The sequence below is a fragment of the Nonomuraea sp. GTA35 genome, assembly GCF_041950525.1.
Classification (GTDB): domain Bacteria; phylum Actinomycetota; class Actinomycetes; order Streptosporangiales; family Streptosporangiaceae; genus Nonomuraea.
This window is the reverse complement of sequence record NZ_JBGNUV010000010.1, coordinates 382,395-438,505: the sequence shown is the minus strand read 5'-3', so window position 1 is coordinate 438,505 and position 56,111 is coordinate 382,395. Positions and strand designations below refer to the sequence as shown.

The 56,111-nt window shown below is 68.6% G+C and carries 51 protein-coding genes (2 of these 51 cut by a window edge); 27 read left to right on the top strand and 24 right to left on the bottom strand.

Features of this window, described 5'->3' with window-relative positions; translation table 11 throughout:
* Positions 1-1,179 carry the 5' portion of a glycosyltransferase family 4 protein gene (locus ACBJ32_RS38860; RefSeq protein ID WP_375130984.1) on the bottom strand. It extends 126 nt beyond the left edge of the window, so the window shows 1,179 of its 1,305 coding nt (coding positions 1-1,179); it begins with the start codon at positions 1,177-1,179; the stop codon falls past the left edge of the window.
* Positions 1,180-1,288: 109 nt separating this feature from the next.
* Between ACBJ32_RS38860 and ACBJ32_RS38855 the strand changes: the two genes are divergently transcribed.
* Together ACBJ32_RS38855 and ACBJ32_RS38850 are read left to right on the top strand one after the other, a co-directional pair.
* A complete protein-coding gene (locus ACBJ32_RS38855; protein ID WP_375130983.1) occupies positions 1,289-2,716 on the top strand; it encodes a carph-isopro domain-containing protein in 1,428 nt (475 codons plus the stop codon).
* 11 nt (positions 2,717-2,727) lie between these two features.
* The gene (locus ACBJ32_RS38850) at positions 2,728-3,666 is read left to right on the top strand and encodes an FAD-dependent oxidoreductase (RefSeq protein WP_375130982.1); all 939 of its coding nucleotides are present in this window, start codon (positions 2,728-2,730) and stop codon (positions 3,664-3,666) included.
* 23 nt (positions 3,667-3,689) lie between these two features.
* On the opposite strand, the gene ACBJ32_RS38845 is transcribed toward ACBJ32_RS38850, so the two are convergent.
* Complete coding sequence (locus tag ACBJ32_RS38845) at positions 3,690-4,415, bottom strand: hypothetical protein (protein WP_375130981.1); 726 nt, start codon at positions 4,413-4,415, stop codon at positions 3,690-3,692.
* Between the two features lie 442 nt (positions 4,416-4,857).
* On the opposite strand from ACBJ32_RS38845, the gene ACBJ32_RS38840 reads away from it, so the two are divergent.
* From ACBJ32_RS38840 to ACBJ32_RS38785, 12 genes are read left to right on the top strand one after another with little or no spacing between them, the layout of a single operon-like run.
* Positions 4,858-5,241 carry a hypothetical protein gene (locus ACBJ32_RS38840; protein ID WP_375130980.1) on the top strand — a complete coding sequence of 128 codons (384 nt, stop codon included), beginning with the start codon at positions 4,858-4,860 and terminating at the stop codon, positions 5,239-5,241.
* Entirely contained in the window at positions 5,223-6,038 is an 816-nt protein-coding gene (locus tag ACBJ32_RS38835) for a hypothetical protein (protein WP_375130979.1), read from the top strand. Before ACBJ32_RS38840 ends, ACBJ32_RS38835 begins: the two co-directional genes overlap by 19 nt.
* 6 nt (positions 6,039-6,044) lie before the next feature.
* Entirely contained in the window at positions 6,045-6,686 is a 642-nt protein-coding gene (locus tag ACBJ32_RS38830) for an SAF domain-containing protein (RefSeq protein ID WP_375130978.1), read from the top strand.
* A gap of 7 nt (positions 6,687-6,693) precedes the next feature.
* The gene (locus ACBJ32_RS38825; protein WP_375130977.1) at positions 6,694-7,419 is read left to right on the top strand and encodes a hypothetical protein; all 726 of its coding nucleotides are present in this window, start codon (positions 6,694-6,696) and stop codon (positions 7,417-7,419) included.
* Complete coding sequence (locus ACBJ32_RS38820; protein WP_375130976.1) at positions 7,416-8,711, top strand: CpaF family protein; 1,296 nt, start codon at positions 7,416-7,418, stop codon at positions 8,709-8,711. The genes ACBJ32_RS38825 and ACBJ32_RS38820 overlap by 4 nt, the downstream gene beginning before the upstream one ends.
* Positions 8,708-9,544, top strand: a complete 837-nt coding sequence (locus ACBJ32_RS38815; protein ID WP_375130975.1) for a type II secretion system F family protein — start codon at positions 8,708-8,710, stop codon at positions 9,542-9,544. Before ACBJ32_RS38820 ends, ACBJ32_RS38815 begins: the two co-directional genes overlap by 4 nt.
* Positions 9,541-10,407, top strand: coding sequence for a type II secretion system F family protein (locus tag ACBJ32_RS38810; protein ID WP_375130974.1), 867 nt, complete (start codon positions 9,541-9,543; stop codon positions 10,405-10,407). Before ACBJ32_RS38815 ends, ACBJ32_RS38810 begins: the two co-directional genes overlap by 4 nt.
* Before the next feature lie 20 nt (positions 10,408-10,427).
* On the top strand, positions 10,428-10,631 hold the full coding sequence (locus ACBJ32_RS38805) for a hypothetical protein (protein ID WP_375130973.1): 204 nt from the start codon (positions 10,428-10,430) through the stop codon (positions 10,629-10,631).
* A complete protein-coding gene (locus ACBJ32_RS38800) occupies positions 10,628-11,002 on the top strand; it encodes a TadE family protein (protein ID WP_375130972.1) in 375 nt (124 codons plus the stop codon). The genes ACBJ32_RS38805 and ACBJ32_RS38800 overlap by 4 nt, the downstream gene beginning before the upstream one ends.
* A complete protein-coding gene (locus tag ACBJ32_RS38795) occupies positions 10,999-11,418 on the top strand; it encodes a TadE family protein (protein ID WP_375130971.1) in 420 nt (139 codons plus the stop codon). The genes ACBJ32_RS38800 and ACBJ32_RS38795 overlap by 4 nt, the downstream gene beginning before the upstream one ends.
* The gene (locus ACBJ32_RS38790; RefSeq protein ID WP_375130970.1) at positions 11,415-11,825 is read left to right on the top strand and encodes a pilus assembly protein TadG-related protein; all 411 of its coding nucleotides are present in this window, start codon (positions 11,415-11,417) and stop codon (positions 11,823-11,825) included. Before ACBJ32_RS38795 ends, ACBJ32_RS38790 begins: the two co-directional genes overlap by 4 nt.
* Positions 11,822-14,632 (top strand): LysM peptidoglycan-binding domain-containing protein, encoded by a 2,811-nt coding sequence (locus ACBJ32_RS38785; RefSeq protein WP_375130969.1) that lies wholly within the window; start codon positions 11,822-11,824, stop codon positions 14,630-14,632. The genes ACBJ32_RS38790 and ACBJ32_RS38785 overlap by 4 nt, the downstream gene beginning before the upstream one ends.
* Here ACBJ32_RS38785 and ACBJ32_RS38780 read toward each other — a convergent pair.
* The 4 genes from ACBJ32_RS38780 to ACBJ32_RS38765 all read right to left on the bottom strand — a co-directional run bounded on the left by ACBJ32_RS38780 (position 14,612) and on the right by ACBJ32_RS38765 (position 18,175).
* Positions 14,612-14,800: a hypothetical protein gene (locus tag ACBJ32_RS38780; RefSeq protein WP_375130968.1), complete on the bottom strand. Its 189-nt coding sequence runs from the start codon at positions 14,798-14,800 to the stop codon at positions 14,612-14,614. The genes ACBJ32_RS38785 and ACBJ32_RS38780 overlap by 21 nt on opposite strands.
* Positions 14,801-15,048: 248 nt before the next feature.
* Positions 15,049-15,561, bottom strand: coding sequence for a very short patch repair endonuclease (locus ACBJ32_RS38775; RefSeq protein ID WP_375131014.1), 513 nt, complete (start codon positions 15,559-15,561; stop codon positions 15,049-15,051).
* Between the two features lie 323 nt (positions 15,562-15,884).
* A complete protein-coding gene (locus ACBJ32_RS38770) occupies positions 15,885-17,192 on the bottom strand; it encodes a DNA cytosine methyltransferase (protein WP_375130967.1) in 1,308 nt (435 codons plus the stop codon).
* 89 nt (positions 17,193-17,281) lie between these two features.
* Positions 17,282-18,175: an Eco29kI family restriction endonuclease gene (locus ACBJ32_RS38765; RefSeq protein WP_375130966.1), complete on the bottom strand. Its 894-nt coding sequence runs from the start codon at positions 18,173-18,175 to the stop codon at positions 17,282-17,284.
* A 176-nt stretch (positions 18,176-18,351) separates the two neighbouring features.
* On the opposite strand from ACBJ32_RS38765, the gene ACBJ32_RS38760 reads away from it, so the two are divergent.
* From ACBJ32_RS38760 to ACBJ32_RS38750, 3 genes are read left to right on the top strand one after another with little or no spacing between them, the layout of a single operon-like run.
* A complete protein-coding gene (locus ACBJ32_RS38760) occupies positions 18,352-20,688 on the top strand; it encodes an ATP-binding protein (protein ID WP_375130965.1) in 2,337 nt (778 codons plus the stop codon).
* An 8-nt stretch (positions 20,689-20,696) separates the two neighbouring features.
* Positions 20,697-22,358, top strand: coding sequence for a DEAD/DEAH box helicase family protein (locus ACBJ32_RS38755; protein ID WP_375130964.1), 1,662 nt, complete (start codon positions 20,697-20,699; stop codon positions 22,356-22,358).
* Between the two features lie 2 nt (positions 22,359-22,360).
* On the top strand, positions 22,361-22,951 hold the full coding sequence (locus ACBJ32_RS38750; protein ID WP_375130963.1) for a hypothetical protein: 591 nt from the start codon (positions 22,361-22,363) through the stop codon (positions 22,949-22,951).
* Here ACBJ32_RS38750 and ACBJ32_RS38745 read toward each other — a convergent pair.
* From ACBJ32_RS38745 to ACBJ32_RS38705, 9 genes are all read right to left on the bottom strand, one after another.
* Positions 22,917-24,686 (bottom strand): hypothetical protein, encoded by a 1,770-nt coding sequence (locus ACBJ32_RS38745; RefSeq protein ID WP_375130962.1) that lies wholly within the window; start codon positions 24,684-24,686, stop codon positions 22,917-22,919. The genes ACBJ32_RS38750 and ACBJ32_RS38745 overlap by 35 nt on opposite strands.
* A 13-nt stretch (positions 24,687-24,699) precedes the next feature.
* Complete coding sequence (locus ACBJ32_RS38740) at positions 24,700-27,744, bottom strand: helicase-related protein (protein ID WP_375130961.1); 3,045 nt, start codon at positions 27,742-27,744, stop codon at positions 24,700-24,702.
* The gene (locus ACBJ32_RS38735; RefSeq protein WP_375130960.1) at positions 27,731-28,873 is read right to left on the bottom strand and encodes an RNA polymerase sigma factor RpoD/SigA; all 1,143 of its coding nucleotides are present in this window, start codon (positions 28,871-28,873) and stop codon (positions 27,731-27,733) included. Before ACBJ32_RS38735 ends, ACBJ32_RS38740 begins: the two co-directional genes overlap by 14 nt.
* Before the next feature lie 486 nt (positions 28,874-29,359).
* Positions 29,360-30,184: a hypothetical protein gene (locus ACBJ32_RS38730; protein WP_375130959.1), complete on the bottom strand. Its 825-nt coding sequence runs from the start codon at positions 30,182-30,184 to the stop codon at positions 29,360-29,362.
* A gap of 168 nt (positions 30,185-30,352) precedes the next feature.
* The gene (locus ACBJ32_RS38725; RefSeq protein WP_375130958.1) at positions 30,353-31,033 is read right to left on the bottom strand and encodes a DUF2637 domain-containing protein; all 681 of its coding nucleotides are present in this window, start codon (positions 31,031-31,033) and stop codon (positions 30,353-30,355) included.
* A 581-nt stretch (positions 31,034-31,614) separates the two neighbouring features.
* Complete coding sequence (locus ACBJ32_RS38720) at positions 31,615-32,475, bottom strand: NAD(P)H-binding protein (RefSeq protein WP_375130957.1); 861 nt, start codon at positions 32,473-32,475, stop codon at positions 31,615-31,617.
* Between the two features lie 150 nt (positions 32,476-32,625).
* The gene (locus ACBJ32_RS38715) at positions 32,626-33,621 is read right to left on the bottom strand and encodes a haloalkane dehalogenase (protein ID WP_375130956.1); all 996 of its coding nucleotides are present in this window, start codon (positions 33,619-33,621) and stop codon (positions 32,626-32,628) included.
* A 133-nt stretch (positions 33,622-33,754) separates the two neighbouring features.
* Entirely contained in the window at positions 33,755-34,114 is a 360-nt protein-coding gene (locus ACBJ32_RS38710) for a hypothetical protein (protein ID WP_375130955.1), read from the bottom strand.
* Positions 34,115-34,397: 283 nt separating this feature from the next.
* Positions 34,398-35,813 carry a PP2C family protein-serine/threonine phosphatase gene (locus tag ACBJ32_RS38705; RefSeq protein WP_375130954.1) on the bottom strand — a complete coding sequence of 472 codons (1,416 nt, stop codon included), beginning with the start codon at positions 35,811-35,813 and terminating at the stop codon, positions 34,398-34,400.
* 141 nt (positions 35,814-35,954) lie between these two features.
* Between ACBJ32_RS38705 and ACBJ32_RS38700 the strand changes: the two genes are divergently transcribed.
* The 4 genes from ACBJ32_RS38700 (at position 35,955) to ACBJ32_RS38685 (ending at position 40,652) form a co-directional block, all read left to right on the top strand.
* Positions 35,955-37,121 carry an acyl-CoA dehydrogenase family protein gene (locus tag ACBJ32_RS38700; RefSeq protein WP_375130953.1) on the top strand — a complete coding sequence of 389 codons (1,167 nt, stop codon included), beginning with the start codon at positions 35,955-35,957 and terminating at the stop codon, positions 37,119-37,121.
* A gap of 292 nt (positions 37,122-37,413) precedes the next feature.
* Positions 37,414-38,202, top strand: coding sequence for an alpha/beta fold hydrolase (locus tag ACBJ32_RS38695; protein WP_375130952.1), 789 nt, complete (start codon positions 37,414-37,416; stop codon positions 38,200-38,202).
* Between the two features lie 129 nt (positions 38,203-38,331).
* Positions 38,332-38,505 (top strand): hypothetical protein, encoded by a 174-nt coding sequence (locus ACBJ32_RS38690; protein ID WP_375130951.1) that lies wholly within the window; start codon positions 38,332-38,334, stop codon positions 38,503-38,505.
* Positions 38,505-40,652 (top strand): peptidase domain-containing ABC transporter, encoded by a 2,148-nt coding sequence (locus ACBJ32_RS38685; protein ID WP_375131013.1) that lies wholly within the window; start codon positions 38,505-38,507, stop codon positions 40,650-40,652. The genes ACBJ32_RS38690 and ACBJ32_RS38685 overlap by 1 nt, the downstream gene beginning before the upstream one ends.
* A gap of 57 nt (positions 40,653-40,709) precedes the next feature.
* Here the strand turns inward: ACBJ32_RS38685 and ACBJ32_RS38680 are convergent, their stop codons facing one another.
* The 5 genes from ACBJ32_RS38680 to ACBJ32_RS38660 all read right to left on the bottom strand — a co-directional run bounded on the left by ACBJ32_RS38680 (position 40,710) and on the right by ACBJ32_RS38660 (position 47,472).
* Complete coding sequence (locus ACBJ32_RS38680) at positions 40,710-41,936, bottom strand: serine hydrolase domain-containing protein (RefSeq protein WP_375130950.1); 1,227 nt, start codon at positions 41,934-41,936, stop codon at positions 40,710-40,712.
* Positions 41,937-42,057: 121 nt separating this feature from the next.
* On the bottom strand, positions 42,058-44,277 hold the full coding sequence (locus ACBJ32_RS38675) for a polysaccharide lyase 8 family protein (protein WP_375130949.1): 2,220 nt from the start codon (positions 44,275-44,277) through the stop codon (positions 42,058-42,060).
* A gap of 118 nt (positions 44,278-44,395) precedes the next feature.
* Positions 44,396-45,628 carry a hypothetical protein gene (locus ACBJ32_RS38670; RefSeq protein ID WP_375130948.1) on the bottom strand — a complete coding sequence of 411 codons (1,233 nt, stop codon included), beginning with the start codon at positions 45,626-45,628 and terminating at the stop codon, positions 44,396-44,398.
* A 78-nt stretch (positions 45,629-45,706) separates the two neighbouring features.
* The gene (locus ACBJ32_RS38665) at positions 45,707-46,936 is read right to left on the bottom strand and encodes a WGR domain-containing protein (RefSeq protein WP_375130947.1); all 1,230 of its coding nucleotides are present in this window, start codon (positions 46,934-46,936) and stop codon (positions 45,707-45,709) included.
* A gap of 68 nt (positions 46,937-47,004) precedes the next feature.
* The gene (locus ACBJ32_RS38660; protein ID WP_375130946.1) at positions 47,005-47,472 is read right to left on the bottom strand and encodes an ATP-binding protein; all 468 of its coding nucleotides are present in this window, start codon (positions 47,470-47,472) and stop codon (positions 47,005-47,007) included.
* A gap of 184 nt (positions 47,473-47,656) precedes the next feature.
* On the opposite strand from ACBJ32_RS38660, the gene ACBJ32_RS38655 reads away from it, so the two are divergent.
* A complete protein-coding gene (locus ACBJ32_RS38655; protein ID WP_357880905.1) occupies positions 47,657-47,962 on the top strand; it encodes a DUF2795 domain-containing protein in 306 nt (101 codons plus the stop codon).
* A 12-nt stretch (positions 47,963-47,974) separates the two neighbouring features.
* Here the strand turns inward: ACBJ32_RS38655 and ACBJ32_RS38650 are convergent, their stop codons facing one another.
* Both ACBJ32_RS38650 and ACBJ32_RS38645 read right to left on the bottom strand, forming a co-directional pair.
* The gene (locus ACBJ32_RS38650; protein WP_375130945.1) at positions 47,975-48,679 is read right to left on the bottom strand and encodes a DUF2267 domain-containing protein; all 705 of its coding nucleotides are present in this window, start codon (positions 48,677-48,679) and stop codon (positions 47,975-47,977) included.
* A gap of 20 nt (positions 48,680-48,699) precedes the next feature.
* The gene (locus ACBJ32_RS38645) at positions 48,700-51,009 is read right to left on the bottom strand and encodes a xanthine dehydrogenase family protein molybdopterin-binding subunit (protein WP_375130944.1); all 2,310 of its coding nucleotides are present in this window, start codon (positions 51,007-51,009) and stop codon (positions 48,700-48,702) included.
* Between the two features lie 74 nt (positions 51,010-51,083).
* On the opposite strand from ACBJ32_RS38645, the gene ACBJ32_RS38640 reads away from it, so the two are divergent.
* Positions 51,084-51,554, top strand: coding sequence for an MSMEG_6728 family protein (locus tag ACBJ32_RS38640; RefSeq protein WP_375130943.1), 471 nt, complete (start codon positions 51,084-51,086; stop codon positions 51,552-51,554).
* Positions 51,555-51,571: 17 nt separating this feature from the next.
* Here ACBJ32_RS38640 and ACBJ32_RS38635 read toward each other — a convergent pair whose 3' ends face one another.
* A complete protein-coding gene (locus tag ACBJ32_RS38635; protein WP_375130942.1) occupies positions 51,572-53,032 on the bottom strand; it encodes a multicopper oxidase family protein in 1,461 nt (486 codons plus the stop codon).
* Positions 53,029-53,427 carry a hypothetical protein gene (locus tag ACBJ32_RS38630; RefSeq protein WP_375130941.1) on the bottom strand — a complete coding sequence of 133 codons (399 nt, stop codon included), beginning with the start codon at positions 53,425-53,427 and terminating at the stop codon, positions 53,029-53,031. The genes ACBJ32_RS38635 and ACBJ32_RS38630 overlap by 4 nt, the downstream gene beginning before the upstream one ends.
* A gap of 195 nt (positions 53,428-53,622) precedes the next feature.
* Here ACBJ32_RS38630 and ACBJ32_RS38625 point away from each other — a divergent pair, with 195 nt between their 5' ends.
* The 4 genes in view from ACBJ32_RS38625 to ACBJ32_RS38610 are tightly spaced (at most 45 nt apart) and all read left to right on the top strand, a layout consistent with a single transcriptional unit that may run on beyond the window.
* Positions 53,623-54,777 (top strand): sensor histidine kinase, encoded by a 1,155-nt coding sequence (locus ACBJ32_RS38625; protein WP_375130940.1) that lies wholly within the window; start codon positions 53,623-53,625, stop codon positions 54,775-54,777.
* The gene (locus tag ACBJ32_RS38620) at positions 54,774-55,436 is read left to right on the top strand and encodes a response regulator transcription factor (protein WP_357880883.1); all 663 of its coding nucleotides are present in this window, start codon (positions 54,774-54,776) and stop codon (positions 55,434-55,436) included. The genes ACBJ32_RS38625 and ACBJ32_RS38620 overlap by 4 nt, the downstream gene beginning before the upstream one ends.
* 45 nt (positions 55,437-55,481) lie before the next feature.
* A complete protein-coding gene (locus tag ACBJ32_RS38615; RefSeq protein WP_375130939.1) occupies positions 55,482-56,081 on the top strand; it encodes a sulfite oxidase-like oxidoreductase in 600 nt (199 codons plus the stop codon).
* A 1-nt stretch (position 56,082) separates the two neighbouring features.
* A protein-coding gene (locus ACBJ32_RS38610; RefSeq protein ID WP_357880877.1) for a ferredoxin reductase crosses the window boundary here: on the top strand, positions 56,083-56,111 show its start. It continues 697 nt past the right edge of the window; the window shows 29 of its 726 coding nt (coding positions 1-29); it begins with the start codon at positions 56,083-56,085; its stop codon lies beyond the right edge, outside the window.

Genomic DNA, 56,111 nt, shown 5'->3' with positions numbered 1-56,111 from the left:
AGCACGTTCAGACGGGTCCGCCATGAGGCCGAGGTGAATCGCCTCCGCCAACGAGGCGGGATCACGCGGTTCGGCGGTGAATCCGGTCAGACCGTTCACCACGGTCTCGCGCAGACCACCGGTTCGAGTGGCGATGACGGGCCCTGCCTCGGCTGCGAACGCCTCCAGCGGGATTCTGCCGAAGGGTTCTTGGCGAGAAGGCACGACGATCCCACGCAGGGCCGGGCTGCTCATCCATGTCCTGATCCCCGGGCTGAACTCCGTGATCAGGGTTGCGTCCACGCCGCTGTCCTCAATGAGGCTCGCCAAGTGACGCTGGTACTCGGTAGGTGCGCCTGAGGTGGCCGCCGCAAGGACCAGGTGAGGGACGGCTACCCGGCGGCTACGCAGGATCTCCAGAGCGGCCAGCAAGTCTTCGAAGCCCTTGTCAGGGATCGGGCGGCCGAGCGCGAGAAAGAATCCTTCCTCGGCAGGCTCGGGCAGTGGGGGCGGCCTCTCCGAGAAGTCCTCGTTGAGAAGCAGGCCATTGCGCATGTCCACCAGCGCATCGCCGGGCACGCCGTAGTCCTCCTGGAGGTGCCGACCCATGAAGGTCGAGATCGCCGCGACACGGCCGCCGCCCTTGGCCGCGGTGTGCAGGCAGTCGCGCTCTTCGCTGATCTCGGACGAGTCCTCGGCGCAGCTCAGTGCCGCCGTCGACCGGGGTACCAGCAGGAGGTGCACGTTCTCGACGGCATGCCCGGCAAGACCCAGAAGACCTCTGCCGAGGCCAATGAGCAGGCACTGGTTCGCCCCGGAGGCGATGTCGGTGACCTTCTCCACGATCAGGTCACGCGTGTGGGCAGGATCTTCGCTGCCGTTGATCAGGACGACCTGAGCCTTCGCCTGCCGCAAGCTCTTCATGAGCCGATCGGTCCAACGGGGGTCGATCGGATCGGCGTGCCTCCGAACGGTTATCACGACGAGCCGCCCCGGAGGGAGCATCTGCGTGAGCGCGATGAGGAAGTCCCTGTTGCTGAACCCGGATCCCGAACTCGCCCCGTAGAAACCCTCCTGAAGTGCGACGATGACCTTGCATGCCGCGGTCGGTTCGATCCCTCTCACGTATCCCTCCTCGGTGACCTCGTTCGGGCTGCTTCTACGACAGCCCAGGACGATGTGCGGCAGCGAGGTGATCAACGGGTCAACTGGGTCAACTATCCGCCGGGCGTATCACGGAGTAGCAGGATGGGCACACCATGAAGAGGTCCCGATCCCGAGCGGACCCCCGACAGCGAGGTGAGCGGCCATGACACCGCAGCCGAAGCGCTCGAACCCCGTGCTGGCCGCATGCCTGGAAGAACTGGGCTGGAGCCCGAAGGCCCTGGCGCGCAAGCTGAACAAGGTCTTCGGCCCGGGAACCGTCGCCGAGTCCGCTCCCTATCACTGGAGGGACTCCGCTCGTGTGCCGCGATCTCCCCTGCCGGTGATGACGGCGTACGTGCTTTCACAGGAACTGGGAAGGGTGGTATCCGTCGGCGAGCTGTGGCAGGGGCGGGCACCGGAGTCGCCCATGCTCATCCCGGCGAGCGGCGGCATGGAGCTGCCGTGGACCGCTCAGGGTCTGTGGAAGATTGTGGAGGATTGGGTGGTGGGAGGGCTCATCGACCGTCGTCGTTTTCTCGCCATCTCCGGTTCGGGCCTGAGCGCCGTCGTCGCCCATTACCTTGACGGCACCGCCGGACGCGGCATTTATCTCTCACAAGGCATGCCCGATACCGGCGAAGCGTCCCTCATTGAGCAGATCGAGACCCAGCTTCCGCAGCTGCAGACCCTTGATGACAAGCACGGAGGCGCGCGCCACCTGGGCTACATCGGCGCCCAGTTCCGCAGCATCGGGCTCCTGCTCCACGAGGGCGGCTACTCGGGTGCCGTGACGGCCCGCCTTCTCCGGGCGCTGGCCGAGGTCGGCCAGCTCGCCGGTTGGATGGCCTTCGACGCCACCCACCACGGCCTGGCCCAGCGCTACTTCGTCACCGCCCTACGGGCCGCCCACCAGGTCAACGACCTGCCACTCTGCGCGCACGTCCTCGCCGACCTGTCCTTCCAAGCCGCCAGCCGCGACCATCCCGCCGACGCCATCACTCTCGGCGAGGCCGCTCGCCGCGCCAGCGACGCCGCCCCGGCCGCCGTACGGGCCTCGGTCCTCTCCCGCCTCGCGTTCGCGTACGCCACGGCGGGCCGCTACATGGACTTCCAGAGAAGCCGCACCCTGGCGCGCGAGCTCATCGACGAGCCGCTCACCGGGTACGAGCCGCGCTGGATGTACTTCCTTACTCCCAACCACCTGGACTGCCAGGCGGGCTACGCCCTCGTCCACCTCGGCATGGTCCAGAAGCATGACGGCATCACCGCCAAGGGCCGCACGCTGCTCGGCCAGGGCATCGACCTGTTGCAGACCGGCGCGCACGACCGGAGCCAGGAAACGGCCCATCAACGGCGGGCCCTGTACGAGGGTGCGTGGCTCGCCCTCGGCAACAGCGCTCGGGGCGAACTCGAATCGGCCTGCCAGATCGGGGAGGTCGCCGCCGAACGCCTGACCACTGTCCGTTCCCCCCGGAGCGCGGACCTGCTCCGGCGCTTGGCCACCGACCTACGACGCCGCCAGCGCAACCCATACGTGCGCAGCTTTCTCCCCCGGCTTGAGCAGGCCCTGCAGGCGACGAATCGGGGCTAGAGTCACCGAACATGACCTCTGACCGCGTTGTCGTAGTCGGGGCGGGCGTCTCGGGCCTCACCACCGCCGTCGTCCTGGCCGAAGCCGGCCACAACGTCCATGTCGTCGCCGCCGAGCTTCCAGGCGCTACATCTCTGGCCGCCGGCGCCATGTGGGGGCCGTACCTGGTCGAGCCTAAAGACAAGATCGACCGGTGGAGCCAGGAGTCGCTCCAGATCTTTCAAGAACTCGCCGTGGACACCGCTACTGGTGTCCGTCTCACCAACGGCATGGAGGCATCGCGTACCGCCCAGCACCCACCAGACTGGGCCACTGGCCTGCCGGGCTTCCAGCCCTGTACGCCGGCCGAGCTTCCCGAGGGTTTCACGACGGGCTACCGGTTCACGGTTCCGCTCATCGACATGCCGACCTATCTCGGCTATCTCCAGCAGCGACTCGAGGAAGCCCATGTCACCATCGAGCTCCGTACCTTGTCCTCTCTGGAGGAGGCACAACCGGCAGCCACGATCGTCAACTGCACCGGCCTGTCCGCCCGATTGCTCGCAAACGATCCCCGCATGCGGCCCATACGCGGTCAGCTGGTCGTGGTGACCAATCCAGGTCTCACGGAGTTCTTCTCGGAAGACACCGGCACTTCGCCCGAGCTTCTCTGCATCTATCCGCAGGGCGATGTCATCGTCCTCGGCGGCACTGCTATCGACGGCGACGAATCCCTGGCTATCGATCACAAGGCGGCCGAGGCGATCGTCGCGCGTTGCACCGAGGTGGAGCCACGTCTCGCACAGGCCCGTGTTCTCGGCCACCGCGTCGGGCTGCGGCCCACACGCGATTATGTCCGGGTCGAGGCTGATCCAGTCGTAGACCACGTACTGCACAATTACGGACACGGCGGAGCCGGAGTCACTCTTTCCTGGGGCTGCGCCCGTCAAATCCGGAGCATGATCGGCTAACCCACGCCGCGATATGAGGGATGCTACTTCTCGCTGATCCTCCACGAGGAGATGCCGTAAGGGGGCCCGGCGCAAAAGAGTAAATGGTCGCTGAGCCAGCCAAGTACGTCATGCGGGAGCTCGTACGGGGTCGACAGAAGCACCTCGGCGAGGTCATCGATGGGCGGCGTGCTCGGCGGCATCTCGGCAAGGGCTCGCTCGCCCCTTTCGCTGCCATGCCACGCTGGATGGTTCGGGTCGGCCAGGAGAACGGCAATGCGCTCAACGACCACGCGCCAACCGGGCATCCCCTTGTGGTCACGGCCGAATCCGAGGGCCCTGTTCACCAGGTACACCTCGAACGCGCCATCCACACACGTGTGACGAGCGAGGCTCATCAGCGCGTTGGTGCGGTCCTTCACATGCCGGGCGTAGACGCCCAGGTAACCGTAGCCGAGTTCCTTGAGTGTCTTGCCTTCCGTCCCCGCCCAGGGCCGCGTGCGGTCCAGCAGGTGCCGCTCGAAATCTATGAGTGCGAACGCGCGGTCTTCCTCCCGTAGAGCGAAGACGGCCCTGTCGTGGAGTGCCGTCGACTCGGCGAACATCGCCGCGTCGTCCGGTCCTCGCTGGCTGGCATGCATGGCCTCTACTGGACTGTTGCGCCATACCTCGATCACCAGCCCGACCGCCATGGCGTTGACCATCGCCTCGGCACCGACTATCCCGGCCTCCTCGCACCGATGGCTGTGCAATTCATCGAGGTCGATCAAGAGGCGGCAGTTGCCAGGGGCGCCCTGGCACGACGGCGTGGAGCCAGCTCCGGAGCTCACCCAAGAAGAATACGAAGACTCATGAGGCGGTGCCTGACGATGGCTTGGTTTGGGACGTGGATACCCGCATAGGAGCGGTGAACAAATATCGAGTAATGATCGGCTGGCGGCGGGGTTAGCTGCCAGGGAGCGCCGACTACCCTAGCCTGGCCACCGTGTGTAGCGGTGCGAGCTCAATATGTGAGGGTGTTGCAGCGTGAGGGTCGAGTCGGCGGGTTGCGGGGCGGTCATTCCCTTGGCGGCGATGATCATCGCTACGGCGAGCGCCCTGTCCGCATGCGCCAGCGGCCCAGCTCCCCAACCGGCCCCCTCAGCTGCTCTGCCTGCGGCCACTCCCACACCAACGCCCAGCCCTTCCACAGACAAGGACGCTGTCCTGGCGGTGTACCGGGAGCTGTACAACGCTGGCCCCCGCGCTGAACGGGCTGCCCCTGACAAGCGCAAGGCGATCCTCCAGCAGGTCGTGACGCAGCCGCTCCTGGGCACGATGTTGGAGGGAATCGCCGCCCTCCGCGCCCAAGGCCGGGTCACCTGGGGGCAGCCCATCCTGCACACCTTCGACGTACAGGTCCAAGGTGACCGGGCTGCTCTGCACGACTGCCAGGATGCCCGGAAAGCCGGCCAGGCGGACGACCGAACGGGCAAGCGCCTCACTCACGGCATGTCCGCCACCCACATGGTCGCCGCCCTCGTCAAGGAAGACGATGGCATCTGGCGAGTCGCGAAGGTCGATCAACTGGATGAGCCTTGTTCACCGGCGCCATGACCCCTCTCCTCGTCGCCGGTCTTGCCGTGTTCCCTTCAACCAGGGACGACGATGGCGTAGGCGTATCGGCCCAGCCCTTCAACTACCTCATCTGGGCCAAGGAGAAGCCCCGTCAGTCGTCCGCCACTCCGGCCGGCAAGAAGCCGAAGGTCACCTGCTCCTATCGGCGGTGGTGGTACGCCAATGGTTTGAAGAAGGTGGGCTCTGCGGATTCTGACCAGCCGCTCAGCACCGAGCAGCCCAAGGAAGGTGCCTGGTACGAGGTCAGGTGCTCCGACGGCTCCCGCGACATCGTCTGGATCAAGAACCAGGAGTCTCCGCGAGCGGTTCGGGAGCGGCTCGCCCGCCGGGCGTACGAACGCATCCCCATCACCCCGCCGAAAGTGCTCACCGCGCCGCCACGGGGCCAGGACGGGCTGGTCGGCCTTCCGCACTGGTTCTACCTGGCGGAAGGCCAGTGGGCGGCCAAGTCCAAGCGGCTACACGCCGGCGCGATCTGGGCCGAGGCCACCGCCACTCCACAGCGCATGACCATCGACACCGGCGACGGCCGCACCCTGACGTGCGACGGTCCCGGAGTCGCCTATGACACCTCCCGCCCTGCTGCTCTGCAACGCTCCACGTGCTCACACCGCTACTTGCAACCGGCCAAAGCTCGCGAGGTGACGGTCTCGGTGACCTGGCGCGGTACGTGGCGCGGATCAGGCGGCGAAGGCGGCGTGTTGCCACCGATCACCAGGTCGGCCACCTTCCCGATCCGGGTCGTCGAAGCCCAGGCGCTTGTCACGAAGGGATAGACGTTGATGTTGCTTCAACGGCTCTCGCCGTCCAAGGAAGCGGGCCAGGTGCGCCCGCTTCCCGGCCGGCGCAGCCCGATGATGCTCGTGGCCGGTGTCGCGTTGACCGCGCTGGGCGCCTTGGTGGCCTGGCAGGTGTACGGAGTCGCCAGCCAGCGGGTGCCAGTGCTGGTCATGGCCCGGGACGTACCGGTCGGTCAGCCCCTTCAGGCTCAGGATCTGCGTACGGTCGCGCTCGGCATGGACACGGCGGTCCAGTCCGTCGATGCGACCGGCAAGAGCACAGTGATCGGCAAGCGTGCAGCGGTGGCTCTGAAGTCCGGCACCCTCCTGTCCCCCGCACACGTGACCGAGGCGCTGGTGCCGGCGCCGGGCGAGGTCGTGGTGCCCGTGGCGCTGAAGCCCAGCCGCTTGCCGGCCAGAGGAATCCAGCCCGGTGACCGCGTCGTGGCGACCGCCGTTTCGTCCGGTCAAGCGGGACAAGGGGCAGCGCAGGATCACCCGGCCAGAGTGGATCGAGTCGGCCAGCCGGACGCTGATGGGCTGGCCGTGGTGGATCTGGTCGTTCCGGCCGCGGCCGGCACGACGCTGGCCCGCCAGGCGGCCGAGGGCTCGGTGGCAATCGTGTTGCAGTCGCAGGCCGGGTGAGCGGCGCATGCTGATCGTTCTGTGTTCGGGCGGGCACAGCCCCGGCGTGACGACGGCCGGGCTGGCTCTGACCCTCACCTGGCCGCGTGAGGTCCTGTTCGCCGAATGTGACCCCGCCGGCGGCAGCGTGCTCTCCGGCTATCTGGTCGGGCACCGGCAGGAGCGCGGGCTCGGTGAATGGGCGGTGCAGTTGCGGCGCGCCGCCGACGCGACGACCACGCTGGCCGGACAGGTGCTGCAGCTGAACGGTTCGGAGAACCGCCGCATCCTGCCAGGTCTGGCGAGCCCCTCCCAGGTGTCGTCGGTCCAGCCGCTCTGGCCGAACATCTCCGCGACCTTCACGACCATGGCAGGCGACGTGATCGCCGACATCGGCCGGGTCGGCGGGTCCGACACGCCAGTCCCCTTGCTGGCCGGCGCGGACCAGGTCCTCATCATTGCCCAGCCCACCCTACGTGATCTATCGGCACTCGCCCCTCGCCTGACGGAGATCACCGCCGCGCGCGGCCATCGGCCCGCTCCGAGAGTCCTCCTGACCGGTGAAGGCCCCTATGGTCGCCGAGAAGTGGCCAGGACGCTTGACGTACAGGTGGCCGGCCACCTTCCGCTTGATCTCAAAGCAGCCGCCGTGCTGACACACGGCACGGGCAGCGAACGGCATCTCTCGCGTTCCCTGCTCATGCGCGCCGCTCGCTCGCTTGGGACCGAGCTGTGTGAGCGGGTGGCGGTGTGAGCTTCGACGTCCAACGAGCGGTGCGGGAGATCCTGCCTCAGGTCACCGCAGCGCTCGACAACGCCGCAGTGAGCGGAGACGAAGCTGTCCGGGAGTACGCGCGAGCAGTCATCATCGACCTGGTCCGCGAGTACGCCGACACCAGGACACTCGCTGGCCGCGACATGCCCACCCTGGCAGAGGAACGGCTCCTGGCCGAAGCGGTCTACAACGAGATCTTCGCCCTGGGCAGGCTGCAACCGTTCGTCGACGACCCCGAGGTGGAGAACATCGACGTCAACGGCTGCGACCAGGTGTGGATCACCTATCGGGACGGCCACAAGGCACTCGGCCCACCGATCGCCGACAGCGACGAGGAGCTGGTGGGCAATGTCCGCCGATGGGCCGCCTACCAGGGCCAGACCGCTCGGGACTTCTCGATCGCCCGCCCGCGCCTGCACCTGTCGGTGGGGCGCTCGCGCATCGCCGCGATCATGGGCGTCACGCCTCGCCCGTGCCTGTCGATCCGTCGGCACGGCATGCTCCACGCCGACCTGGACGACCTGATGGCGGCCGGCACCCTCGACAAGGGCTGCCGCGCGTTCCTGGCCGCTGCTGTACGTGCCCACAAGGACATCGTGGTCACGGGCGGAATGGGCGACGGCAAGACCACCTTCGCCCGCGCCCTGGCCGCCGAGATCGACCCAGACGAACGCATCGCCACCGTGGAGAAGGAGTACGAACTCTTCCTTCACGCCCAACCCGGCCGGCACCGGGACGTGCTCGCGCTGGAGGCCCGCGAAGGCAACACCGAAGGCTTCGGCGCGATCACCCCGCACCAGCTCATCGAGGACGCCCTGCGCTTCAATGCCCGCCGCATCATCGTCGGCGAGGTACGCGGGGACGAGCTGGTGCCGATGCTGGAAGCGATGAACACCGGTGGGGCCGGCTCGATCTGCACCATGCACGCCGACTCCGCCGACCAGGTATTCGCGCGGATGCTGATCCTGGCCGGGTCAGGCGGCTTGTCGATCTCGCCGGAGACGCTGTTCCGGACCATCGGCATGGCCGTGGACTTCGTGATCCATCTGCGACACGAGCTCCGGAACGACCTGGACGGCCTGGTCAACCGCCGCTATGTCGCCGAGATTCACGAGGTCCTGCCACCAGCGGACGGGCTGGAGCCGTCGGTCAACCGCGTCTACGTCCCGGGCCCGGACGGGCGCGCGGTGCCGAACACCATTCCTCAATGCATCGACGAGCTGGTCGCAGCCGGTTTCGACGCCAGCCTGTTCACCGGTGGGTGGGCATGACCGGCTGGCTGGCCGCCCTGGCCGGCGCGGCGCTGATCGCCGGTCCGCTGCTCGCCGCCGCCGGGTCACGCCGGGTTCCGGTACGGCCGCCCCGCCCGCCTCGGCGCCGACTCCCTCGGGCCATGGTCGTGCCGTCGGTGTACGGGCTGGCCGCCTTCTGCATGACGTGGTGGCTGACGGGCTGGCCGGTCGCCGCCGCCGGAGCCGCTGCCGGCGCGGTGGCACTGCCACGCATGCTGACCAGCCGCGACACCGTACGGCGGATCGAACGGCTCGAAGCGCTCGAAGCCTGGATTCGGCACCTCGCCGACGTGCTCGGCGGCAGCGCCGGTATCGAAGAGGCACTTCGTTCAAGCGCCGACCGCCCGCCCGCGCCGATCGCCACCGAGGTACGGGCGCTAGCACGACGACTCAGCTATCGCACCCCCACGGAACAGGCCCTGCGCGCGTTCGCCGACGACCTGAACGACCCGACCGGCGACATGATCGCAGCCGCGCTCATCCTGGCCTGCCGGGCCCGCGGCCAAGGACTGCGCGAGGTTCTGCAACGCCTGGCCCGCACGGTGGCCAAGGATGTGGCCGGCCGTCGCGAGATCAACGCCGAACGCGCCACCCACCGCGTCACCGCCCGCTGGGTCGTCGGCGCGCTGCTCGGCTACACCGCCTTCGCCCTGCTCAACACCACGTACGTCGCCCCGTTCGGCACACTCGGCGGGCAGCTCGTGCTCGCGATCGTCATCGGCCTGTACGCGGGTGCGTTCGTCTGGCTGCACCGCCTGGCCAAACCGCCCAAGGCGCACCGCTTCCTCAACTCGACGGGTGAACCGTCATGATCGGCATCGTGCTGGCCTGTGGCGCGGTAAGCGGCCTCGGGATCGCTCTCGCCCTCTCCACTGCCTTCCCAGCCCCGCCCGCGCTCGGTCCCGCGATGGAACGCCTCCAACCGGGCGCGCGTCCCGAGCTTGAGCGGGACTGGAAGTCGCGCCTGCTCAGACGGCTTGCGGGTTCGGTGGTCGGTGCTCGTATCCCGCACACCGATCTGGCGTTGCTGGGCAAGACAACCCACGACTACCTCGCCCAGAAGGCGTTGATGATCGCCTTGGGAGTGGCGGGTCCGTTCGTGTTCTGGGCGTGGTGCTCGCTGCTCAGCGTCACCCTGCCTTGGTATGTCTCCTGGGCGGCGTGCCTGGCCTTCGCCGTCGCGGTGTTCTTCGCACCGGACGCCGCCATCCGAGGCCAGGCAGCCGAAGCACGTGCCGCGTTCCGGCAGGCCATCGTCGCCTACCTCGACCTGGTCGCGCTCGCCCGCGCCGCAGGAGCCGGACCGGCCGAGGCGCTGGAGTCCGCGGCCAAGGTCGGCCACGGGTGGACCTTCCAGCGCCTCGCTCAGGCGCTGGATCCCGCACGACGGGGCACCGGCAGCGCTTGGGACGAGCTCACCCGCCTGTCCGGCGAGATCGGTGCTCCCGAGCTGGCGGACATGGCCGCCATCGCCCAGCTCGCCGGCACCCGAGGCGCGAGCATCCTCGACACCCTGATGGCCAAGGCCCAGTCCCTCCGCGAGGCCGACCTGTCAGCCGAGATCTCCAAGGCGAGATCCCGTACCGAAACGATGACCGTGCCGATGGCGCTGTCCGTACTCGGATTCCTGCTGCTGCTCGGCTATCCCGCCTTCGCGCGGATGACCGGCGGCTGACCGCTTCCCGGAGGTACTCGTTGATCCGCACCCGCCTGCTCACCGTCGCCGTACGGCTGGAAACGCTGCTCAACCGCCATGCCGTACGGCGCGGATTGGACCCCGAACGCGGCGCGTCGACCGTGGAGTGGGTCATCATCGCGGCCGTCGTCTTCCTACTCGCCATCACCGTCGGCACGAAGATCACGTCTGTGGTCAACGAACAGCTCGCCAAGATCAAATGAGTGAACGTGAGCGAGGGTCCGCGGCGCTGGAGGCCGCCCTGGTCTATCCGGCGGTCCTCCTGCTCGTCCTGCTCACCATGAACACCGCGCTATGGTTCCACGCCAGGACCCTCGCCATGGCCGCCGCACAGGAAGGGCTCCGCGCCGGCCGGTCCTACGGCTCCGGCATGTCAGCCGGCCAGACGACCGCCGAGCGTTTCGTGCGCGAAGCGGGCGGATCGTTCCTCACCCGTACGAAGATCGCGGTGACCCGCGACGCGGACACTCTCGAAGTGTCCGTCAGCGGCGAGGCCATCAGCTTGGTCCCTTTGCTGACGCTTACCGTGACCCAAGTCGCTCGCGCTCCGATCGAGAAATGGACCACCGGATGACCCGCGAGCGCGGATCAATGGCCATTGAGATGGCGATCATCGCGCCCGCGTTGATCGCCCTGCTGTTGATGGTGATCGGGCTGGGTCGCATCGCTCTGGCCCACAGCACCCTCTACGCCGCCGCCCGCGACGCGGCCCGGCAGGCGTCCATCGCTCGTGACCCGGCCGGGGCACGCTCGGCGGCCGTGACGAGCGCACGGGCGGCGCTCGCTCGTGAAGGGCTGGCCTGCGCGCCGTCTGTGACCGTGGACACCAGGGGCTTGTCCGCCCCGCTGGGCAGGCCGGCCGCTGTGGTCGCCCACGTCTCCTGCGAGGTACTGCTTGCGGACCTCGCCGTACCGGGCATCCCCGGCAGCAAGACCATCACCAGCAGCTTCACCAGTCCGATCGACCCTTACCGAGGCAGGCAGCCGTGAACGCCGAGCGAGGTTCGGTGACGGTGTTCACTGCGGTGATCGGCTTCGTGCTGCTTCTGTGCGCCGGCCTCATGGTCGACGGTGGCGCCAAGGTGCTGGCCTACCGCGAGGCCTACGCTGCCGCGGAGGAAGCCGCCCGCGCCGGAGCCGGACAGGTGAACACCGGCCAGGCCTACACCAGTGGCCGCTTCGAGGTCGACACCGCCCAAGCGCTCACTGCCGCCCGCGCTTACCTCTCCGCTGCCGGCCACCCTGGCACCGTCTCCACGACCGGTAATCAAGTACGAGTCACCGTCACGGTGTCCAAGCCCACCGTACTGATCTCGCTGATCGGCATCGGCACCGTAACCGCCACAGCCGCTGCTACTGCGCGGATGTTCCACGGCATCGAACAAGGACAATCATGACGATGTACGGGCTGCGTCATCCACTGCTCGCCAAGACCGCCGCTGCCGCAGCTCTGGCGGGACTACTGGCGGGAATCCCCGCCATCTTGCTGATCTACTTCTGGCCGATCGACCTGCCCACTCGCGATGACCTGGCCACGCCCGGCGAGCCCATCGTCATCCGGACATTGCTACTAGCCACAGTGTGGATGGGTTGGGGTCTGTTCGCCCTCGCGGTGACGGTCGAAATCGTGGGCATGATCCGCGCCGGACGCAGTCGCGTACGCCTGCCGTTCCAACGGCTCGCCGCGTATCTGATCACCACCATCACCGTGGCCGCGACCGCTCCCATCGCCGCACCCCGCGCGCTCGTCCCTGCCGCTGCGATCGCCGCGACCTCCACCCAGACGCCCGATCACACTGCATCCGCTGAACCGGACAAGGGCGAGACCGCGAAACCGTACGTGACCTATGCGATCCAGCCCAGGGACACCCTCTGGACGATCGCAGAGAAGCAGCTCGGCGACCCAATGCGCTACCGGGACATCATCGCGCTGAACCAGGGCCGCACCATGAACGACGGCCGCTCCTTCACCCAGGGCGAGTGGCTCGAACCCGGCTGCATCCTCCACCTACCTGCCGACGCCAGGAAGCCCGATCGCGTACGGCCACGGACGCATACCGTCACCTCGGGCGAGAGCCTCTGGGCCATCTCCAAGCAGCACTTGGGCAAGGGCGCTCACTACAAGAAGATCTTTAAGCTGAACAGGGGACGCCCACAGCCCGGCGGGGCTCGACTGACGGACCCTGATGTACTGGAGCCGGGATGGCGGTTGATCCTGCCCAAGCACGGGCGTGACGCTCAGCAGGGCGCCAAGCCAGTCCACCGCCGCACCCTCCCGCGGCACACAGCCGAGCCGACTCGCGGCACCTCGTCTTCGGAGACGCCGCCCAGCGTCTCCGTGTCACGACCGATGCCCGACATGTGGACCAAGCACGCCCCGCTTCCCCCGGCTACTGGAACGATCTCGCTCCGCCCCGCCTTCGACTCCAGGTCCTCTCACCCTCCTGCTGAGTCTGCGCCGCACGTCCAGGGGTCCGAGGTAGTGGTCCTACCGCAGGGCGGAGTGATGGCGCTCTCCTTCGCCGCGGGCGTTGCCGTCGCTCTTGCCGCCACCCGCCTCCACCGCAGGCGCCGCCTGCCCGTCCCCTCCATCGACGAGCCCATCAGCGTGCTCGCCCCAGAGCTCCAGTCCCCAGCCGTACGGACCCTAGAACAGGCGCATCGCAGCAGCGAACCAGAGGCGGGGCCATCGGACGACTTCGAGCTGGTCAGCTCAGCATTCGAGATCGAGCCACCCGTCACGCTCAAGGTTGGAATCCGCGACGACGCCCCCGTGCACCTCCCTCTGTCGGGGCTCAACCTGGCTCTCGCAGGCCCAGGAGCCGACGACTGCATCCGCGCCATAGTCCTCGACCTGCTCACCCAGGCCGACGCTTACCGCGCCAGCATCCTCATCCCGATCCAGGACGCCGAGCGCTGGTTCGGAGACGCCATCGCCACCGTGACCGACCACCTGCCCGAACTGCAACTGGTCGCCACGCTCGACGAAGCCATCCGCCATCTGGAAGAACAACTCATCGGCCGCCGCGGCCTCCTCGAGGATTACGAGGCCAACGACATCCACCAGCTCCGCCAAGCAGAACCAGGCGAGCCCCTCCCGGCGCTGCTCCTGGCCGCTTCCTGCCCGGACGGTCATCCCTACCTGGACAACCTCCTGACCATGGCCTCCAGCCTCGGACTCGGAGCCGTACTGACCGGCTTCTCATCGTCTGGAACCACCTGCGACCTCGACCGGGATCACCGCGTCACCGAAGCGGTCGGCCCGCTTACCGAAGAACTCCGCGACGCTTCCCTCTTCCACTTGCCATCAGACGCCGCCGCATCGGTGCTCTACACACTCGCCACTGGCAACGGTCTACCGGAAGCCCACCCCGAACAGCCAGCCGACCTTTCCGTGCCCCAGCTCAGCTCGACACCGCACCTTGTGCAGTTCACCCTCCTGGGTGAACCGGCCATCCACGTTTGCGGCACTCCTGTGGATCTGTCCCGACGTACCAAAGCGCTCGAACTGTTCGTCCTCCTCGCCCTTCGTCCGAAGGGACTGGACCGCGAGGAGATCTGCGAGCACCTCTGGCCGGACCTGGAAGAGACCCTAGCCGGCTACCGCTTTCACGCCGCTCTCAAAGATCTGCGCACCGCCCTGCGCGACGCCGCCACCCCTGACGACAAGAAGACCCTCTTCATCGAACGCAGCGGCAAGACGTACCGGATCGAACCTCAGCACATCGACGTCGACCTCTGGGCCTTCCACCAGGCACTCGCCGACGCCCGCACCGCCACCGACGAAAAGGAGAAGCTCGCCGCGCTGGAGACCGCCGCAGCCCTATGTCGTGGACAGCTCGGCCAGGGCCTCAAATACGACTGGCTCGACCAGGACCACCGCTGGCCACTCACCATCGCCAGCATCAAGGCCCTACTCCAACTCGGCGCCCTTCACGAACACGCACGACACAACGAACGAGCCCTGGAAATTTACGACCAGGCCTGCGCCCTCGATCCCGATGTAGAAAGCGCTGCCCGGTCCGCGATCCGTCTCCTGACGACCCTCGGCCGCACCGACGAAGCCCGCCAACGTTTCCGCCGTCTCAAGGCCCGCCTCGACGCCCTTGGCGTCCCCGTCTCCCCTGAGACACAAGCCGTCGTACAGAGACTCCGGGCTACGGGTGAACCGCCCCAGCTTAAGTCACCACCGAACCCGGGGTGATTCCTCGAGCCGGCCGCCCTCCGCCACCACGCCGGACACAACGAACAAGCCCTGGAAAATTACGACCAGGCCTGCGCCCTCGATCCCGATGTAGAAAGCGCTGCCCGGTCCGCGATCCGTCTCCTGATCACCCTCGGCCGCACCGACGAAGCCCGCCGCAGCGGTCATGTCGGATGACCTTGACATCGTCCTCGACTGGGTCGAGAAGGGCTCACAGCGGAGCAGCCTGACCCAGGGAGCGATGCGGGTGATGCTCACTGGAGGTCTCGTAGGCGGCTAAACGCGTCGTCCGCAATGTCTGTACAGGCATTGTCGCTGGTCAGGAGCAGGTGCTGGATGTCGTTCACGCATCGGTTGAGGAGGCCAGCCCAGTCGATTCGTCGCGGACGGCGTCCATGAGCGCGCCAGGAGTCGAGTCACGCCCGCTGCTCAAGCCTGGATTCGAGACCCCTCCGTCGGCGATGAGCGGCGGCGCCGTTCGGCGAGTACGAGTAGCCTCGTACAAGCTCATCGATTCGGGCGGCGGCCTCAAGCATGTCCTCGTGCTCCCACACACGGATGACCCTCCAGCCGGCCTCACGCAGAAGTCGGTTGGTCTCCCGGTCACGCTCCTGGTTGGTGGCGATCTTTTCCTGCCAGAAGTCGGAGTTCCTTTGCGATGGCCGGTAATGCGCCGGTTCTGGGCAGCCGTGCCAGTAGCATCCGTCTACAAAGACCGCGACTTTGGCTTTGGTGAACACCAGGTCAGCTGTGCGACGCACGTCGGCGAGTGGTCGTCGGGCAACACGGTATCGAAGGCCAAGTGCATGCACTGCGGAGCGAAGACGACGCTCTGGCCTCGTATCTCGACTCCGGTTGGCCCGCATCACTTCCCTCACGGCTGGAGAGGACGCCCACGACTTCTCAGCAGCCGAAACAGGCGGCGCCATCAGCAATCCCTTGGCTTTCGCGGCTCGCCATGCCACGGCGAGGTTCTCAGCGCGAGTGTCGTGGTCGACCTCCCCTACATAAACGGCAGGTGACTTGCCCTTGTCAGACCACCGCAGATAGGCGCGAATACGTCGAGTCTTCGCGTACACCTTGAGTTCTATGGACGCACAGGCGCGACGGCCTTCCCCAAGATCAACGTACCGAACGCTGTGTCCTCCGGCTGCGCGGTCCTGCTCGGCAGAGCGTCCTTGCCGAGTGCGAGCGCGCCCCTTCCACGCCCGCTGAGGCGGCGGCTTATCCTTCCAGCGCCCCTCGTCAAACGTCATCCGCGTTCCTCGGCCTCACGCAGCGTTTCGCCTACGGCTCTGGCGAAGACCTCTCCAAGGCGGACCGGTACGGCGTTGCCTAGTTGCCGCATCTGCTCACCTCGAGGCCCTTCCAATTTCCAATTGTCGGGGAAGGTCATGACTCGTGCGGTCTCCCGTACCGTCATGTAGCGGTGACTTCCATCATCAAGAAGTATCACCGACTCGCCACCAGGAACCCCGTGTACGCCAGCCTTCACCGTCTTCGCTGGGCGGTCCAGTTCGTTGGGAGTGTGGCCCGGATAGATCCGGGCGCCGGGCCAGCCGATGTGATCGGTGAATTTGCCGAGGCGACGGTCCACGCGATCGAGGTACCCAACCGGTATGGGAGGTAGCGGCTTCCCGTCGTTCTCGTCGATGCCCTGGATCGCATCGCGCAGGGTCCGCCATGGCTGCAGATCATCCGCATCAAGAAGGGGGTTGGGTACGCGGGCCATGACTCGCTCACGCACCTCATCAGGAACGTCATGCCTCTTCCAGTACGTTCCATCTCGCATGGACTGGTAGAGGGCAGCCTCTGAATGGGTGGGCCGTACCCGCCGCTGAAACGCTCGCAAATCGACGCTCAAGTCAGCGCGGAACGCAACGATGATGATTCGATGGCGGACCTGTGGCACACCATAGTCCGCCGCGTTGACCTGGGTCACCACCACTTGGTAGCGCTGAGTTGGATCAGCATTTCCCTCAGCGAGCTTGTGACGCAGGGCAGCGTCGTGTTCCTGCCACAGCACATCGGCCTTCCGCTCCTCGAACGGAAGTTCAAGCTCACGCAGGATGTAGTCGAAATATGGCTTGAACGAGGGGCGCAGCAGGCCACGCACATTCTCGCAGATCACCGCTTTGGGCTTCATCTCCCGGATCGCCCGGAACATCTGGGGAAACATGTTCCGCTTGTCTTCGTCGCCTTTGGCCACACCACCGAGGCTGAACGGTTGGCACGGAGGTCCGCCGGCCAGGACGTCCACCATGCCTTCGAGGTAGGTGAAGTCGACCTTCTGGATGTCGCCCATCGCTAGTGGAGGTCGCTCACTCGGCCCGGGGACCCAGAGATAGTCGCTCTCCCCGTTGACCTCTTTCTCGGCCACGTCTACGACGATCGGCTTGTCCCCATTCGAGGCGAGGGTCTCGCACGCCCGCGTGGCGAACTCGTTGAACAGCAGAGGTCGGAACCCAGCGCGACGCACGGCCATCGCCAAGCCGCCACCGCCCGCGAACAGTTCTACACCGGTACGGTCCGGGTCCGGCACTTCTGGCTGCTCAAGCATCCTCAAAGTGTACCGCGGAGTTAGGGATCTTCAAGCACTTTCGGACATTGATTCGAGGTTTTAGAACGTCTATCTAGGACTGCCGGGTGTCAAGCGTCGTCCCGTTCCGCAGCCAAGGTGTTACCCTCCGCCACCTCCTCGGGATCGGGTTGGGCCTCAGAAAGATCCGCCGCCGCGACCCAATCACCGTCATCGATGCGGCGTCCAAATGCCGCGTTCTCGGCGAGGAAGTCGTCAACCCGATAGACCCGAGAGCGGCGGTCCGCCGCGCCCTTCTTCGCGGGAGACCAAATCATGTTCGCCCTCAGGCCACGCAGCCGCCGAAGTCGGGACTCTCGTTCTGGGTCGTCCTCGTCCCGCAGCACGATGGAGATCCCTGCGCGGATCCGCTCCTCCATCTCAGCGCGAGTGAACCGTCTGTTACACCAAAGATTGGCGGCGCGCGGACGACCCGGGTGGATCGAGTCCCAGATAGACCGAGCGTTGGTACGCGCACTGCCTGCTGGGTTCGCACCGAATCCTGGCATCAAGGTGTTCCACAACACCGGTGCGTAGGCTCTGAGCAGCGCCCGTTCCCCCAGGACGATCCACACGTCGTCGAGAGGAAGCACCCGGACGTCGAAGTCGGCGACGGAGAGGTTGCCATGAGGTTCGGACGCTTCCGAGATGCTCATCCGATGCTTGCCAGCGATGCGGTCAAAGAGGGCTGGCTTGGCCTCATCGGGCGGATCGCCATAGCTGCTGTTGCCCGCCTCTGCCTTGCCGACGTAGACAGGGACGTCCTTGTTCCTCAGCTCCGCGTAGATCGGGTGATCTCCGGTGTAGTACAGCGCGTAGAGCCCCGCACCAGGGAATTCAGCCAGGGACTCCAGGGGCACCCGAGAGCAATCGTCCACAGCCTCACGGAGGTTTCGGCTCAACTGATCAAGGCTCAGGGGGTCGAACTTACCGCGGACGACGTGAGCTAAGCGAGGAATGGGCATATCGAGAGGCTACCGAGGATCTTGAGTAGCGGGCTCGACGAAGAAGGATCTCAGGCATGCTCGACAGGGCCGTTTCTGTCGCAGCCCGTAGCTACGCTGAGGACCGTGGCGCGGCCGCACTCAGTGGGCGCGTCTAACCGGACGTCGAAGCCGAACCACCCCAGAAGGAGACCGACGTGTCGCTCGAAGCCAATGTGCGGCCGCACGGAAGGATCTTGTCTGTCCTGGGTGACATCGAGTTCTCCCAGTGGCAGTGCCTGGCCGAGTTGATCGACAACTCCTTCGACGACTTCTTGGCCCAAGAACCGGGCTCACACGCCGGTGAGCGACCTACCGTCACCGTGTCTCTCCCCGGACGGACCAGTGACGTGCGTACCGCCGAAGTGTGGATTCGCGACAACGGCCGTGGCATGGACCTCGAAACGCTGACCAACGCAGTGCGCGCGGGATGGACGAGCAACAGCAGGTACGGCTCGCTCGGCCTGTACGGGATGGGCTTCAACATCGCCACAGCCCGCCTTGGCCGACTCACCACCATCAAGACCACTCGCGCGGGCGACCCATCGTGGACGGTCATCACCCTGGACCTAGAGCAGTTGGCTGGCGGCGATGACTATCTAGTGCCGGTCCGGCACGAGCCGAAAGACGACATCAACGAACACGGCACCCAGATCATCATCAGTAAGCTGAAGTCGGATCAGTGGGAAGCGCTCTCCAGGCAGGAGAGCAAGATCCGCGAACAGCTCGGCGACGTCTACAGCTATCTGCTCCGCGAACACGGCTTCGTCATCACGGTGAACCGCAAGAGGGTCGCCCCGCGGGTGCCATGCGTATGGGATGAGTCCCGGACTGTCACGCGAAGCGGTGCTGACATCCCAGCGATAATCAAGATCGATCGCCAGCTCCCGCCCGCCAAGGCATGTATGGACTGTGGGCGCTGGAACAAGGATTGGGTCGACGAGTGCGACGATTGCCAGAGCAGAAGGCTTGATCTGCGGGAACGCCGGATCTGGGGATGGATTGGCGTGCAGCGGTACCTACACAAGAACGACTACGGCATCGACTTTCTCCGTAACGGCCGCAAGATCCTTATCCGAAGTAAGCGTTTGTTTTTCTGGGAGGATCCAGACACTCTTGAGGAGGATCTGGAGTATCCGATCGACTCTCAGCGCCATCGCGGTCGCTTCGTGGGCGAGATCCACTGTGATCATGTGCAGGTCAACTACCAAAAGAACGCCTTCGAATACGATAGCCCCGAGTGGCGCATGATCATCCGCTCGGTTCGAGGAGACAGCCCGCTCCGCGAAAAGATCGCCAAACGGCTGGGGCTTCCCCAGAACGAGAGCCCGCTCGCCAAGCTCTACACCGGATATCGCCGCGAGGACCCCGGACTGAACTATCTGGTGCCCGGCGACGGCCGACAGGCGCTGTTCGATAAAGCCATCGAGTGGGCGAAGAAATTTCGCGATGGCAATCCTGAGTATCAGACGGACCAGATCTGGTACGACGCCGCCTACCAGCACGATCACCCTGTTGTACCCGAGCCCGCTGGCGACCCCGAGGATCCCTTCGGCGAGATGGGGCTCGACGACCCAGTCACGGTTGATCCCGAAGACCAGAGCGGATCCGCCCCCGGCGGATCCGCCACACCTACAGCCGGCCCCACGCCGACCCCGCCGGATCCCGTGGAGACCCTCGATCAGCGACTGGCGCGATACCGGAACAACGCGGCTCAAATAGTCGACCTATCGGGTCGCTACGAGGCACCCGAGCTCGGATACGTCGAGCTGACCGCATGGGCTGTGCGCGAGCGTGAACTTACCGACCCCGCCGGCAACCCGGTTCCGGCCTTCCGGCAGATGACACGTGCCCCCAGGCTGGAGATCTTCATCGCGGCCAACCACCCGTTGCTCACGGACTACGGCATCGAGATGCGAGATATCGCCATGATCGAGGTCGCGGAGTACATGCGGGTCCGAGGCGCACCCGCTGGCCAGGACCCCAAACCACTCTCCGCCGCGCTCTTCGAGATCAAGAGTAGGGCGGTCGATCAGAAGGTCACCCCAGACATTCTCGCCAACCGGGCCAGCAGACTTCTCGACCGCTTGCGTGACGCAATGCAGCGGGAGATCAAGGGAGCGCCTTCGGCGTACTGGGACATGCTCCAGGAGTCGGAGCGGATGCTGACACAGCAGCGTTTCGCGATCGAGGCGGGCGATGCCGCATGGGAAACGGTCGTCGAGTCCGGCGATTTCGTCCTCTACCTGCCCGCCAGCGGGCTGGTACGCCTTCTAGAGAAGCGTCCCGAAGCGTTCCTGGACGGCAAAGTCTTCAAGCGCGCGTACGTCAATCTGACCGACGATACTTCGCGCTCACTCATCGTCTCGCGGTTGGTGGGCTACGTAAGCGACCTGGCACTCATGGAACGCCAGCCACGGCTCGGCACCATCGAACTCCAGCGCGTACGGCTGAGCTGTCTGCTGGTCGAAGCTGATCTCGGAGACGCGGAGTAGGGCTCGCTATGACAGGTTTCCTCGACCCGCCGTTTTTGCTGGAGCTTGGCCCCAACCAGTTCCCGAGACAGATCGAACGCCTGATGTGGCACCTCGGTTTCGCCGATGTCGCGAACATCGACGGCTCTGGCGACGAGGGCGGCGACCTCCTCGGCAAGCGAGGTGCCCAGGATTGGGTTGTCCAGTGCAAGTGGAAAAAGAATGGCGCTGTCGGTGCAAGCGCTATCGACGAGGTGGCGCGTGCCCGTGACGCCTACCGTGCGACCAAGGCGGCAGTCGTCACCAATACCCGGATCAGCGCCGACGCGATCCGCCGCGTCGACCAGCTCGCCCTCCTCGCACCACGGATCAACCTATGGCCCGGGCTCACCCTGCACCAGGCATTCGCCAAGGCTCCCGACCGCTTCAGCGAAGTTCACCTTCGACCGTACCAAGCCCACGCCTGCCAAGCGTTGAACCGGTCACTCGACGAGACATCTCGCGCACTGCTCGTCCTTGCCACCGGCATGGGCAAGACCGTGGTCAGCGGGGAGATCATCAATCAGCACCTCCAACGGTTTCCCGATGACCAGGTGCTCGTCGTCGCGCATACCAAGGACCTGGTGGACCAGCTAGAGCGAGCACTCTGGAGACACCTGCCCAAAAGCGTGAAGACGAGGCTGCTCACCGGCGAGGAGCGTCCAGATGATCTGAATGGAGTGACCTTCGCAACACTTGCCAGCGCGCTCTACGCGGCACGGCGTGGGTATCGTCCAGCCCTAGTTGTGGTGGACGAGTGCCACCACGTCGGGGAGAACGGCCAGTACGGTGAGCTTTTGGATAGCCTCACCGACTCCCGTCAACTTGGTGTCACCGCGACTCCCTGGCGCGGAGACGAGTACGACATCACCCATCGATTCGGCGAGGCCTCGTTTACTCTCGGCATCGAGGAAGGCATGCGTCAGGGCTACCTGGCCCAGGTGGACTATCGCCTGTTCGTTGACAACATCGACTGGGATGCCGTCCGCGACGCGAGCCGCAACGCGTACAGCATCGGAGATCTCAACGCGAAGCTCTTCTTGCCTCAGCGCGACGAGGCGATCCGCGACGAGCTGGCGTCGATTTGGGGCCGTGTTCCTCAGCCTCGCGCGCTCGTCTTCTGCCGTACCATCGAACACGCCGAGCGCCTGGCCGATCTGCTGCGCCGAAACGCCCCATGGCCGAGTGTCTTGGCCATCCATGCTGGTCTGCCCAAACGTGAACGCCAGACTCGCCTGCTGGCCTTCAGGTCGGGTCAAGTACCCATCCTCACCTCGGTCGACATCCTTAACGAGGGCGTCGATGTCCCCGATGTCAATATCCTCTGTTTCGCTCGCGTCACACACAGCCGGCGTATCTTCGTCCAGCAGCTTGGACGAGGACTTCGGCTGCGGGAGGGCAAGGAGCGCGTGGTCGTGCTCGACTTCGTCAGCGACCTGCGGCGGATCGCCGCCGCGCTCAACCTCCGGCGCGAGCTCGAAGCCGATGACATCGAGGTGCTCGCGGATTTCGCCCGCTCCTCCATCGAGTTCTCGGATCGGCGCGTCGACTCGCTTATGAACGAATGGATCAAGGATGCCGCGTCCTTGGAGACCGCATACGATGACGCTCGCCTCCAATTTCCTGATCCGTTCGTCCCCCCGGGTTGGTAGCCATGTCCGAGATTCCAGAAGTGATTCGTGAGCAAGTCATCACCGAGCTCTACCGCCAGGCGGACGAGCTGAACTGGGAACTTCTCTCAGCCAGCGAGAAGAAGCGTCAGTACCAGAAGTGGATCGAGGACTCTCGTGTGGGCGGGATCCTGCGCGAGTTCTTCGACGACCACCGCATGGGGACTTGGATCAAGGACACCCCGATGAAGGAGTACGCCCGCGCGCAGGAGGGCTTCGGCAGCACCGCAAAGTATGCGCGTAGCCGGTTCCCCGGCCCGGATGTCCTGATCGGGCAGGCCCTCGGTCCCGGATGGATCGTTGTCCCCAACAGCGTGGATGACAAACCCATGCACTGTCTCGCCACTATCGGAGAATCAACGCGGTATGTCTGCTGGGGCCGTCCCAACACCTTCAGGGACCTGATCTGGGCGGCCCTGAACAAGGCGATCACCATGTCCGAGAGACCGTTGGTTATCGTCACGGAGCAGGACGGCATCAGCGTGTCCGCGAATGAAAGGGCGACTCAGGCCGCGATCGCCGAACACTGCGGCCTCGATCTCACACATATCCACCGTCGTCTCCTGCGGGTTTGACGGGAGCGGCAAGGTAGCCGGAAGAACCGAAGAGGACCTTGCGGTCGAGGAACCGGTTGAAGTGGTCGCAGGTTGGCTCGCCGAGGTGCATGCAGGCGTGGCAGGCACCGCCGCTGCGTTCGCAGGCAGGGTCTAACGGGCATCGAGATTCGGCGTGGATGAGGGTGTTCAGGAAGTGGTGGAGGTCGTTCTCGAAGACGGCTTGGAGTCCGCCAAGGACGAAATCTCCACGAGTGGCGGCGAAGATGAAGAAGGTCAGGTGGCGAGGTACGAGGTACTCGCCGAGACCCTCGCGATCGACGCCGGCGAAGACGGAGAGCTGACGTATGACTCGGTGGGAGTAGGAATGAACGAGGGCTAGAAGGTCCTCACCCAAAGAGGGGGTTTCTTCCGGCTGGGTGAAGCGGCTTGGAACCTTCGCCGAGGCCGCGATCGCCTCGCGAATGGCGCGGCTTCCTCTGGCGGAGGGGATGTCATGGCCGCGTGCGAGGAGCCATCCGTACACTCGGGCGGCATCAAGTTGGAACATGAGAGCTTCTGCCTGCTGGAGGTCGGCATAGACGCGATAGCTCGAACCCGCGCCGTGGAACCGACTGAGGCGAGCAGAGCCAGGATCCATGCCTCCGCGCGTGAATCCGTATACGGCCTTGAGCACCGGAAACCGATCAATCAGGTCCACACCGGTGAGACCAGCTCGGTTCATCGAGACGGGGTAGTCATGCTCCAACACCTTGCGATGGGTCGACGTGGTCTTGGGGGTGATCAGGTCTGAGACCAGAGCTCGGGACTCGCTCGTGGCGAGTGCGATGTCGACGGCCTCCCGCTCTGCGGCAACGATGAGTTCACCGGGTGCGCCTGCCAGCAGGCCCAAAGTGTCCTCTGAGGCTAGATGCCCTTCCTCGTTCGCGACCTCAGCCATCTTCTCCGCGACGGTGCGAGGGATGCCTTGGGCCATGAGTGCGTCCACGATGGAGGATTCAGTAGCTCTGTTGATGTCGGGTGAACCCTCGAAGCCGTTGAGTGCCCAGATCAGGGATCTACGCTTGCCTCCACCAGCGGTGATCCTTTGCATCCTCTCTCGGCTGGGAGGGTTGATCAGCACAAAGGTCTGGGGAGAGTAAACGCTCGCAGCTCGATGAACGTTGTAAGTGATGTTTTTGCCGTTCTTGCGGTCGGAGTAAGACTTCCCACACGGACAGGCGCGATGCCCGAAACCTCGCCGCAGTACCTTCTCGCATATTGGACAGTCGAATGTGATTTTTGCGGCCTCGATACTGGACTGGTGACGCATCCTGGTCTCGCTGTGCGTCGGGCAACGAGGGATGATCGGAGCCTCCAGGCGGCCACATTCGTGGAAACCAACGAAATGGAGCTGTCGCAGCGAATCATGTCCGGCTTTGCACACCTTCGGCTTCTTGCCGGTCTCCACTCTTCGACAGGCTTGGCACACCCAGACTTCTGGGAAACGTTCGACTCGAACTCCTTGTTTGTGATTGACACGCACAACCTCGATTTCCGTGCCCGCCCACAGAGACTTTACAACCCCGGGGTCCAAGCCGCCGGCAACCCAGCCGCTCATCTCGTCGATCAGGCGTTGGCGGACCAAACTGTCCTCCACATCGATCGTGATGGCGCCTTTCCATTCGGCCGACTTCCAGATGCCTCCGCGTAGGTCCGCAGTCTGCTCAGGGAGTAGACCGTAGAGGACCTGGGATCCACTGCGCTGGTCTTTCATGAGCGTGAACCTCCTAGTCGTCACTTACGGGGATCTGCGCCTCGACGTCGCGCAAGGACCGCATGGGCTTCCGTCCCTGGTCAAAGAGCTCGTTCGGAAACCTGGCTCCGAACCCGTGATCCTCCAGTCGCATGAAGTACGCGTTGAGCTGCTGTTGGATGTCGGCGAAAGCCATGTGCTGGGTTTCATCAATACCCAGAGCGACTGCGCAGGCGAGGGCCTCTCCTTCGCTTCCGATGCCGGTTATGGCGAAGTACTTGCGGAGCAGGTCGACCGTGGTTAGGCGTTGAGCGGGGGATTTGGGCTCGTGGATGAAAAGCCTGCGGGACTCGATGGCCGCTGGAGTGGTCAGCTGCAGCACCCGTCGGCTCGAACGGGTGACGGGGATAGGCTCGACGAAGCGGTCTCCTTGGTGGATGAAGGGACCGAAGTGGGAATAGACGGTTGCGTCGCGCTCTCGGCCGATCTTATGAATGACGTATACGAGACCGGGGTGCGAACGTCCAACACGGGCGGTGGCCTGGATGAACTCGGCGGTCGTAAGCGGGACGCCGAGCACGGTCATAATGTTTAGCCGATTGATGTCCACGCCGTGCGACATCATTGAAGATGCCGTGACAGTGTGAATGCGTTCCGTAAAGTCGGGTTCGGGATTCTGCAGCCTGTCTAGCGCTTCTCGGACCTCGTCGAAGGCTGCCTGACCCGTGAGAGCGACAACATTCAGGGGTTCGACGGGGACCTGAGTCCCCAGCGAACGCCGCGCCGCCTCGACGTCCCGAACGGTATTGCCGTAGATGACGTTGGTTCCGTAGAGGTCGAGGAGCTCCGGCGCGTACAGGGAAGGTACGCCCACCTCGGCGCAGACCACTTCGGGGTCCTCAAGAAGCCGACGGACGGATTGTTGGAGGATGGTCGTCGTCCGATCCGAGACCCACTCCAGCGTCACTCCGCGCGGCCACACGGCAACGAAGCGACGCAGGAGGTTATCGGTCTCCCTGCTCCAAAAGGACTCGCCCGCGGAAGGTCCGGGCACCGGGAAGACGCGCCCTTCCCGCTGGTAGAGGACATCGACCTGCCGCTCGTATCCCGTAAGGGTTGCGGACGAAGCGATGATCTTCGGGCGCGTGCCGGTCAGTTCCAACTGCAGAAAGTCCAGAAGCGCCTCATAATGCGAGTCGACTGCGCCAAGGGAGTCGCGCAAAAGATGTAACTCGTCCTGAAGACGGAAGGACGGCGCGAACTGCTTCCGATCATTAGTACTGATCGGCTCCACCGCCGCCTGACAGTCGGGCACTAGGCATCCGTTGGGCCGACTAGACCGCTTGGCATACGTATAGCCGTGCATCTGCTCTGTGCAACGCCCTGAAGGGCCTTCGACGAACCCCCGCATGTTTGCCTGCATAGCGATCAGGGACGCTTTGTCGAGTGTTCCGATGACGACCGTAGGGAGGAAACGGTAGATCTCCTGGTCCACGATGTAGATGGGGAGCGGGTCACCCTCCATCGGGCACTCATCCGCGACGCAGATGTGTCGTAGGGTCCAGTTACCACGGTGGAACTTGGTGACGACCTGCTTTGACTGACAAAACGGGCAGACGCTAAGGATTCGGTAGCGTTCCGGCATGTCGTCGTCGTCGACATCGATCGGGTTGCTGTCCGTGGGAGCCTTTGGGATCTCGTTGGGAGTAGCGCCGGCTCCTACGAAGTACCCAAGGGAGATCGGAGCACCTTTCACCTTTTCCTTGCGTCGGACCAGCTCGGCGGCAGCCAGGGCATCGGCGAAGCGCTGGGTCTGCTGGAGGGACAACATCCGGAGCGGGAACCGGCTCCACGCGCTGATGCCCGTCACCTTGCCTCGGAGCCTGTCGTAGAAGGCAGTCAGTACGAGGAGACCGAGGTAAGTCTCGGTCTTGCCACCTCCGGTGGCGAACCAGACGGTCTCCACGAAGTCCCAGTCAGAACCAGCGTCGCTGAAGCTGGGAAGAACGGACAGGATGAAGCCGAGCTGGAACGGGCGCCAACGATCATAGGCTCCATGGGATGCCTTGTCCATCGCGAGGTTCATGAGAGAGAACGCGCGCAGAAGCTGCACGTCCCGCTGGAGGGCATCAAGACCGCGTCGGAGCCGGGAGAGCTCCTCCAGATGATCCTCAGCGGCGGCTCGTGCCTCCTCGAACATCTCCGGGTTCCATGCCTCTGCGCCTTGCCGCTCCTCCAACCGTTGGTTCGACCAGTGGACCTCGCCCCAGCGACGATAAGCCTCGATTAGTTCCGCCACCCTTGAGACCGAGTCGGCTGCCAGTCCTCGAAAAGTGAGGTCCAAACGGTCGGGAGATGTCCCTTCGAAGGTGTACTCGGGGCGGCGCCGTTCGACGACCAAGGTGTCCGTCGTCCTCAGAGCGTCCGCGGTGGTGACCTCGACCCCGCAGTTAATGCCGAGAGCGGGCATCCGTCGGTCGTAGCGGAAGCTATCTGGCAGGGACTCCAGAATGAAAGGCGCCGTCTCAAGACCGGTGACCTCGATCTCGACCTCGAACAGATGTCGTTCGCCTCGGGCTCGGGCGGTCTCCGGGGTGATGTTGACGAGCTCGATCACGAGCTCTGGCGCCCCGCGCCAGGAATCGTCAGTTACACGCACCTGGGCCATGAGGCCATTCGCTCCCGCTGCCGCTAGAGCGTTGGAGATCGCATCTGTCCCGAATCTTTCCGCCTCGGCGTTGGGCCTCGCCTCTACGGGGACCGTGACATCGATCCGTTCGGTCTTAGCCCAGTGGTCGTCCTTGGAGTCGACACAGTTCCACGCTGCGGCCTTCACACGGACATTGAACGACCAGGGGCCGACCGAGGTGGGCCGCACACGCATGCCGACAGCGCAGGGATCCATACGGCGCTCTCGCTTCATGCCTTGAGCGGTCTCCGTCTCAGGAGCCACCCGACCGAGCCAGAACCGTCCGGCGGGGCTGGTGTCGAGAGCGAACAGATCGTCGCCTCGGCCAGCCACAGTAACCTGATCGTCGAGCCAGGTCACGAAGCGCCGATAAGCTTCAGGCCGCTCCATGCAGACCCTCCTTGAAGTCGCGAGCAAGTTGCACAAGGATCGCGTCAGACTGGATGCGTTCCTTTACCTTCTTCTCAAGCTGGCGAACCCGCTCACGCGTGATCCCAAATTCCTGTCCCAGTTGTTCCAGGGTCATCTCCTCGTGGCCGTTGAACCCGCATCGACCTTCGAGAATACGCAGGAACCGTCGGTCATATCCAGAAGCAATGAACTTAATCCGCTCATGGATGGCGTTAAGCATTTCGGTTTCCATCACCTTGTCTTCCACAGAATCCGTGAGGCTGTGCAAGACGAGCTCACCGAGGGGAGTCGACTCCTCGCCTTCAGCGCCGAGGGGAGCATCGAGGTGAACAACGGGCGCGGCGTAATCCAGGATCGCTTTGACAGTGCCGGCACTTTTTCCCAGCGCGCCAGCGATTTCCACTACCGACGGGGCTCTTCCATTACGGACCTCGAAACCCCGAGCATAGCGGCGGATCTCATTAACCTGCTCCCAGACATGAACGGGGAGACGGATGGCGGTACTCTGATTGCATATTGCCCTAGAAATGGTCTGTTTGACCCACCATGTGGCATATGTAGAGAATTTGTAACCGAGCTGAGGATCGAATTTCTCGGCCGCTCGATCGAGCCCGAAGATCCCTTCTTGAATCAGATCGTCGAATTCGAGGTCTCCCGCCGACGAGAGAAAGCCCCTGGCTATACTGATCGCCAGTCGGATGTTGCTGGCGATCAGATACTGGCGAGCTCGGTCTCCATCCGCGATCAACTCATCGAGCTGGTCGGTCGCCTCCCCCTTCTCGCGCGCCTCCTTCGCGCGTATTCCCATCTGAATACTGCGCGCCAATTCGACCTCCTCTTCAGCGTTCAGGATTCGATGCGCGCCCATCCGAATCGGAATCTCGGAGTTAAGCTGATGGCTACGACGCTTGGGAACGTAGGCGGAGAACTTCGTGCCAACGAGCGAGGAATATCGCGGAGTCTCTTCGCCGCCTTCTAGAACACCCTGCTTGGCAAGAGAATCGAGAAGCCGGACAGTGTCCTCAGGGCTCAGGCCTCGGCGACCAGCAACGCTAACAGCGTGACTGCGAGAAATTCGACCTATCCGCTCCGAATCTTCGAGCAGCACCTCAAGGCACCGCGCAAATGACCCGACTTTCTCCATGGATAACCCCCACGCCAACCGTCGCCAACGAAGAAGTGCTTACATTCCCCCCACTAGCTGGAACGGATTGGATCGTATTGGGTTGATGAGCAGAAGGTCAAGGGCTGCGGAAAAGCGTCCAGATTGTACAGAGGTTAACCATGAAGCGACTATTGTCCGATTCGTTGACACATCTTTTTTTGCCTGGATAAGCTCATCCGCGAGCGGCGTTAATGTAGATGGACATATGGCTCACCTGCCATGTCAGCTTCTTGAGTCAGTGGCCCGAGCTGGCGCTTCGTTCAAACTTCTCGTGATCGCCTTTCCTGAAGCCAGGGATGACGATGCGCTCGGGCCATTTCCATGCTGCGCGTTTGAGAGTCACCGATAGAGGCGCGGAGACGGACACGGCCCACATTGCGCCATAACTGTCACCGTGATGGAACCCATCAGAGGATGCAGCAGTCGGGCCTAGATCGGCGAGCGACCTGCTGCTGTCGCGAGGGCGGTGAGCAACGCAGAGAGATCCGGAACCTCGTCAAGGGCCAACGGAATGGCGGGGACGTGGTCGAGAAGCAGGACAGCGGGTCCTCCAGCCAGCGCGGTCAACGTCCAGAACGACCCGTTGGCACGGACCACGTACTTCTCTCGAGGCCATGTTTTCCAGAGACGGATGGAGCCCGGAGGCAGGTCTTCCTTCGCGGCCAGTGACCGAGCCTGCGCCAGCGCGGCGTCGAAGTGCTCTCGCACCGGGTGGTCCGCCGCAACTAGACGCCGCACGTCGATGTACCGCGGCGGTGGGGCCGGATCGTGGTCTCCCATGTTGTACGCGTCGAACTGATAGTTCTCGACGTACTGTTCCTCGCTGAGGTGACCACCGGCACGCAGCTCATTCACGATGTGGTCGGCCAGGCTCCGGCGGCCTGCAGGTATCCATTCCCGTTCGGGGGCATGTAGGAGATCCGCGTCCAGGACGTCTTGCGGGTCGTGAGGCTGCGGCAGATCGGCATACCCGACTGTGCAAGTGAGCGGCCATCCCGGACGCCGGCGGACCACGGTGGCGGGATCCGCCTCGTAACCAGCTGCAAAGCCCATCTCCAGGACTGAATTCACACTGTCGACCCCATGAACATCCGTGGTGAACTCTGTCCATCGGGCACCGCCCTCGTCCTGACACAGAACGATCCCGTATCCATCCTTTCTCGCTTCCAGTCCCAACATCGCACAGACAGAGGAGTAGCTGTCGCCCAGCTCGCCAGGGAATTCGTCAGCGGTCAGCAAGATGGCTGTGACCACACGAAGACGGCGCTGCCGGCCAGGCACTGACCCTACGGGGGCAGATGAGCCGTCCGCTGAGGGGGAACGTGACCGACCTCCGCTCCCCCCACCGCGCCGACGCTTCTTCCCTCCACTCATGACATACGAGCGTCTCAGGAACTTGCGGCCCATCGCATCGCCGGACGGCTACAGGTCGCTTCCCGGCGACAAGGGCCCGAATTTGCCCTCGTGACCCAGTCGCTTGATCCAGCGCCCCCAGCGTGCGCTCCGTGCGAATTGCTCGGCGACCACCCTGCCCGGCGGAAGACCGCCGTCGGGCAGGCGATTGGCCAGAGCCCACTGCCAGGCGGTTCGGCGAAGGTCCTCGTTCGCGCTTTCGCCAGGATCCAGCACCTGGGAGGGCTGATCGGCGTCATCACCCGAAAGCTCCTGAGCGTCCGCGCTCTCCGTGTGCACGACTTCGGCTGCAGTAGCAGAGGCTCGACGGATCTGAGACATCAGCAGCTCGTAGCTACCGATCAACGCAGCACTCGGCCATGCCGCGATCAGGCGACCGATCAGGCTGGGTTCAGCGACGGCGATGTTGGCTCCGAGACTGGCGAGGCTGGCGACGAGCAACATGCCCCAGGCCAGGAGGCTGCCGCGCGACCCGTACCGGTTGGCCAGGAGGATGGACATCGAGGCGACGACGATCGCGCCGTCCACCGCGAGCGGGATGAGCACCGCCGCGAGCCGATCCTCACCGTGGCGAAGGCACAGCTCGTGCATGTGCCGGAAGGACACGACCGCTGCGATGCCCGCGAGAAGGAGCACTCCCGTGATCGTCGTACGTTGGATGCGGCGCACAGCCCGCGTGTTCGTCTCCACAGCAGCTCAGCCCTCCCCCAGGAGGAACCGCTCGGTGAGGACGAAGGGATGTGCAATTGGTTCAGCTCCGCCCTCGGACACGCACTGTGGTACATGCTGGGCCTCGCTTCGACTGTGACAACCCTCTCCGAGGGGTCATGGACGAGGTGGAGGCCCATTTGTTTGTAGGGGTCGTTCCTGTCGGCGCTCGGGCGGCGAACCCCACGGGGGATTCCGCGGCCGAGCCGAGCATGACCACGCCGAACTTCACCATCACCAACGAGGGCGGGCCCTCGTGGCGCGTCGGCAACGACCTGGGCGAAGGGGCGACCGACTACACGGTCGGCGGGCTGTCCCTGGCGGACGCCGGCAACGCCAAGCGGTACCGGCCCGGGCGGTGGCCTCAGCGGCGCGCCGGCGGCCGGCTCCGACCCTCTGGACAGCGTCGATGCTGCTGTTCTGCACGTATACCGCTGCCCATGACCCGTCGCCCTCGGCGTCCTCGTCTGCCGGGCACACCGCTCCACCAGGTGCCCGGCCAGCCGGAGGTCTCCGGGGCGGCTGACAGCCGCAGCGCGTGCACGCGATTCACCTCGGGCGGCTCACCCGGCCCCGAACGCGGCGAGGTGGTCGGCCACCCAGTCGGCGTAGGTCCGTGCCGGGCGGCCGAGGACCTTGTCCACCTCGCCGGTCACGGGAGGCTGGTCGTGCTCGAGGTAGTGCGCGTAACGAGCCATCAGGGCGCGTGCCCAGGGCTCGGGCAGGCCGTTCTCGACGAGGTGCGCGGCGACGGCCTGCGGCGGGAGTTCCTCGAAGCGCAGCGGCCGGCCGAGCGCGGCGGCGATCACGGCCACCATCTCCTCGTGCGACAGCGACTGCGGGCCCGTGAGCTGCAGCTTCCGGCCGGCCAGCTCGTCGGTGAGCAGCGCGCGGGCCGCCACCTCGGCCAGGTCCCGCTCGTCCAGCACGGGCTCGCGGAAGCGGGCGTGCACGTAGCGGACGACGTCGCCGGCGCGGATCTGGGCTCCCCACGCCTGTGCGGAGTTGCCGGCGAAGCTGCCCGCGCGCAGGCTGGTCCAGGTCAGGCCGCTGGCCATGGCCGCCTCCTCCGCCTCCTTGTTGCGGTCGCCGCGCCAGCGGGAGGGTTGCAGCTCGTACGGGTCGTCGATGTTGATCGCCGACAGCGCCACCACCTTGCGGACCCCCTGCTGGGCGGCGACCGACAGCAGCTCGCCGGCGGAGTCGCCGAAGGTGCGCGGATGCAGGAAGAGGGCTTCGGCGCCGTCGAAGCAGGCGGGCATCGTGCCGGGCAGGGACGGGTCGCCCGTGGCGAGTTCCACCCCGTCCGGCAGGCCGGATGGTTGCGTGGAACGGCTCACGGCGCGGACGCGGGCGCCTTCGGCGAGCAGTCGTGCGATGAGGAGGCGCCCGAGGGGGCCGGTCGCCCCGGTTACGACGATCATGTGTTGTTCGCTTTCGTGTGGTGGCCGCGCCGGTTGGGCGCAGCGGTTCGATGACGGGGCCATCGGGTCGAGGCCGCCGTTCAGGACGGTGGTGTGGGCGAAGCCCGGCCGCGCGAGGGGCGGCCGTGGTCCTTTCCTCGGGGCCCGGGGTCAGGCCGGCGTCGCGGGCCGGGGCCGGCCGGCGTGCTCGTCCGCCGGGCGGGCGGAGGGGCTCGTCGACCGGATGAACTGCTCGACGACGGCGGCGAGCGCCGGTCCCGCGTCCTCCTGGAGGAAGTGGCCCGCGCCGGTGATGGTGGGGTGGGCCAGGCGGCGGGCGCCAGGGATGCGCCCGCTGAGCGCGGTGTGGTCACCGCGGGTGACGTGGTCCTGGTCGCTGAACGCGCACAGGAACGGCAGCTCCAGCGTCTCCAGCACGTCCCAGGCCGCCCGCAGCGCCGGCGTGTACGCGTCCTGCGGCGAGATCGGGATGAGCAGCGGGAACTGCCGGACGCCCGTCACGTACGGCTCGTCCGGATAGGGCGCGTCGTAGGCGGCCAGCACCTCCGGCCCCAGCTCGGTGACCGTCATCTCCTGCACGATCGCCGACGGCAGGAACGGGTGGGTGCGCTGGCTGGACTGCAGCCAGGCGGCCATCATCGGCCAGCCCGGCCCGAGATCCTCGTCGCCGGTGCTCAGGCCGGTGTTGGTGGCCACCACGCGGCGGAACCGTTCCGGATGGGCGGCCAGCAGGGGCAGGCCCAGCGCGCCTCCCCAGTCGTGGCAGACCATGGTCACCTCGCGCAGGTCCAGCCGGTCCAGCACGGCCTCGCGCAGCCACCCCAGATGCCGGTCATAGGTATAGAGGTGGCGGTCGGCGAGCTTGTCGGACCTGCCGAACCCGATCAGGTCGACGGCCACGCACCGGTGCCCGGCCTGGACGAGCGGCGGGATGACGTGCCGGTACAGGTAGCTCCACGACGGGTTGCCGTGCAGCAGCAGGACGGTCTCTCCCGAGGGGTGTTCCGGCCGCTCGTCCAGGTAGTGCATCCGCAGCCGGCCGCCGTCGACGGCCACGTAGTGCGGCTCGAACGGGTAGTCCGGCAGGTTAGCGAAGCGCGACTCCGGGGTGCGCAGCACCCGGATGTCCTGTTCTGTCGTGGTCATGCCTCATGAGAGGGGACCACGGCGGCGAAGTGTGACGTCCCGGCGGCCCTGGTGTGACACAGGTCTCAGGACCGCCGACGACGTCACACTGATCGGCTCGGCTTGTGAACGTGGGATCGGAGTCCCGCACCGTTCAGGAGAACAGCTTGACGGTCTCGGTCACCTCGTCCGCCTTGACGCACTGCCCGTGCGGATTGACGTCGCCGAACTCCTGGACGTCCTGGCAGTTCCAGGTGGATCCGCCGACCTTGACCACGGTCGGCACCTCGCCGTCGGAGGTCGCCGCCTGCTGGATGTACGCCGAACCGACGCCCATCGCGGTGTTGCAGGCGGTGTTCTGGTCGTCGGTGCTGGTCGCCGTCACGCCCAGCCCGATGTTCCCGCATTCGTACTCCCGCGCGGGCTCCGGGACCGGGGCTGCGGCTGCGGACGTGGCGGTGGTGGCGAAGGCGGCTGCCATCACCACGGCGATGACGGGCTGCATGGTGATCATGGGAGTTCCTCTCCGGCGTCTGTTTCCGGATCTCCCTTCCAGGTTCACCGGATCCGCAGTGGTGAAGGGCCATGACCGGGGCAAGGGCACGCATGGAACCGTTGGCAGAGGCGCGGGAGCCGGAGATCCAAACCTGTGCTCACCCCTGGTTCCCGGACACCTTGTCCCCGAGCCCTTCCCGGTCGGAAGAGATCCCTGCGCGAAGGGGAGGGCGCGGGATCGGCACAGGGCAGGACGGCCCGGGCCCGCGAGGTGCCATGCGCACTCGGTCGGCCACGGAGAGTCAGCGCTGATGCTGCTGTACGTTCGTTGCCGGCGGCATGGCGGCGGCCCCGGTGACGTGCTTGGTCTCAGGCTCCGGGGCCGCTCCGCCCGGCCCGGCGAGGCGCAGGGCGAGCAGGGCGACGTCGTCGGTGAAGCGGTCGCCCCGGCGGCGGGACAGGAGCTGGTCGCACATCTCCTCCAGCGGGAGCCGGCACAGGCCGGAGGCATGGCGGGCCAGGTCGTCCAGACCTTCGTCGAGGCTGTGCGCGGGGCTCTCGACGAGCCCGTCGGTGTACATGAGCAGGGTCGATCCGGCGGGGATCAGCTGGGCGTGGTCGGGGCGGGGAAGAGCCGGGGCGACGCCCAGGGGGTGACCGCTGTCGGCCGGCAGGTAGCGGGCGGGGCCGTCGGCGGGGACGAGGAGCGGGGGCGGGTGGCCGGCGCTGCTCCAGCACAACCGCCAGGCGGAGCCGGAGTGCTGCTCCAGGCGGGCCAGCAGCACCGTGGCCATCGGGCCGCCGTGCAGGTCGTGCAGCACCTCGTCCAGCCGCCGAAGGATGTGCGAGGGCGGCTCGCACTGCTCGTAGGCGAGCACCCGCAGCATGTTGCTGATCCGGCTCATGATGGTGGCCGCCTTCAGGTCGTGTCCCATCACGTCGCCGACCATGAGGCAGGGAACGCCGTCGGGCAGGACGATCGCGTCGTACCAGTCGCCGCCGATCCTGGGCAGGGAGCTGGAGGGACGGTAGCGGGCGCAGGCTTGCAAGCCGCCCACATCGGGCAGGTCGGGCAGGTCGGGGAGCAGGCTGCGCTGGAAGTCCTCGGTGCTGCGGCGGAGGCGTTCGTACAGGCGGGCGTTCTCGATGGCGACGCTGGCCGCGCTCGCCAGGGCCGCGATGATCCGCTCGTCGTCGCCGGTGAACGGCCCTCCCGAGCGCTTGTCCGCGAAGTACATGTTGCCGTAGACGGTGCCGCGCACCAGGAGCGGCATGCCCAGCAGGGACCGCATCACCGGGTGGCCGGCGGGGTAGTCGCGGAACTGCGGATGGGTCCGCACGTCGTCCACGCGCATCGGCCGGGGGTGGGCCACCAGCTCCCCCAGCAGGCCGTGGGTGGTCGGCATGCGGCCGATGGCGGCGTACACCTCCTCCGAGACCCCGCACGTGAACAGGTCGGCGAACTCGCCCTCCTCGTTCAGCACGCCGAGAGCGCCGTACCGGGCCTCCACCAGGTCGGCCGAGACCTCCACGATGGTGCGCAGCACCGCGTTCAGCTCCAGCTCGGAGCTGATCGCCAGGACGGCCTCCAGCAGGCGCTTCATCCGGTCGTGCAGGTCACGGATCTGCGCGAGGCTCTCCTGCAGCCGCTGCAGGTCCTCGGCTCCCAGCCGCCCCAGATACCCCTCGAACGCGCCGTCCCCCGGCTCCCCTCCCATCTGACCCCCCGAGATCTCTCGCCTGCCTCATGCCCCACGGCCGTCCGCGTGACACCTGCCGCCCACGGCACTGGACATCGCGCCCGTGACGTGATCTGACGGAGAGAGAGCGCCGACGATCACGAACAGGAGCACCTGGACATGAGCGACACGCCGCGACTGCACAGAGCCGGCTCGACCCTGCTGGAGCGGGCCCGCGACCTGCGCACGTTGATCGAGAGCGAGGCGGACCGGGCCGAGGCCGGGGGGAGGCTGACCACCCCCGTCGTGGACGCCCTGCACGAGGCGGGCCTCTTCGGCATCTGGGTGCCGGTGCCGCTCGGGGGCGCCGAGCTGTCCCCCGGGGAGCTGCTCGACGTCTTCGAGGAGCTGACGTACGCCGACCCCTCGACGGGCTGGGTCGTCATGGCCACCACCCTGGAGAACGGCACGGCCGGCGCCTACCTGGGCGACGACGCGGTGGAACGGGTCTTCAAGGGGCCGCGGATGCCGTTGATCGCGGGCCAGGGCACCCGGCCGGGCGTCGCCGTCCCCGAGAACGGCGGGTTCCGCCTCACCGGGCAGTGGAGCTTCGCCTCGGGCATGTACCACGCGCAGTACGCCCACAGCGCCGCCGCCGTCGAGGGCACCGGCGAGGTCCGGATCTTCATCAGCCCGATGGAGGACGTCAAGATGCTCGGCAACTGGGACGTCCTGGGCCTGCGTGCCACGGGCAGCATCGACTACACCATCGACGGGGCCTTCGTGCCGCACTCGCAGTCCCACGACTTCAGCACGACCGAGCCGCTGCGCGGCGGCGCGATCTTCCGGCTCGGGCTGCTCGATCAGGCGCTGATCTGCCACTCGGGCTGGGCGCTCGGCATCGGGCGGCGGCTGCTGGACGAGCTGGCCCGGTACGCGGGCGCGCGGAGCGGGCGGCCCGGCCAGCTCGCCGGCAGCGACGCCTTCCACGCCGGCTTCGCCCGCGCCGAGGCGAGGTTCCGCGCGGCCTCGGCGCTGATCCGGGAGACCTGGGACGACGTGGAGCGCACTCTGGACGGGGGCGGGCGGCTCGGCGTGCGGCAGGAGACGATGGTGCGGCTCGCGCTCAACCACATCACCTCGACGATCGCCGGGGTGGCCGGGTTCGTCTACGCGTCCGGTGGCACCACGTCGCTGCGCGACGGGCTGATCCAGCGGCTGTTCAGGGACGCCCAGGCGGGCACCGCGCACATCCTCTCCGGGCCGCAGGTGCTCCAGGAGTGCGGCAGGGAGCTGGCGGGACTGGCTCAGGGCCAGTCGTGGGAGGTGCTCGGGCTGGAGGGGTGAGTGCGGCACCTCGGCGTGCTCAAGGGGGCCGGGCTCGTCACCGAGCGCCGCGCGGCAGCGAGCTCTTCGACGACCCCGGCCGTTTCCCGGGCGGGAGCGCGGTGCTGGACTGTGTGCTCGTGATGCGCGAGGCCCCGGCGGTGTGGCGGACGCTGCCCGCGATGGCGGCGTCCTGAACGGGGCCCGGCGGTGTGGTGGCCGCTGCCCACCATGGCGGCGTCCTGAGCGATGAGTTCTCGCGGCGGGGGCGGTCCAACCTCCGACAGACGTAATCGGAGGAAGGAAGGCCGCCATGACGACGACCGCCACCCACATCCTGCGGCGCCCGGGCGTGCGGCTGCGTTACGAGGTACGCGGCTCGGGACCGCTGCTGGTGGTGACCGGCGCGCCGATGGCGGCGGCGGAGTTCGCGCCGCTGGCCGAGGCGCTGGCGGCCGATCACACGGTCGTCACGCACGACCCCCGCGGCATGTCCGGCAGCGTGCTGGACGACCCGGCGGAGGACTCCACGCCGGAGCTGCGGGCCGACGACCTCGCGGCCATCCTCGACGACCTCGGGGCCGAGTCGGCCGACGTCTTCGGCAGCAGCGGCGGCGCGGTGACGGGGCTGGCGCTGGTCGCGCGGCACCCCGGGCGGGTGCGTACGCTCGTGGCGCACGAGCCGCCCTGCGTCGAGCTGCTGCCGGACGCCGCCGAGCAGCGCGCCGCGGTGGACGACATGATCGAGACCTTCCACCGCGACGGCCTGTGGGCGGCCTTCGCCAAGTTCATGGGGAACGCGGGGTTCGAGGAGGGCGCGGACGCCGGGCCGCCCCCGTCGGAGCAGGTCGTCGCCGACGGCTCCCGGTTCTTCGCGCACGAGCTGCGCGGCACCACCCGTTACGTGCCCGACGTCGCCGCGTTGCGGAACGGCCGGGTCGTCGTGGGGGTCGGGGCAGAGTCGGGGCAGATCGTGACGCACCGGACCTCGGTGGCGCTGGCCGAGCGCATCGGCACGACGCCGGTGGAGTTCCCCGGGGACCACGGCGGGTTCATGGCGCACCCGGGAGAGTTCGCGGACGTGCTGCGCAAGGTCCTGTAGGGGCCGCCGGCGTCCGGCGGAGCTGCCCGAACCTGTGGGCTGCGGCCGGAGCGGCGGTCGCGGGCCTGCTTCAGGTCGTTGCTGTGGGTCCCAAGTGACTTCCAAGCGCCCGTCCCTAGGTTTCCTGGCATGAGGCTGAGCTACCGGGAGGAGGCGCTGCGCGAGCGGGCGCGGGGGCGTGCCCCCGTACGGATGCCGCTGGTCGTCAGCGGGCCGTCGTTCCTCGTCCTGTGGATCGCGGTGGCGATCGTCGTGACGGCCGGGATCGGCGTGACCGCGCTGGCCCTGGGAGCCGCGGGGTGATGCGCCTGCTGATGCGCCGTGTCCCCGTCGTGCTGCAGAACACCGAGACCGAGTGCGGCGCGGCGTGCCTGACCATGGTGCTGGGGCACCACGGCCACCGCACCACCCTGCACCAGGTCTCCGACCGGCTCCAGATCGGCAGGGACGGGCTGAGCGCGAAGGCGATCGTGGACGGCGCCCGCGAGCACGGGCTCCAGGCGCGGGCCTTCTCGCTGGCGCCGGAGGACCTGGCGCGGGTGCCGCTGCCGGCCGTGGCGCACTGGGAGTTCAGCCACTTCGTCGTGGTCGAGCGCTGGTCACCCGACCGGGTGGACGTCGTGGACCCCGGGCAGGGGCGGCGCAGGCTGACCCCCGAGGAGTTCGGGGCCGGGTTCACCGGCGTGCTGCTGGTCTTCCAGCCGGGCGAGGGGTTCCGGCGCGGCTCGTCGTCGATGGCGGGGGCGTGGCGGCGGGAGTTCGCGCGCACGCTGTTCAGGCGGCGCCGAGGGCTGCTGGCGCAGATCGTGGCCGCCTCGCTGCTGCTGCAACTGCTCGGGCTGGCGCTGCCGTTCTTCTCCGAACTGCTGGTCGACACGATCGTCCCGGCGCGGGCGGCGGAGGTGCTGTCGCTGCTCGGGCCGGCGGTCGTGCTGGCGGGGGCGGCGCAGTTCGTGATCGGGTACCTGCGGGCGGCGCTGCTGGTCGCGGTGCGGGCCAGGGCCGACCAGGAGCTCACCGAGAGCGTGGTGGGGCATCTGGTGGCGCTGCCGTACGGGTACTTCACCCGGCGGGCCAAGGGCGATCTGGTGACGCGGGCGGCGGGCGTGTCCACGCTGGGCGACATCCTGACCGGGCAGGTCGTCGCGGCGCTGCTGGACGGGCCGCTGGCCGTGGGCTACCTGGTGCTGGTCTACTTCTGGGACCCGGTCTTCGGACTGGCGCTGAGCGGCGTGGCCGTCCTGCAGACGGTGCTGCTGCTGGCCACCACGAGCCGGATCGCCACGCTCACCCATCAGGAGCTGGCCGCGCTGTCGGCGTCGCAGAACAGCCTGATCCAGACGATCACCGGGATCGAGACGCTGAAGGCGTCGGGGGCCGAGCGGCGGGCCGTGGACCAGTGGGCGGGACACTTCGCCCGGCAGCTCGACGCCGACGTGCGGGCCGGGCTCACCAGGGGGCTGCTGGAGGCGGCGCTGTCGGCGATCCGCGTGACGGCGCCGCTGGGCCTGCTGTGGCTGGGCGCCTGGCGGGTGCTGGACGGGCAGCTCACGCTCGGCACGCTGATCGCGCTGAACGCGGTCGCGCTCGGCGCGCTCACCCCGCTCGGCTCGCTGTTGACGGGCCTGCAGAGCCTGCAGCAGGCCGGGGCGCACTTCGACCGGCTTTCGGACATCCTCGCCTCCGAGCCGGAACCGAGCGACGGCATCGAGGTGCTGCGGCTGCGCGGCGCGGTCGAGTTGCGCGACGTGAGCTTCCGCCACGACCCCCGCGGCCCCTGGACGGTGCGGGGCGTCTCCGTCGCCATCCGGCCCGGCCAGAAGGTGGCGCTGGTGGGCGCGTCAGGGTCCGGCAAGAGCACGCTGGCCAGGCTGCTGCTCGCGCTGCACAGCCCGGTCGAGGGCGAGATCCGGTACGACGGCGTCCCCGCCGCCGAGCTGAACCTGCGTACGCTGCGCCGCCAGTTCGGCGTGGTCATCCAGGACCCGTCGCTGTTCAGCGGCTCGATCAGGGAGAACATCGCGCTGAACGACCCCGGCGCCGCCATGGACAGGGTGGTCGCGGCGGCCCGGCTGGCGGCGCTGCACGACGAGATCGCCGCCATGCCCATGGGGTACGAGACCATGCTGACCGACGGCGGCGGCCTGTCGGGCGGGCAGCGGCAGCGGCTCGCCCTGGCCCGCGCCGTGCTGTCACGCCCGAAGATCCTGCTGCTCGACGAGGCCACCAGCAACCTGGACAGCGCCACCGAGGCCGTCATCGAGGCCAACCTCGGCACGCTCGCGCAGACCAGGATCGTGATCGCGCACCGGCTGAGCACGGTCAGGGACGCGGACCTGATCCTGGTGATCGACGGCGGCCGGGTCGTGCAGCGCGGCACCCACGACGAGCTGATCGCGTCGCGCGGCAGGTACGCCGAGCTGGTGGCCGCGCAGGCGGCGCTGACCTGAGCCGCCGCGGCGCCTCGCCCCGGGGCCTGCTCCGGGCCCCGGGGTGTCCCGTCGAGGTCAGTCCTCGATGGCCTGGTAGACGGTGGTCCAGAAGTCGTTCATCAGGTGGGCGGGGCTGGGGACGGTGTAGCCGACCTGGGTGAGCAGGATGCCGGTGACCTGGGTGGCCGGGTCGGCGTAGGCGGAGGTGCCGCTGCCGCCGTCCCAGCCGAACTGGCCGATCGGGGCGTAGTCGCCGCGGTAGGTGCGTACCGCCATGCCGATGCCCCAGCCGCCCTGCTGGCCCTGGCCGAAGGAGATGTGCACGGCGTTGCGGGCCAGAGCGGTGCGCGCGGCGTTCTGCTCCGGGGTGAGCCGGTTGGTGGTCATCAGCTCCACCGCCGGCCGGGACAGGATCCGTCGGCCGTTGTGGATGCCGCCGTTGAGCAGCATCCGGAAGTAGGCGTGGTAGTCATCGGCGGTGGAGACCAGACCGCCCCCGCCGCCCTGGAACGCCGGCGGCTTGCTCCACCGGCCGCCCTCGGGCTCGTCCCACGCCTGGAACTCGCCGCTCTGCGGGTCGGGGGCGTACAGGGTGGGCAGCCGGTCGAGCTGGCCGGCGGGCACGTGGAAGCCGGTGTCGGCCATGCCGAGGGGCTCGAAGATACGCTCGCGCAGGAACTCCTCGAAGCTCTGGCCGCTCACCCGGGAGACCAGCACGCCGACCAGGTCGCTGCTGATCTGGTACTGCCACTGCTCGCCGGGCTGGTGCATCAGCGGCAGCTCGCCCAGGCGGCGCATCCACTCGTCCTGCTCGGGCACCTCGGTCGGCAGGTTCGGCGTCAGTCCCCGCTCGAAGACGGCGTTCAGGATCGGGGTGCCCAGCGCCGTCATGTCCATGCCGAGACCGAAGGTGGAGGTCAGCACGTCGCGGACGGTGATCGGGCGGCGGGCCGGCACGGTGTCGTCCAGCTCGCCGTCGATGCGCCTGAGCACCTGCCGGCCGGCCAGCTCGGGCAGCCACGGATCGACCACGTCGTCCAGCCGCAACCGGCACTCATCCAGCAGCACCATCGCCGCCGCGATCGAGACCGGCTTGGAGGTGGAGGCCATCCGGAAGATCGTGTCCCGCCGCATCGGCGCGCCACCGTCGTGCCGCATCGTGCCCAGCGCCTCGACATGCGTCCGGCCACCACGGCTGACCAGCGCCACCAGCCCCGGGATCCTGCCGGAATCGACATGCCGCGCCAGCACCTCACGCAGCCTGCGCAGACCCGACGTGGTGAAACCATCGTTACTCATCATGAATCTCCTCACAAAGGCGGTGTTCGCGGGTGCGGAGCCCGTCCCGGCGTGGTGTCCACCATCGCCGGCCGCGCTGACACCGGACCGTCGCCGCCCTGACGCCACCGCTGACAGCGGCGCCTCAGCCGGGCCGCACGGTGACCGTCACCGAGGCGCCCTCCCGGCCTGCCAGCCGCGCGAACCTGAGCCCGCCCCCGACCAGGGAGGCGTCGCCGTCCAGCAGCTCCGCCACCGGCCTGGCCCACGTCAGGGTCAGCTCGTCCAGGTCGCACCGGGGGTCGGCGACGGTCACGGTCACGGTGCCGCCGGGGTGCTCGCGCACCAGGACCGCGCACGGGGCGGAGGCGGTGAGGTCGCCCGCCGTCCCGGCGTTCCAGAAGCAGGCGGCCGTCAGCCCGAGCGCGGGCACGTGCACGGCCTGGAGCCGGGCCGTGTTGGCCAGCACGCGCACCGCCCCCGCGGCCCGGGATCCGTGCTCGCCCGGCAGGATCAGGGCGCGGGCCTGGGTGGCCTCCCTGCCGGCGCCCGGCAGCAGCAGGTAGGCGTAGGTGGCGGAGCGCGGATCGACGCCGTGGTCCAGCCAGAGCGTCACGTAGTCGCGGCCCGTCCCGCCGCCGTCCCGGCGCTCCCGCAGCGTACGCAGGGCCTGGCCGGGCAGCACGTAGCCCCCGTGACCCGCCAGGTGCGCCCATCCCCGCCCCACCGCGAGCGGCGCCGAGGTCCTGCGGTTGTCCACGACGGTCTCGACGGCCACGCCGTCCGCGCCGGTGATCCCTGCCCCCAGGCAGACGATCGCGTCGTCGAGGAAGAACCACGACTTGAACGCCTCCATCGTGCTCTCCAGCCCGGAGAGGTGCTGCCCCACGGCCGCGTACGTGCCGTCGCTCGCCCCGCCGACCCACCGCCACGGCGTGCGCGTGTCACCCCACCCCGCGCCCGCCCCGTCGGGCAGCCGCCGGGTGGACACGGTGGTGCCCGGCAGCCGGTACGGGTCCACGGTGGGCCAGAAGGAGTCGGAGTACTGGTCGCCGTGCCCGTCGGCCCACCAGTAGAGCATCCCGGAGCCGGTGTGCCAGCCGCGCAGGTTCTCGCCGTTGCCGTGCTCGTAGTGACCGACGCGGTGGGAGGCCATGCTGAGCGCCGCGCACCAGCCGGGCCGCCGGTGCACGGCCCTGGCGCTCATCGGCAGCAGCCGGTGCCCGACCGGCTCGGCCCCCGCCGGCACCGCGCCGTCCTCCATGACCGTCGCCAGGCGGGCGTGGAAGGCGGGCTCGGCGGCGTGCTCCAGCATGGGCTGGTACGTGCCGCGCGCCGCCCACCCCTTGACCATGGCCTGCCAGCGCGCCCGGGTCCCGGCCGGGGCGCTCTCCCCCAGCAGCAGGACCGCGGCGGCGATCTCGCGCCCGCGCTCGTGGTCGCCGAACGGCCGCCTGCCGACGCCACGCCCGCGTACGAGGTCCATGCAGGCCCCGTCACGCACGAACGGCGCGTACGTGCGCTCGACCGTGTCGAAGATCCGCTGGTCGGCGAGCTCCCAGGGCGAGCCGCGCAGCACCGCGTAGAGCGTGGCCAGCCCCGACAGCAGCGTCACCCCGTACGCGCCCTGGTAGGGCACGAACGAGTGCTGGATGAACGACCCGTCCCGGTAGAAACCATCACCTTCCGAGACCGTCGCGAACACCGGCGACAGCGCCGAGACGGCCAGCCCCGCCTTGCCGTGGTCGTCGTCGAGCATGGCGCGCAGCAGCGTCACCAGGCACAGGTCCACCCGGTTGGCGGCGGTGCTGTTGCCGGAGTAGCGGTGCAGGCGGCGCTCGGGCACGTAGTGGTCGACGGCCTCGGCCAGTGCCGGGCTCCACGTCCCGGCCAGCACGGACGCGTCCAGCAGCGCCTTCGGCACGCCGATCTGCCAGTGCCACCAGTTGCCCGGCGCGTCGCCGCCCGCCGCGTACACGTGCCGCCGGTAGTGCTCCACCCCGGCGGCGACGGCCTCGCCGAGGCCCGCGTCACCGAGGCCCAGCGCGTACGCCTGCGCCATGACCCGCAGCCGCCTCGGCGTGGCCACGAACGACGGGAACGCCTGGTCGGGCCAGAGCGAGGAGGGCCCGGGGGCCATCGTGGCGCGGTAGCGCGCGGCCGCCCGGCCCAGCGCGGCCAGCCGCGCCCGGTAACGCTCCGAACCGTGCCCCGGCCCCGCCGTCACCTCCCGCCAGCGGCGGCGCAGCAGGACGAACGTCTCGTCGGGCGTGTACGCCGCCCGCGCCGGCGCAAGCGCCCCCACCGTGCCGGCCGCGGCCACGCCGCCGAGCCGGAGAAATAATCGCCTGGTTGGCAGCGGCACGTCACGATTATCACGCGCGGCGCGGCATGGTGAGCCGTCCCGCGCGGCGCAGCGCGGTGGAGCCTCACGCGCGGCGCAGCGCGGTGGAGCCTCACGCGCGGCGCAGCGCGGTGGAGCCTCACGCGCGGCGCAGCGCGGTGAACCAGTCGAGCACCTCGGGCAGCGACCGGTAGGCCGTCGTCGTGTGATCGACGTCGCCCACGTCCGTCAGCGACGCCTTGACCCGGGTGGCCCGCAGGTCGCGCAGGCAGTACCGGGAGTTGGCGTAGGCCACGTCCTTGTCGCCGCGCCCGGCGAACAGCCGCACCGGCACCCCGGCACGCCAGCCCGCGCAGGTGGTGTCGTTGACCTTCAGCGCCCGCAGGAGCGCCCCCGACGGCTTCGCGACCCGCTCCAGGTAGGCGGCGGTGACCAGATCTTGCGGCGAGCCGGGCAGCTCGGCCGCGATCTGGTCGAAGCTGTGGTCCCCGTCGAACAGCTTCTCCACCGCCGGGTCGCGGAACACCTCCGACGGCGAGTCGTAGAAGTGGTGCAGCCGGTTCATCGAGACCGTCCAGTACGCCAGGTAGAAGGTCGCGCTGTGCGGATCGAGCCGGTCCTCGAGCAGCGCCGGCAGCTCGGCCTCGCGCACGTGGTACGGCCCGGAGATCGGCGCGACCCCCCGCAGCCGGTACGCGGCGTCCCCGCGCAGCGACTTGCCCAGCGCCATCGCCGCGTGCCCGCCCTGGGAGAACCCGGTGACCAGCACGTCCCCGCTCAGCGAGCGTCCCTGCCGCCTGGCCAGCTCCCCCGCGGCCCGCAGCAGGTCGGCGGAGGCGGAGGCCTCGGTCGCCGCGTCCATGTACGGGTGGAAGCCGGGCCCCGTCCCCAGCCCCAGGTAGTCGGGCGCCACCCCGGCGAAGCCCGCGGCGGCGAACATCAGCGGCGCCGCCCGCCCGTCGCCGTCGGCGACCGATCCGGCGTCTGCCCTGGTCGCGAGGGTGCCGTGGGCGTAGCTGACCGTCCACAGCCCCTTCCTCGACCTGGCAGGCAGCGCGACGACGCCGCTCGCGGTGGTGGGCGTCCCGGCCGCGCTGATCGTGCGGTAGACGACGGCGTACAGGTCGGCGCCCTGCGGCCGGGCCGGCACGGGGAACCTGGCCCCGGTGAGGTAGGCCGCGACCTGCTCGGCCGACATGCGCGCCAGCAGCTCGGCGGAGACGATCGAGCCCCTGTCGTCGATCGTCACGGCCTGGCTGACGGGCGCGGGTGCGGTGGCGGTGGCGGCCAGCGCCGCGGGGGCGGTCGCGGTGGCCAGGACGAGCCCGGCGCAGGCCAGGGCGAGCAGCCGGTTCCTCATGGGCGTTCTCATGTCACAGAACGCTACGAACACCGGCGATCCGCTCCCAGCCTGCGCTCCGCCGAACCGGCGGTAGTGCCTGCCCCACCGTCAGAGGGGTAGTACGGCCCCCGCCCGCTTGACGGTCCTGATGATGGGCGCGGTCTCGATGTGCCGGATCGCGGGCAGCGCGCGCCGCCGGCCGCGGCGGCGTTCCTCGCCTTCCTGGTGACCGAGTCGCGTGGCGCGAACCCCATGCTGGACCTGCGGCTGCTCGCCGAGCGGTCGTTCGGCGGGGTCACGGCGGGGGCCGGTCTGATCATGCCGGCCGCGTTCGCCTGCCTGGCCTTCACCTCGCTCCGGCTCCAGCAGGACCTGCGGCTCGGCCCGGTGATGGCGGGGCTGGCGCTGTCGCCGATGGCCGCCACGTCCCTGGTGGCCTCCGTGGCGGTCTCCCGGCTGTTCCCCGGGCTGTCGCCGCGGGTCGCGATCGGTGGCGGGCTGCTGCTGATCGGCGCCGGCGCGCTGCTGCAGGACACGCTCGGCGAGCACTCGGCGTCGCGGGACCGCGCCCGCGTTGAGGTGCGCCAGGCGAGGCGTCAGAGGAGCCGCCGGATCTCCCCGTAGGCGCGGTAGAACCCGCCGCGCCCGGCCCGCGTCGCACCTGACCATCCAGGCCGAGTCGCCACCGCTGTTGCGCGCCCACTGGAACTCGTCCTCGTAGTCGATCGCGGTGACCCTGCCCGCCCGGTCGGAGACGCCGAGCACGCCGTCGTGGATGTCGAGCCAGTAGATGTCCACGTCGGCCGCGATCTCGTAGGCGGACCTGGGGACCTTGCCGCTCAGGTCGTACACGCGGCCGTCGTCGCACCCGGCGTAGATCCAGAAGTCGTCGGCCACGATGCACTTCACGCCGTCGGGCAGCCGGAAGCGGCCGGTCACGGTGCCGGAGTGGCTGACGGTGTAGACGTCGCCGCGCTGGTTGCCGACCCAGCAGCGCTCGCCGTCCACGAAGATGCCGAACGCCGACGCCCCGCTGTTGAAGCGCCACAGCACCGGCGCCTGCTGGGCGGTCGAGCGGGTGCTGGTGATGGTCCTGCGGGTGATGGCCCGGCGCCGGCGCACGCCGCGCACGGCGGGCGCGTAACCCTTGCGGCTCTTCTCCGCGACCTTCTTGGCCGCCGCGGCCCGGGCCTTGGCCTCCGTGGGGAACGAGGTGACCTTGGTCTGTCCCGACTCGCCGATCCGCCCGTACGTGATCGTGACCTGCGTGCCCGCCACGACCACCTCGTAGAACTTGTGCGATCCGCCGCCGTCCTCAGACAGCTCCACATAGGTCATGTCCGCGTTTCTCCAGAATTGAGGCCGTGATCAATTGCTGGGGAGCGCAGAGGACAGCGGCGACAGAGTCAGACGCCTGCCCGGATCGGCACCACGTTGCCGGCGGCGCCGGAGCGCGGGATCGCGAACCAGGTGGCCTTGCCGACCAGGCCGGGCTGCGTGACGTAACGCTGGGGGTGGCAGCCGTAGAAGCCGTCGGAGAGCCTGGCCACGATGCGCAGCCCGCGCCCGTGCTCGGCCGCCAGGTCGTGGGGCGCCGGGGCGGGCAGGACGGGGCTGCCGTCCACGACCACGACCATGATGTCCTTCTCGTCCACATGGAGAACGAGTTCGTAGGGGCCGTCGCCGTACATGAAGGCATTGGTGATCAATTCGCTCGCCATGAGAACGGCGTCGTCAACGAGATCGGAGGAAAGGGAGAGTCGCGACAATTCCGTGCGAACAACGGCACGAGCCTGACCGACGGTCCGCGCGTCCTCGTGCAGCGGCCACGCGAACTGCTTCCGGCTCCTGCGGGTCGATCGCAGCCTGGTCATGTCGTCTCCCTCCTGTGGTGAGGGGCAGCGAATGCGCCTTTCGCTCAGCAAGAGGACCTGCCTATGGGTTGACGTACAACGCTGTCGAAACGTGTACGTACGAGAGCCCCGCTCGGGTCGAATTTTCGGTGAAATATCGCACATTCTTTTAGGGCGGTGTCCGTAACCCGGGTAGTGGGGCAGCATGAAACTGCACGACACGCGCCCGGTCCGCGAGGCCCTCAACTCCCTCGACTTCCCGGCCGACAAGGAGAGCATCGTGGCGCACGCCCACGCGCACGGCGCCGGCGAGGACACCGAGCGCGCCCTGCGGTCGCTGCCGCTCGGCGAGTACGCCAGCATGGCCGAGGTGCTGCGGTCGGTGCCCGTCGATCCCGCGCCCGACCGGACCGAGGACGAGCGCATGCAGCAGCACCGCAGGCGGGGCAGGAAGGCGGGGCTGGCCGAGAGCATGCGCCCGTCCAGCCCCAAGCCGATCGACCAGGAGTGACCTTCGGGCCGGTCAGGGGCGGCCGATGCCGGCGCCGATCTCCTCGATCAGCTCGTCCACCCGCCTGGCCAGCTCCACGTCCAGCGACGTCACGGCGCCCACCGAGACCGTCCGCACCAGCAGGGCGAGCCCCTCGGCGGTGTCGTGGAGCTGCGGCTGGCGGCCATATGTGATCTTGAGCCGGTCGAGCGCCCTGCGCACCGCGTGCAGGTTCTCCTGCGGCAGCGAGATGGTCCGGCGCAGCCCCGACCGGTCACCGCTCCACCGCGGCAGCGTGCGCAGCGCCGCGCCGATCTCGGCGTCCGTCAGCGGGGCGCTGTGGCCCCTGGGGCCGGTGATGCCGCCGCCGCTGCCCGGCGCCTCGAACAGGCCGCGCACCTGCTCGGGGATGTGCAGCCGGGCCACCAGTGCCGGATCCTGCTCGGCCACCGCCGCCAGCACGGCCTGCGCCCTGATCCTGGCCTGCTCGGGAGGCCGGCGGCCGAGCAGGGCCGCCTGGCGGACGAAGCCCTCCTCGCTGCCGTCGTTGCCCGGGTGGTCCATCGGGAAGTCGTCGGTCAGCTCGGGCGGCAGGGCGTCGATCAGCTCGCGCCGGCCCGCCTCGTCGAGCGTGCGCGCCAGCGTGGTGAGCGTGGCCTCCGCCGCCGCCCTGGCCGGCCCCGCGGCCAGGCCCGTCATGCGGCCGATGGCGCGGAGCAGCTCCCGGTATTCCACCATGGTGTCCCCCGATCCCCCGTTCAGCCTCCTCGTTCCCAGGCCGCAGGGCGCGACACCTGCAGCAGGGACCACACGGCGGCCGGGGTGAGAGGCACGTCGGTGATCCGGTCCGCGATCTCCGGCAGGGCGGCGGCAACCGCGTTGGCGATCGCCGCGGGCGGGCCGATCGTGCCCGACTCGCCGACGCCCTTCATGCCGCCCGGCGTGACCGGCGAGGGCGTCTCCAGCATCACGACCTCGATGTCCGGCACCTCCCGCGTGGTCGGCGGCAGGTAGTCGGTGATCGGCTGCCCGTCGTCGGTGTAGACGATCTCCTCGGTCAGCGCCTGGCCGATCCCCTGCGCCACGCCGCCCATGAGCTGGCCCTCGACCACGGCCGGGTTGACCAGCACGCCGGAGTCGTTGACCAGCCAGTAGCCCTCCAGCTCGACCGCCCCGGTCTCCGGGTCCACGGCCACGGCCGCCGCGTGCGCCCCGTACGCGAAGGTGTAGCCGGCCGGGTCGTAGCTGTCGCGCTCCTCCAGGCCGGGCGTGACCCCCTCGGGCAGGTCCCAGCCGCGCCACGCCGACGTGGCCAGCTCGCGCAGCGGCACCGACGCGTGCGGGTCGCCCTTCACCCGCACCGCGCCGTCGGCCAGCTCCAGGTCCCCTGGCGCCGCCTCCAGCCGGTGCGCGGCGATGGCCAGCAGCTTGTCACGCAGCTTGCCGGCGGCCCGCGTGAGCGCCCCGCCGCCGATCGTCAGCGATCGGCTCGCGATCGACCCGATCGACGAGTACGGGGTCGTCGCCGTGTCCCCCAGCACCACCCGGACCCGCTCGATCGGCACCCCGATCCGGTCGGCCGCGAGCTGGGCCAGCGCCGTCTCGATGCCCTGCCCGATCGAGACCACCCCCGCCGACACCACCACGGACCCGTCCTGCTCCATCCGCAGCACCACCGTCTCGTAGCCGCCCGCCTCCGCCCCCATGGCCTTGAGGTCCATCGACGGGCCCAGCCCGGTGGTCTCGACGTGGCAGGAGTAGCCCACACCGCGCCTGCGGCCGTCGTCCGCGCGGCCGACCGGCCGCACGAGATCCCGCACCGTGCGCAGGGCGCGCGGGTAGTCGCCCGAGTCGTAGGTCTGGCCCACCGCCGTCGTGAACGGCAGCTCCTCCGGCCGCAGCATGTTGCGCAGCCGCAGCTCGATCCGGTCGACGCCGAGCCGGCGCGCCGCCTCGTCGATCAGCCGCTCCCTGGTCAGGGTGGCCTCGGGCTGGCCGAAGCCCCGGTAGGAGCCGAACGGCGTCGTCGTGGTCACCACGCCGCGCACCCGCACCGCGAACCGGTCGAACCGGTACGGCCCCGGCAGCAGCGTGGCCGTGACCGCGAACGTCGAGCCCCCGGTGTTCCCCGGGTGGGCGCCGAGGTCGCCGACGACGTCCACGTACATGGCCACGAACCGCCCGTCGCCGTCCAGCGCCAGCCGCGCCCGGTGCACGGCCTGCCGCGCCGACAGCGTGGCCGACAGCCGGTCGCCCGGCGCCTCCGTCCAGCTCACCGGGCGGCCCGTGCGCATCGCGGCCAGGCAGACGAGCGTCTCGTCGGGGTAGACGTGCTCCTTGGCGCCGAACCCGCCGCCCGTGTCGCGGCTGATCACGCGCACCCGGTCGTGGGACAGCCCGAACGAGTCCGCCAGGTGCTCGCGCACGTGGTGCGGCGCCTGCGAGGAAATGTGCACGGTCAGCTCGTCGTCGGCGTACGAGGCCACCACGCCGCGCGGCTCCAGCGGGTACGGCGAGACCCTGCCCATCCTGAACACCATCTCGACCACGTGCTCGGCCCCCTCGACGGCGGCCAGGCAGTCCTCGTCGCCCATCCCGAAGTCCGTGATCACGTTGGTGCCCAGCTCCGGGTAGAGCGGCCGGGCGTCCATGGCCCGCTCGGCGCCGACCGTGGCGGGCAGCTCGTCGAGGTCCAGGTCGAGGAGGTCGGCGGCGTCCCTGGCGGCCTCCGGCGTACGGGCGACGATGAGGGCGAGTGGCTGGCCCGCGTACCTGATGGCCTCGTCCAGCACCCGGTAGGAGGTGATGCGCTGGCCCGGCAGCACGTTCACGCAGGGCAGGCGGAGGCCGGCCGCTTCGGCCGGGGTGATGACGTCGACGACTCCCTCGACGGCCCAGACCGCCTTGGTGTCGCAGCCGAGCAGCCGGCCGTGGGCGATGGGGCTGCGTACGACGTGGGCGTGCAGCGTGCCGGGCAGGCGCACGTTCCCCACATACCTGCTCTTGCCGGTCAGCAGCCTGGTGTCTTCCCTGCGCGGCGTCCGTGCGCCGACATACGGGTCTCCCATGCCCTGATTGTGAGCGTCGGGTGGCGGGCGGTCTATACGATCCGGCGAGAAGGAGCACGTCAGCGGGGGTAAAGATGCAAACGTTCCTGCCATATCCCGACTTCACGGCGACGGCGGCGGTCCTCGACCCGCTGCGGCTGGGCAAGCAGCGCGTCGAGACCCTCCAGGTGCTGCGCGCCCTCACCGTCCCCGGGTACGGCTGGCGCCACCACCCCGCGGTCAAGATGTGGGCCGGGTACGAGGAGGCGCTCGTCCGCTACGGGTTGGAGATGTGCCGCCACTGGTGCTCCCTGGGCCGCGCCGACACCTGCGCCGACACGATGAGCACCGAGCTGGCCCAGCTCCGCGGCACTCCGGAGATCCGCGCGCAGCCCGAGCTGGCGGCGGCCGGCGAGCTGCCGCCGTGGCTCGGCGACGAGCGCCTGCACCTCAGCCACCGCTCGGCCCTGCTGCGCAAGGACCCGGGCTTCTACCGGCCCATCTTCGGGGACGAACCGGACGACCTCGACTACGTCTGGCCTCGCTCGGACCGCCTGCCCGGCTGAGCGCGCGTGAGGCCGGATCAGACGACCTCGAAGGCGGCCATCATCGCCATGTCCTCGTGTTCGAGGTTGTGGCAGTGCAGCACGTACCGCCCCCGGTAGTCGGTGAAGCGGGTGACGATCTCGACGGTCTGGGCGTCGCGCAGCTCGACGGTGTCCTTCCACTCCGGCGGCCCCTGCGGGCGTTCGCCGTTGACCGACAGCACCTGGAACTGGTCGAGATGCACATGCACCGGATGCGCGACGTCGCTGGTCAGCCGCCAGACCTCGATGTCGCCCAGCTTGGGCCTGGCCTCCATGCGCCTGGCGTCGAACGGCCGGCCGTTGATCAGCCACCCCGTCCCCCCGTGCATGCTCCCGCTGCTGAACTCGAAGTCCCGCGTCACCGCCGCCCTGGCGGGATCGAGCGCCTCCACGGTCGACAGGCGGGCCGGCACGGCGGAGTCGTCGCTCTCGTCCCGCTCCACCGCGAAGCGCATCACCCGCGCCTGCGCCCCCTCCCCCGCCAGGTTCCGCAGCTCGACGTGCTGCCCCACCCGGTACGCCGAGAAGTCCACGACGACGTCGGCCCGCTCCCCCGGCGCCAGCCGGATCTGCCTCACCGTCCTGGGCGCCGCCAGCAGCCCGCCGTCGCTCCCGATCTGCACCATCGGCCCCCCGGTGGACAGCTCGTACGCCCGCGCGTTCGAGGCGTTGCACAGCCGCAGCCGGTACCGCGCCCTGGCCACCCGCAGCTCCGGCCACGGCGCCCCGTTCACCAGGATCACGTCACCGAGCACGCCCCCCATGTACGCCTCCCGCACCCCGGGCTTCCCCTCCAGCGCCGGGTACAGCAGGTGGCCGTCGGCCGCGAACGACCGGTCGCAGATCAGCAGCGGCAGGTCACGCTCCCCGGACGGCAGCGGCAGCGCCTCCTCCTCCGCGTCCCCGACCAGGAACATCCCCGCCAGTCCGCGCCAGACCTGCGGCCCGGTGTAGTCCATGCGATGGTCGTGGTACCAGAGGGTGGCGGCCCGCTGCTCCAGCGGGAACACGTACTCGCGCGAGGCGCCGGGCGCCACCAGGTCCGTCGGGTAACCGTCGGACTCGGGCGGCGTGTGCCCGCCGTGCAGGTGCAGGACGGTCGGCTCGCCGAGCTGGTTGACCAGCTTGACGACCGTGCGCCGGCCGCTGCGCGCCTTGATCGTGGGGCCGGGGAACGTGCCGCCGTACCCCCAGATGGGGGTGCGCAGCCCGGGCAGCAGCTCGGCCTCCGCCGCCCGCTCGGTCAGCTCGTAGAAGTCCACCTCGCCCGCGCTGCGGACCGGCCGGGCGACCTCGGGGACCGGCAGCGGCACCGCGTACGGCTTGGGCAGCGGGGCCGCGCTGGCCAGGAGCTGCGGCTGCGGGGTGCCGGCGAGCAGCGAGCACCCCTGCGCCCCGGCGGCCGCGACGGCCCCGAGCCCGAGCAGCCGCAGCACCTCCCGCCGGGTCGGGCTCATGCCCGTCCCGGCCGCGCCATGACGCGGATGAGCTGGGCCACGCCGCCGCCGAACAGCAACACCCCGAGCGGCAGGTGAACGGTCTTCACATGCATCGCGCCGAGCGCCGCCGCCACGATCGTGAACACGAACAGCCCCGCCGCCGGCCCGATGAACCTCGCGCTGCCACCGCCCGGCCAGCGGACGAGGATCGCGGCGACCAGGTGGAGCAGCCCGATGACGGCCAGGGCCATGCCCGAGGCCGCGTGCAGCGCCCGCCCGCCGGGCGAGGACAGCAGCATGCCCGCCGTCACCGCCTGGAACAGCAGCGCGACCACGTGCAGCACGGCCACGGCCTTGAGTGTCTGGACGGTCCAGGTCGCCGGGCGGGCGGCCATGGTGGGGGAAGCGGTCATGATCGGCTCCTGGGACGGGTTCTCTCCATGGCCGCCATCGTGGTCTCACGGACCGCCGCCGGTCGTCGTGCAGCGGGCGAATCCTGCCGCTACGACACGGGACGCAGGAACGGCGGGCGTACTACGCCGGGAGTAGTAGCGAGTTCCGCCCCGGCGCCGACGACCGGCGCCCGGATCACGCCCTAATCTGCAGGAATGAGCTCTGCGCGCGGATGGCGCTCCTTCGCCCTCGACGGCGCCCTCGCCGCCGTGGTGGCCGCCATGCTCTCGCTCACCGTGCTCGCGACCCCCGGCGCGGGAGTCCTGGATCTGGCCGCGGTCCTCATCGCCGCCGCCTCGCTGCTGGCCTGGCGCCGGGCGCCCCTGGTGTCGCTGGCGATCAGCACGGTCTGCATGCTGGTGTTCTCGGCGCACGCCCAGCCGGGACCGCCCGCCGCGTTCCCCGTGCTGGTGTCGGTGTACGGCGCGGTCAGGGCCGGGCATCGCCTGTTCCCGGTGCTGGCCGGGGTGGTGTTCCTGGGCTCCAGCCTGGCGGGCAGCCTGGCCGGCGCGACCGGCGCCGCCCAGGAGCAGCAGGTCTTCCAGAACACGACGCTGCTGCTCGGCTGGTTCCTGGCCGCCGGGGTGGCGGGGACGGTGAGCATGCACCGGCAGGCGTACGTGGAGCAGGCCGAGCAGCGTGCCGCCGAGGCCGAGCGCACCCGCGAGGAGGTCGCCCGCCGCCGGGCCGGCGAGGAGCGGCTGCGCATCGCCAGGGAGCTGCACGACTCGCTCACCCACAGCATCTCGGTCATCAAGGTGCAGGCCGGGGTGGCGGTGCACCTGGCGCGCAAGCGCGGCGAGGAGGTGCCGGCGGCGCTGCTCGCCATCCAGGAGGCCAGCGGCGACGCCATGCGGGAGCTGCGCACCACGCTGGAGCTGCTGCGCGACGCGGACGGCGAGCCCGGCGAGCAGGACGGCCCGAGCGGCCTGGCCCGGCTCGGCGACCTGGTGGAGCGGGCCCGCTCGGCGGGGCTGCCCGCCACGGTGACCGTCTCGGGCGAGCGCAGGGAGCTGCCCGCCGAGGTGGACCGGGCCGCGTACCGGATCGTGCAGGAGGCGCTGACCAACGTCTCCAGGCACGCCGGCGCCGCCGCCGCGGCCGTACGCGTCGACTACGGCGGGGCGGAGCTGGTCGTGCAGGTGGACGACGACGGCAAGGCCACCAGGGACGCCCCGCCCGTGCCCGGCGTGGGCCTGCTCGGCATGCGCGAGCGCGTCACCGCGCTCGGCGGCCGCCTGCTCGCCGAGCCCCGTGCCGAAGGCGGCTTCACCGTACGTGCCGAGCTCCCCCTGGGAGAACCCTCATGATCCGAGTCCTGCTGGTGGACGACCAGGCGCTCATCCGCGGCGGCTTCCGCGCGCTGCTGGAGGCCGAGGACGACATCGAGGTGGTGGCCGAGGCCGCGAACGGCGAGCAGGCCGTCGCGCTCGCCCTCGAACACCTCCCCGACGTGGCCCTCGTCGACGTGCAGATGCCCGTGATGGACGGCATCGAGGCGACCCGCCGCATCGCCGCCGACGAGCGGCTGAGCGGCGTGCACGTGGTGATCCTGACCAACTACGGCCTCGACGAGTACGTCTTCAACGCCCTCAGGGCGGGCGCCGGCGGCTTCCTGGTCAAGGACACCGAGCCCGCGGACCTGCTGCAGGGCGTCAGGGTGGCGGCCAGGGGCGACGCGCTGCTGTCGCCCGCGATCACCCGGCGCCTGATCGGCGAGTACGTGGCCCGCCGCCCCGAGCCCGAGCCCGCCGGGCTGGACGTGCTCACCAACCGGGAGCGCGAGGTGACCGCCCTGGTGGCCCGCGGCCTGTCGAACGACGAGATCGCCGCGCACATGGTGATCAGCCCGATGACCGCCAAGACGCACGTCAGCAGGGCGATGACGAAGCTGCGCGCCCGCGACCGCGCCCAGCTCGTGGTCTTCGCCTACGAGTCGGGCCTGGTCGTCCCGCGGGCGGGTCGTTGACCGTGACGAAACGGGCCCGTGGTGAAATGGCCTCAGGAGGGGGCCATGAGCATCATTTCCCGCGGTTTCCGCGGAAAGCGCAGAGACGACGGCGACCGCGTTCCGCCGGGCCAGTACCTGGTCGACGACTTCCCCGTGCTGTCGGCGGGCCCGACGCCGCGGGTGCCGCTCGACCGGTGGGAGTTCGCCATCGACACCGAGGCGGAGCAGACCCACCGCTGGTCGTGGGAGGAGTTCATGGCGCTGCCCAGCGAGACTCCCACGGCCGACATCCACTGCGTCACCAAGTGGTCGAAGCTGGACACCACGTGGGAGGGCGTCTCGCTCGACGTGCTCTTCGAGGACGTGGAGACCGCCGCCGAGTACGCGCTGGTCCACTCCTACGGCGGCTACACCACCAACCTGCCGCTGGAGGACCTGCTCGACGGCAAGGCGTGGGTCGTGCACCGCTTCGACGGTGAGGAGCTGGAGCCGCGCCACGGCGGCCCGGCCCGGCTGATCGTGCCGCACCTGTACTTCTGGAAGTCGGCCAAGTGGGTGCGCGGCATCCGGCTGCTGAACGAGGACTGGCCCGGCTTCTGGGAGACCGCCGGCTACCACAACTACGGCGACCCGTGGCGCGAGCAGCGCTACGAGGGCGACTAGGGTGCGCCGCCTGACGTGGCGGCCGGCCGA

What these genes read in the sequence shown, in the direction of transcription:
- ACBJ32_RS38855 (WP_375130983.1), top strand. Translation starts at nt 1,289, where the DNA reads ATGACACCGCAGCCGAAGCGCTCGAACCCCGTGCTGGCCGCATGCCTG.
- ACBJ32_RS38850 (WP_375130982.1), top strand. Translation starts at nt 2,728, where the DNA reads ATGACCTCTGACCGCGTTGTCGTAGTCGGGGCGGGCGTCTCGGGCCTC.
- ACBJ32_RS38830 (WP_375130978.1), top strand. Translation starts at nt 6,045, where the DNA reads ATGTTGCTTCAACGGCTCTCGCCGTCCAAGGAAGCGGGCCAGGTGCGC.
- ACBJ32_RS38825 (WP_375130977.1), top strand. Translation starts at nt 6,694, where the DNA reads ATGCTGATCGTTCTGTGTTCGGGCGGGCACAGCCCCGGCGTGACGACG.
- ACBJ32_RS38815 (WP_375130975.1), top strand. Translation starts at nt 8,708, where the DNA reads ATGACCGGCTGGCTGGCCGCCCTGGCCGGCGCGGCGCTGATCGCCGGT.
- ACBJ32_RS38810 (WP_375130974.1), top strand. Translation starts at nt 9,541, where the DNA reads ATGATCGGCATCGTGCTGGCCTGTGGCGCGGTAAGCGGCCTCGGGATC.
- ACBJ32_RS38800 (WP_375130972.1), top strand. Translation starts at nt 10,628, where the DNA reads ATGAGTGAACGTGAGCGAGGGTCCGCGGCGCTGGAGGCCGCCCTGGTC.
- ACBJ32_RS38795 (WP_375130971.1), top strand. Translation starts at nt 10,999, where the DNA reads ATGACCCGCGAGCGCGGATCAATGGCCATTGAGATGGCGATCATCGCG.
- ACBJ32_RS38785 (WP_375130969.1), top strand. Translation starts at nt 11,822, where the DNA reads ATGACGATGTACGGGCTGCGTCATCCACTGCTCGCCAAGACCGCCGCT.
- ACBJ32_RS38780 (WP_375130968.1), bottom strand. Translation starts at nt 14,800, where the DNA reads ATGACCGCTGCGGCGGGCTTCGTCGGTGCGGCCGAGGGTGATCAGGAG.
- ACBJ32_RS38775 (WP_375131014.1), bottom strand. Translation starts at nt 15,561, where the DNA reads ATGGCGCCGCCTGTTTCGGCTGCTGAGAAGTCGTGGGCGTCCTCTCCA.
- ACBJ32_RS38770 (WP_375130967.1), bottom strand. Translation starts at nt 17,192, where the DNA reads ATGCTTGAGCAGCCAGAAGTGCCGGACCCGGACCGTACCGGTGTAGAA.
- ACBJ32_RS38765 (WP_375130966.1), bottom strand. Translation starts at nt 18,175, where the DNA reads ATGCCCATTCCTCGCTTAGCTCACGTCGTCCGCGGTAAGTTCGACCCC.
- ACBJ32_RS38755 (WP_375130964.1), top strand. Translation starts at nt 20,697, where the DNA reads ATGACAGGTTTCCTCGACCCGCCGTTTTTGCTGGAGCTTGGCCCCAAC.
- ACBJ32_RS38750 (WP_375130963.1), top strand. Translation starts at nt 22,361, where the DNA reads ATGTCCGAGATTCCAGAAGTGATTCGTGAGCAAGTCATCACCGAGCTC.
- ACBJ32_RS38745 (WP_375130962.1), bottom strand. Translation starts at nt 24,686, where the DNA reads ATGAAAGACCAGCGCAGTGGATCCCAGGTCCTCTACGGTCTACTCCCT.
- ACBJ32_RS38740 (WP_375130961.1), bottom strand. Translation starts at nt 27,744, where the DNA reads ATGGAGCGGCCTGAAGCTTATCGGCGCTTCGTGACCTGGCTCGACGAT.
- ACBJ32_RS38720 (WP_375130957.1), bottom strand. Translation starts at nt 32,475, where the DNA reads ATGATCGTCGTAACCGGGGCGACCGGCCCCCTCGGGCGCCTCCTCATC.
- ACBJ32_RS38715 (WP_375130956.1), bottom strand. Translation starts at nt 33,621, where the DNA reads ATGACCACGACAGAACAGGACATCCGGGTGCTGCGCACCCCGGAGTCG.
- ACBJ32_RS38710 (WP_375130955.1), bottom strand. Translation starts at nt 34,114, where the DNA reads ATGATCACCATGCAGCCCGTCATCGCCGTGGTGATGGCAGCCGCCTTC.
- ACBJ32_RS38705 (WP_375130954.1), bottom strand. Translation starts at nt 35,813, where the DNA reads ATGGGAGGGGAGCCGGGGGACGGCGCGTTCGAGGGGTATCTGGGGCGG.
- ACBJ32_RS38700 (WP_375130953.1), top strand. Translation starts at nt 35,955, where the DNA reads ATGAGCGACACGCCGCGACTGCACAGAGCCGGCTCGACCCTGCTGGAG.
- ACBJ32_RS38695 (WP_375130952.1), top strand. Translation starts at nt 37,414, where the DNA reads ATGACGACGACCGCCACCCACATCCTGCGGCGCCCGGGCGTGCGGCTG.
- ACBJ32_RS38690 (WP_375130951.1), top strand. Translation starts at nt 38,332, where the DNA reads ATGAGGCTGAGCTACCGGGAGGAGGCGCTGCGCGAGCGGGCGCGGGGG.
- ACBJ32_RS38685 (WP_375131013.1), top strand. Translation starts at nt 38,505, where the DNA reads ATGCGCCTGCTGATGCGCCGTGTCCCCGTCGTGCTGCAGAACACCGAG.
- ACBJ32_RS38680 (WP_375130950.1), bottom strand. Translation starts at nt 41,936, where the DNA reads ATGATGAGTAACGATGGTTTCACCACGTCGGGTCTGCGCAGGCTGCGT.
- ACBJ32_RS38670 (WP_375130948.1), bottom strand. Translation starts at nt 45,628, where the DNA reads ATGAGAACGCCCATGAGGAACCGGCTGCTCGCCCTGGCCTGCGCCGGG.
- ACBJ32_RS38665 (WP_375130947.1), bottom strand. Translation starts at nt 46,936, where the DNA reads ATGACCTATGTGGAGCTGTCTGAGGACGGCGGCGGATCGCACAAGTTC.
- ACBJ32_RS38660 (WP_375130946.1), bottom strand. Translation starts at nt 47,472, where the DNA reads ATGACCAGGCTGCGATCGACCCGCAGGAGCCGGAAGCAGTTCGCGTGG.
- ACBJ32_RS38655 (WP_357880905.1), top strand. Translation starts at nt 47,657, where the DNA reads ATGAAACTGCACGACACGCGCCCGGTCCGCGAGGCCCTCAACTCCCTC.
- ACBJ32_RS38650 (WP_375130945.1), bottom strand. Translation starts at nt 48,679, where the DNA reads ATGGTGGAATACCGGGAGCTGCTCCGCGCCATCGGCCGCATGACGGGC.
- ACBJ32_RS38645 (WP_375130944.1), bottom strand. Translation starts at nt 51,009, where the DNA reads ATGGGAGACCCGTATGTCGGCGCACGGACGCCGCGCAGGGAAGACACC.
- ACBJ32_RS38640 (WP_375130943.1), top strand. Translation starts at nt 51,084, where the DNA reads ATGCAAACGTTCCTGCCATATCCCGACTTCACGGCGACGGCGGCGGTC.
- ACBJ32_RS38635 (WP_375130942.1), bottom strand. Translation starts at nt 53,032, where the DNA reads ATGAGCCCGACCCGGCGGGAGGTGCTGCGGCTGCTCGGGCTCGGGGCC.
- ACBJ32_RS38630 (WP_375130941.1), bottom strand. Translation starts at nt 53,427, where the DNA reads ATGACCGCTTCCCCCACCATGGCCGCCCGCCCGGCGACCTGGACCGTC.
- ACBJ32_RS38625 (WP_375130940.1), top strand. Translation starts at nt 53,623, where the DNA reads ATGAGCTCTGCGCGCGGATGGCGCTCCTTCGCCCTCGACGGCGCCCTC.
- ACBJ32_RS38620 (WP_357880883.1), top strand. Translation starts at nt 54,774, where the DNA reads ATGATCCGAGTCCTGCTGGTGGACGACCAGGCGCTCATCCGCGGCGGC.
- ACBJ32_RS38615 (WP_375130939.1), top strand. Translation starts at nt 55,482, where the DNA reads ATGAGCATCATTTCCCGCGGTTTCCGCGGAAAGCGCAGAGACGACGGC.